At 72.3% G+C, this 48,116-nt stretch carries 33 protein-coding genes and 1 rRNA gene; 18 read left to right on the top strand and 16 right to left on the bottom strand.

The window, feature by feature from the left end; all coding sequences use genetic code 11:
• The first annotated feature begins 272 nt into the window (after window positions 1-272).
• The 4 genes from ACFV6E_RS09220 (at window position 273) to ACFV6E_RS09205 (ending at window position 8,176) form a co-directional block, all read left to right on the top strand.
• Window positions 273-2,516 carry a CDP-glycerol glycerophosphotransferase family protein gene (locus ACFV6E_RS09220; RefSeq protein WP_385460215.1) on the top strand — a complete coding sequence of 748 codons (2,244 nt, stop codon included), beginning with the start codon at window positions 273-275 and terminating at the stop codon, window positions 2,514-2,516.
• A gap of 1 nt (window position 2,517) precedes the next feature.
• Window positions 2,518-4,875, top strand: coding sequence for a CDP-glycerol glycerophosphotransferase family protein (locus ACFV6E_RS09215; protein ID WP_385460213.1), 2,358 nt, complete (start codon window positions 2,518-2,520; stop codon window positions 4,873-4,875).
• Between the two features lie 50 nt (window positions 4,876-4,925).
• The gene (locus ACFV6E_RS09210) at window positions 4,926-6,353 is read left to right on the top strand and encodes a hypothetical protein (RefSeq protein ID WP_385460211.1); all 1,428 of its coding nucleotides are present in this window, start codon (window positions 4,926-4,928) and stop codon (window positions 6,351-6,353) included.
• 149 nt (window positions 6,354-6,502) lie between these two features.
• Window positions 6,503-8,176: a hypothetical protein gene (locus ACFV6E_RS09205; RefSeq protein ID WP_385460209.1), complete on the top strand. Its 1,674-nt coding sequence runs from the start codon at window positions 6,503-6,505 to the stop codon at window positions 8,174-8,176.
• Window positions 8,177-8,215: 39 nt separating this feature from the next.
• Here ACFV6E_RS09205 and ACFV6E_RS09200 read toward each other — a convergent pair whose 3' ends face one another.
• Window positions 8,216-8,629 (bottom strand): organic hydroperoxide resistance protein, encoded by a 414-nt coding sequence (locus tag ACFV6E_RS09200; protein ID WP_385165834.1) that lies wholly within the window; start codon window positions 8,627-8,629, stop codon window positions 8,216-8,218.
• 125 nt (window positions 8,630-8,754) lie between these two features.
• On the opposite strand from ACFV6E_RS09200, the gene ACFV6E_RS09195 reads away from it, so the two are divergent.
• From ACFV6E_RS09195 to galE, 3 genes are all read left to right on the top strand, one after another.
• A complete protein-coding gene (locus ACFV6E_RS09195; protein WP_385165832.1) occupies window positions 8,755-9,297 on the top strand; it encodes a MarR family winged helix-turn-helix transcriptional regulator in 543 nt (180 codons plus the stop codon).
• Between the two features lie 88 nt (window positions 9,298-9,385).
• Window positions 9,386-11,071, top strand: coding sequence for a glycosyltransferase family 2 protein (locus ACFV6E_RS09190; protein WP_385460207.1), 1,686 nt, complete (start codon window positions 9,386-9,388; stop codon window positions 11,069-11,071).
• Window positions 11,068-12,057: a UDP-glucose 4-epimerase GalE gene (gene galE, locus ACFV6E_RS09185; RefSeq protein ID WP_385460205.1), complete on the top strand. Its 990-nt coding sequence runs from the start codon at window positions 11,068-11,070 to the stop codon at window positions 12,055-12,057. The genes ACFV6E_RS09190 and galE overlap by 4 nt, the downstream gene beginning before the upstream one ends.
• Before the next feature lie 34 nt (window positions 12,058-12,091).
• Here the strand turns inward: galE and ACFV6E_RS09180 are convergent, their stop codons facing one another.
• On the bottom strand, window positions 12,092-12,718 hold the full coding sequence (locus ACFV6E_RS09180; protein WP_385165827.1) for a TetR/AcrR family transcriptional regulator: 627 nt from the start codon (window positions 12,716-12,718) through the stop codon (window positions 12,092-12,094).
• Window positions 12,719-12,927: 209 nt separating this feature from the next.
• On the opposite strand from ACFV6E_RS09180, the gene ACFV6E_RS09175 reads away from it, so the two are divergent.
• Together ACFV6E_RS09175 and ACFV6E_RS09170 are read left to right on the top strand one after the other, a co-directional pair.
• Window positions 12,928-13,848, top strand: coding sequence for an ABC transporter permease (locus ACFV6E_RS09175; protein WP_385165825.1), 921 nt, complete (start codon window positions 12,928-12,930; stop codon window positions 13,846-13,848).
• The gene (locus ACFV6E_RS09170; RefSeq protein WP_385460203.1) at window positions 13,841-14,671 is read left to right on the top strand and encodes an ABC transporter ATP-binding protein; all 831 of its coding nucleotides are present in this window, start codon (window positions 13,841-13,843) and stop codon (window positions 14,669-14,671) included. Before ACFV6E_RS09175 ends, ACFV6E_RS09170 begins: the two co-directional genes overlap by 8 nt.
• A 32-nt stretch (window positions 14,672-14,703) precedes the next feature.
• On the opposite strand, the gene ACFV6E_RS09165 is transcribed toward ACFV6E_RS09170, so the two are convergent.
• The 3 genes from ACFV6E_RS09165 to ACFV6E_RS09155 all read right to left on the bottom strand — a co-directional run bounded on the left by ACFV6E_RS09165 (window position 14,704) and on the right by ACFV6E_RS09155 (window position 23,765).
• The gene (locus ACFV6E_RS09165; protein WP_385460201.1) at window positions 14,704-15,864 is read right to left on the bottom strand and encodes a glycosyltransferase; all 1,161 of its coding nucleotides are present in this window, start codon (window positions 15,862-15,864) and stop codon (window positions 14,704-14,706) included.
• Window positions 15,861-18,737, bottom strand: coding sequence for a CDP-glycerol glycerophosphotransferase family protein (locus ACFV6E_RS09160; RefSeq protein ID WP_385460199.1), 2,877 nt, complete (start codon window positions 18,735-18,737; stop codon window positions 15,861-15,863). Before ACFV6E_RS09160 ends, ACFV6E_RS09165 begins: the two co-directional genes overlap by 4 nt.
• A gap of 96 nt (window positions 18,738-18,833) precedes the next feature.
• Window positions 18,834-23,765 (bottom strand): NAD-glutamate dehydrogenase, encoded by a 4,932-nt coding sequence (locus ACFV6E_RS09155; RefSeq protein ID WP_385460197.1) that lies wholly within the window; start codon window positions 23,763-23,765, stop codon window positions 18,834-18,836.
• Window positions 23,766-24,373: 608 nt separating this feature from the next.
• Between ACFV6E_RS09155 and ACFV6E_RS09150 the strand changes: the two genes are divergently transcribed.
• Window positions 24,374-24,940, top strand: a complete 567-nt coding sequence (locus ACFV6E_RS09150) for a DJ-1/PfpI family protein (RefSeq protein WP_385165816.1) — start codon at window positions 24,374-24,376, stop codon at window positions 24,938-24,940.
• 263 nt (window positions 24,941-25,203) lie between these two features.
• Here the strand turns inward: ACFV6E_RS09150 and ACFV6E_RS09145 are convergent, their stop codons facing one another.
• Together ACFV6E_RS09145 and ACFV6E_RS09140 are read right to left on the bottom strand one after the other, a co-directional pair.
• The gene (locus ACFV6E_RS09145) at window positions 25,204-25,869 is read right to left on the bottom strand and encodes an HAD family hydrolase (protein ID WP_385460195.1); all 666 of its coding nucleotides are present in this window, start codon (window positions 25,867-25,869) and stop codon (window positions 25,204-25,206) included.
• Between the two features lie 345 nt (window positions 25,870-26,214).
• Window positions 26,215-26,730, bottom strand: coding sequence for a DUF6912 family protein (locus tag ACFV6E_RS09140; RefSeq protein WP_385460193.1), 516 nt, complete (start codon window positions 26,728-26,730; stop codon window positions 26,215-26,217).
• 748 nt (window positions 26,731-27,478) lie between these two features.
• Here ACFV6E_RS09140 and ACFV6E_RS09135 point away from each other — a divergent pair.
• Entirely contained in the window at window positions 27,479-27,784 is a 306-nt protein-coding gene (locus ACFV6E_RS09135; RefSeq protein ID WP_385460191.1) for an Rv3235 family protein, read from the top strand.
• Between the two features lie 124 nt (window positions 27,785-27,908).
• Here ACFV6E_RS09135 and secA read toward each other — a convergent pair whose 3' ends face one another.
• Complete coding sequence (gene secA, locus ACFV6E_RS09130; protein ID WP_385165810.1) at window positions 27,909-30,734, bottom strand: preprotein translocase subunit SecA; 2,826 nt, start codon at window positions 30,732-30,734, stop codon at window positions 27,909-27,911.
• Window positions 30,735-31,036: 302 nt separating this feature from the next.
• On the opposite strand from secA, the gene ACFV6E_RS09125 reads away from it, so the two are divergent.
• Both ACFV6E_RS09125 and ACFV6E_RS09120 read left to right on the top strand, forming a co-directional pair.
• On the top strand, window positions 31,037-31,615 hold the full coding sequence (locus ACFV6E_RS09125; protein ID WP_385165808.1) for a GNAT family N-acetyltransferase: 579 nt from the start codon (window positions 31,037-31,039) through the stop codon (window positions 31,613-31,615).
• Between the two features lie 64 nt (window positions 31,616-31,679).
• On the top strand, window positions 31,680-32,855 hold the full coding sequence (locus ACFV6E_RS09120) for a winged helix-turn-helix domain-containing protein (RefSeq protein WP_385460189.1): 1,176 nt from the start codon (window positions 31,680-31,682) through the stop codon (window positions 32,853-32,855).
• Window positions 32,856-32,928: 73 nt separating this feature from the next.
• Here the strand turns inward: ACFV6E_RS09120 and ACFV6E_RS09115 are convergent, their stop codons facing one another.
• The 7 genes from ACFV6E_RS09115 to mtnA all read right to left on the bottom strand — a co-directional run bounded on the left by ACFV6E_RS09115 (window position 32,929) and on the right by mtnA (window position 41,928).
• Window positions 32,929-33,675, bottom strand: a complete 747-nt coding sequence (locus ACFV6E_RS09115) for a response regulator (RefSeq protein ID WP_385165804.1) — start codon at window positions 33,673-33,675, stop codon at window positions 32,929-32,931.
• A 205-nt stretch (window positions 33,676-33,880) separates the two neighbouring features.
• On the bottom strand, window positions 33,881-34,570 hold the full coding sequence (gene hpf, locus ACFV6E_RS09110; RefSeq protein WP_385165802.1) for a ribosome hibernation-promoting factor, HPF/YfiA family: 690 nt from the start codon (window positions 34,568-34,570) through the stop codon (window positions 33,881-33,883).
• A 325-nt stretch (window positions 34,571-34,895) separates the two neighbouring features.
• On the bottom strand, window positions 34,896-35,972 hold the full coding sequence (locus ACFV6E_RS09105; RefSeq protein WP_385460187.1) for a ComF family protein: 1,077 nt from the start codon (window positions 35,970-35,972) through the stop codon (window positions 34,896-34,898).
• Between the two features lie 214 nt (window positions 35,973-36,186).
• Window positions 36,187-38,019 carry an LpqB family beta-propeller domain-containing protein gene (locus tag ACFV6E_RS09100; protein WP_385165799.1) on the bottom strand — a complete coding sequence of 611 codons (1,833 nt, stop codon included), beginning with the start codon at window positions 38,017-38,019 and terminating at the stop codon, window positions 36,187-36,189.
• Window positions 38,009-40,084, bottom strand: coding sequence for an MtrAB system histidine kinase MtrB (mtrB, locus tag ACFV6E_RS09095; protein ID WP_385460185.1), 2,076 nt, complete (start codon window positions 40,082-40,084; stop codon window positions 38,009-38,011). Before mtrB ends, ACFV6E_RS09100 begins: the two co-directional genes overlap by 11 nt.
• 1 nt (window position 40,085) lies before the next feature.
• Window positions 40,086-40,763 carry a two-component system response regulator MtrA gene (gene mtrA / locus ACFV6E_RS09090; RefSeq protein WP_003968748.1) on the bottom strand — a complete coding sequence of 226 codons (678 nt, stop codon included), beginning with the start codon at window positions 40,761-40,763 and terminating at the stop codon, window positions 40,086-40,088.
• Window positions 40,764-40,779: 16 nt separating this feature from the next.
• A complete protein-coding gene (gene mtnA / locus ACFV6E_RS09085) occupies window positions 40,780-41,928 on the bottom strand; it encodes an S-methyl-5-thioribose-1-phosphate isomerase (RefSeq protein ID WP_385460183.1) in 1,149 nt (382 codons plus the stop codon).
• Between the two features lie 140 nt (window positions 41,929-42,068).
• On the opposite strand from mtnA, the gene ACFV6E_RS09080 reads away from it, so the two are divergent.
• The 5 genes from ACFV6E_RS09080 to ACFV6E_RS09060 are packed head-to-tail and all read left to right on the top strand — an operon-like array spanning window position 42,069 to window position 47,883.
• A complete protein-coding gene (locus ACFV6E_RS09080) occupies window positions 42,069-43,559 on the top strand; it encodes a hypothetical protein (RefSeq protein WP_385460181.1) in 1,491 nt (496 codons plus the stop codon).
• Between the two features lie 4 nt (window positions 43,560-43,563).
• Window positions 43,564-44,394, top strand: a complete 831-nt coding sequence (locus tag ACFV6E_RS09075; protein WP_385165791.1) for a DUF4129 domain-containing protein — start codon at window positions 43,564-43,566, stop codon at window positions 44,392-44,394.
• Window positions 44,391-45,584: a DUF4350 domain-containing protein gene (locus tag ACFV6E_RS09070; protein WP_385460179.1), complete on the top strand. Its 1,194-nt coding sequence runs from the start codon at window positions 44,391-44,393 to the stop codon at window positions 45,582-45,584. Before ACFV6E_RS09075 ends, ACFV6E_RS09070 begins: the two co-directional genes overlap by 4 nt.
• Window positions 45,584-46,573 (top strand): AAA family ATPase, encoded by a 990-nt coding sequence (locus tag ACFV6E_RS09065; protein ID WP_385165851.1) that lies wholly within the window; start codon window positions 45,584-45,586, stop codon window positions 46,571-46,573. Before ACFV6E_RS09070 ends, ACFV6E_RS09065 begins: the two co-directional genes overlap by 1 nt.
• The gene (locus ACFV6E_RS09060) at window positions 46,573-47,883 is read left to right on the top strand and encodes a DUF58 domain-containing protein (protein WP_385165787.1); all 1,311 of its coding nucleotides are present in this window, start codon (window positions 46,573-46,575) and stop codon (window positions 47,881-47,883) included. Before ACFV6E_RS09065 ends, ACFV6E_RS09060 begins: the two co-directional genes overlap by 1 nt.
• Before the next feature lie 145 nt (window positions 47,884-48,028).
• On the opposite strand, the gene rrf is transcribed toward ACFV6E_RS09060, so the two are convergent.
• Window positions 48,029-48,116 (bottom strand): 5S ribosomal RNA (gene rrf, locus ACFV6E_RS09055); the annotation flags it as partial.

Genomic DNA, 48,116 nt, shown 5'->3' with positions numbered 1-48,116 from the left:
AGCGCCCGTCACACCTGAGCCCCCGCCCACCAGCGCACGGCCCCGCACGGAACCACCGCCCGGCCCCACCGCTCCCGCACCCACCACAGCTCCGCCCGCACCGGCCCCGGCACCCGCACCCACCCCGGCGGCGCCCGTCGCAGTCGAGCCCCCTGAGACGACGCTCGCAGACGCGCCCGCGCCCGTCGGCACCGACCACCCCTGAACCGCCCGAGCCCTCCCCAGATCCCAGCCCTGCTCGCTGCCCCTTGCCCCTTCGGAGAAAGACCAGAATGCCGCGCTTCAGCATCGTCGTTCCCACTCATGAGGTCGCCGGGCGTCTGTCCCTGGCGCTGGACTCGGTCCTCGGCCAGTCCTTCGGCGACTTCGAGCTGATCCCCGTCTGCGACGTGCAGGACTCCCCGGCGGGCGCCGTCGCCGCCGCGTACGCGGAGCGGGACGACCGGGTCCTCCCGGTGCAGTCGCCGCCGTCCGCGGGCCTCGGGGCGGCGCGCGACACCGGGGCGGGCGCGGCCCGGGGCACGTACCTGCTCTTCCTCGACGGCGACGACGAGCTGGCCCCGGGCGCGCTGCGGGCCCTGGACGCCAGGCTCCGCGAGGCGGGCGAGGACGTGGACGTCGTGTACTTCGAGCACGAGCGCGTGCACTGGTGGGACACCGAGACCAGTACGCCCCCGCTGCCCCGCACGCCCGCCGGCGCCTTCCCGCCGGAGCAGGCGCCGCAGCTCACCGGCGCCGCGCTGCCCGCCTGGTGCGCCGCCTACCGCCGCGACTTCCTCGCCGAGCACCGGCTGACGTTCCCGCGCGCGCACTTCACCGACGTCGGCTGGGGCGGCCTGGTCACGCTCACCGCGCGGCGGATGACGGTGGAGCGCTCGGTCGTCGTACGGCATCTGCTGCGCCGGCAGGGCAGCCGCCTCCACACGCCGGGTGAGCACCAGCTCGATCTCCTCGACCAAGTCGAGCTGGTGCTCACCCGGGCCGCCGCCCAGAACCTGCCGGAGACCCGGTCGGAGCCGCTGTTCCAGCAGCTCTTCGCGCTGGTCCTGAAGACCGCCGCGCACCCGGGCCGGCTGCCCGCGCACCGCCGCCGGGAGTTCTTCCGCCGCGCGGCCCGGCTGCACCGGCGCCACCGGCCCGCCGGGTTCCGGCCGCCGCCCGGCAGCCTCGGCGTGCAGCACCGGCTGCTGGCGGCCGGTGCGTACACCGCGTTCCGGGCGCTGCGCGGCGCCAACCGGCAGACGGCGCGGGCGGCGGCGCGGCTGCCCCGGCCGCGCATGCTGCGCACCCGTGCGCTGTACGCGCTGCACCTGCGCCGCCCCCTGGACGAGAACCTGGCCGTCTACTGCGCGTACTGGGGCCGCGGTTACGCGTGCAACCCGGCCGCGATCCACGCCGCGGCCCGCGCGCTCGCCCCGCACATCCACCCGGTGTTCCTGGTGGAGCCCGACGCGGTGGACGCGCTGCCCGCGGACCTGGACCACGCGGTCATCGGCAGCCACCGCGCCTGGGAGGTGCTGGCCCGCGCCAAGTACCTGATCAACAACGCCAACTTCGCGGACGCCGTCGTCAAGCGCCCCGGCAGCGTGCACCTCCAGACCCAGCACGGCACCCCGCTGAAGAAGATGGGCGTCGACCAGTCGACGTACCCGGTGGTGGCCGCCGCGACCGGCAGCTTCACCAGGCTGCTGAACCGGGTGGACCGCTGGGACTACAACCTCTCCGCCAACCGGCACTCCACCCAGATGTGGGAGCGGGCCTTTCCCGGCTCCTGGGAGGCGCTGGAGTACGGCTATCCGCGCAACGACGTCTTCTACACGGCGACCGCCGAGGACGTGGTCCGGGCGCGCCGCGCGCTCGGCGTCCCCGACGGCGTGAAGGCGCTGCTGTACGCGCCGACGCACCGCGACCACAGCACCGGCTTCGACGAGCGGCTCGACCTGGAGGCGCTCTGCGCCGCGGCGGGCGAAGGCGGCGAGGAGTTCGTGGTGCTGCTGCGCGCCCACTACTTCTACGACGGGAACGGGGATGGGGACGGGAACGGGAACGGGAACGGGGACGGCGCCGCGCGGACCGGCGGGCGGGTCATCGACGTGACCGGGCACCGCTCGGCCGAGGACGTCTGCCTGGCCGCCGACGCGCTGATCACCGACTACTCGTCCATCATGTTCGACTACGCCAACCTCGACCGCCCGATCGTGGTGTACGCCGACGACTGGGAGGTCTACCGGGAGACCCGGGGCAGCTATTTCGACCTGATCGCGGAGCCGCCCGGCCCGGTCGCGCGTACGCCCGAGGAGCTGGCGGAGGTCTTCCGCGACGGCTCCTGGGCGGGTCCTGCGGCGGCGGAGCTGCGGGCCCGGTTCCGGGAGCGGTTCTGCGAGTTCGACGACGGACGGGCCGCCGAGCGGGTGGTGCGGCGGGTGCTGCTGGGCGAACCGCCCGAGTCGCTGCCGCCCGTGCTCCCCCTCGCCCGGCGCACCCCGGCCCCGGCCCCCACTTCCCGAAGGAGCTGACGTGCCCCGCTTCAGCGTCATCGTGCCCGTCTTCAAGGTGCAGGGCTATCTGCGCGAGTGCCTCGACTCGGTCCTCGGGCAGTCGTACCCGGACCTGGAGGTGATCGCCGTGGACGACTGCTCGCCGGACGGCTGCGGCGCCATCCTCGACGAGTACGCCGTCCGCGACCCGCGGGTGAAGGTGCTGCACCTGCCCGAGAACGTGGGCCTCGGCCTCGCCCGCAACGCCGGGATGCCGCACGCCTCCGGGGACTTCCTGCTCTTCCTCGACAGCGACGACACCCTCACGCCCGGCGCCCTGCGGGCCATGGCCGACCGGCTGGACGAGACCGCCGACCCGGACGTGCTGGTCTTCGACTACGCGCGCACCTACTGGTGGGGCGGCACCCGCCGGAACGTTCTGGCGGGGCTGCTCGCGGACGGCGCGGACGGTACGGCCTCCGGCGCGGACGCCAAACGTGGGGCGGACACCGCGCGTGGGGCGGACACCGCGCACGGGGTGGCGGGCGACGGTACCTTCACCGCGGCCGGGCGCCCCGAGATCCTGGAACTGCTGATGGTGGTCTGGAACAAGGCCTACCGCCGCGGCTTCGTCGAGCGGCACGGCTTCGCCTTCCCGCCCGGCTACTACGAGGACACGCCCTGGACGTTCCCGGTGCTGCTGAGCGCGGACCGGATCGCCACCCTGGACCGGATCTGCCTCGCCTACCGGCAGCGCCGCCAGGGCAACATCCTGTCCACCACCAGCCGCAAGCACTTCGACATCCACGAGCAGTACGAGCGGGTCTTCGCCTTCGTCGACGCCCGCCCCGACCTGAATCTCTGGCGCCCCTACCTGCACCGCAAGATGGGCGAGCACTGCCTCGACGTCCTCGGCAAGCCCGACCGGCTGCCCGAGCGGGACAAGCCCGAGTTCTTCCGCCGCACGGCCGAGCTGTTCCGCACCCACGTGCACGGTCCGGTCCCGCCCGAACTGCGCGTGCTGCTCGGCGGTTACGGCGGCTACCGCCTGGAGCGGCACAAGGCGCGCGCGCTCAAGGCGCTCGACGCGCGCAGGCAGCGGGCGCGGGCCGCCGCCGCGGACCGGATCGGGCGCGGCTGGTCCGCGCTCCTGCGGCAGCGCCCGCTCGACCCGGACCTGGCGGTGTACTCGGCGTTCTCGCACCGGGGCGTGCTCGGCGACCCGGCGGCCGTGCACCGCGCCGCCCGCGAACTCGCCCCGCACATCAGGGGCGTGTGGGTGGTGCGCGAGGAGCAGGTGCCGCTGCTGCCGGCCGGCATCGAGTACGTCGTCCCGGACTCCCCGCGCTACCGGCAGGTCACCGCCCGGGCCACGTACTTCGTCAACAACGTCAACTGGCCCGGCACGCTGGTCAAGCGGCCCGGCAGCGTGCACGTCCACACCCACCAGGGCACCCCGCTGAAGTACATGGCGGCCGATCTGCTCGGCAAGCCGGGCGCCCGGCACGGCTTCGACGTGCCGCAGATGCTGCGCCGCGCCGACCGCTGGGACTACAGCCTGGTCGCCAACCGCCACTCCGAACTGGTCTGGGACCGCGCCTACCCCTGCCACTTCACCTCGCTGCGCACCGGCAGCCCGCGCAACGACGTGCTGGTACGGGCCCGTTCCGACGACGACGGCAACGGAGCCGACGCCGGTGCCGGGGCTGGCGCCAGGACTGGCGCCGGGGCTGGCACCGGGGCTGGCACCGGGGCCGTCGTCCGCTCCCGGCTCGGCATCCCGGCCGCCAACACGGTGGTGCTGTACGCGCCGACGCGCCGCGACTACGTCAGGGGCGGCCACGCCGAACGGATCGACCTGGCCCGGTTCGCCGACGACCTCGGCGCGGACCGCACCCTCGTCGTCCGGCTGCACCCCTCCCTCGCGGAGGGCCCGGCACGCGGCTTCGGCCTCACGGAGCTGGCCCGGCGCGGGGTGCTCGTCGACGCGACGGACGAACCGCACGTCGAGGAGCTGATGCTCGCCTCGGACGTCCTGGTCACGGACTACTCGGCGCTGCTGTTCGACTACGCCAACCTGGACCGGCCGATCGTGGTGCACGCCGACGACCGGGACGCGTACACCGCGAGCCGGGGCACGTACTTCGACATCACCGCCGATCCGCCGGGCCATGTGGCGCGCTCCTACCGGGACCTGGCCTGGCTGTTCGCGTCCGGTGCCTGGCGGGACGAGGAGTCGGCGCGGCTGCGGGCCGGGTTCCGGGAGCGGTTCTGCGAGTTCGACGACGGGCGGGCCGCGGAGCGGGTGGTGCGCACGCTGATGCTCGGCGAGCGTGACGTGCCGGTCCCGGTCAGGGTGCCCGCGCCGGCGGGCCAGGACCTGCGGGTCTCGTCGTGAGGCAGGCACGGTGGCGGTTCCTGCGAACTCGGCCGCGTACCTGGGTCGTCGTGCTCGCGGCCGTGTTCGCCGTGCTCCAGCTCGCCAACGTCACCGGGCGCGACACCCCCGACACCAAGAACTACCTGTCGTACGCGCTGAGTCTGCGCGGTGACGGCAAGCGCGCGGCCGCGGCGGCGACCATCGACTACGCGTGCGCGGGCCGGGCGTCCATCGCGCGCCGGAACCAGAGCGTCGACGTGCTCCGCTTCCACCGCCCGAGCCCCACCCGGCGGGTCACCGAGGAGTGCCGGCGCGAGCAGTGGGCGCAGGTGGACCGGCGGCTGCGGGCCGGGCAGACGGCCGGCCGCACGGTGCCGTTCATGCCCGCCCGCTTCATGCGGATCTTCGAGGTGCGGCCGGGGTATCCCGCGCTGCTGGTGCCGTTCATCGCCGTGTTCGGCGTGACGTGGGGCCTGTGGGCGTCGGGGGTCACCGTCGCGGTCGCCGGGGGTGTGCTCGCCTTCCTGACCCTGCGCACCCTGCGCGCGCCGACGGTGGTGGCGCTGACCGGGCAGGCGCTGTTCTACGTGCTGCCGTGCGGCGCGACCGCCATGCGCCCGATGACCGAGGGGCTGATGCTGACGCTCACCCTGGCGGCGCTGTGGGGGTGCGCGCTGGCCCTGGAGGGCGGCCGGGCGCGGACCGGCGCGGCACTGGTCGGCGGGGCGCTGGCCTGGCTGTTCACGGTGAAGCATTCGCAGGCGCTGTTCCTGGGGCTGTGCCTGGCTGCGGCATGCGCGGCGATCGGGCTGCGACGCGCGGGAGGCGTTCCCGACCGCGCCGCCCCGGGCGCCGGACCGGGCACCGAACCGGGCGCTGCCCCTGACTCCAGTACGGGCGCTGCCCCTGACTCCAGTACGGACGCTCTCCCGGGCTCCGGACCGGGCGGCGTACGGGTAGGGGTAGGGGTACTGGTGCGCGTGCGGCGGGCGTGGGCCGCGCTCGGCCGGCCGCTGCGGGCGGTGGCGCTGGTGGCGGGCGGCGCGGCCGTGGCGACCGTCCTGGCCGCGCGGGCGCTGCGCTACCCGGCCGAGTCGGAGAGCCTCCAGGACCTGCTGACCGATCACTTCGGGCGGCCCGACCGCATCCGGCCGTGGCCCGAGTTCCTCCGCCTGGAGGCGGGCTTCTGGGTGGAGTGGCTGCGCCGCCAGTTGTGGGAGCCGCTGTTCCTGACGGCGCTGCTGGCCGCCGCGTGGGGCGCGCTGCGCCGGCGCCCGGCCTTCGGCTGCTTCCTGCTCGCGGGCGCGTTCACCGGCGTGCTCAACCAGGCCGGGCACCCCGACATCAACATCTACGGGGACCGGCTGATCGTCCTGGCATGGCTGCTGCCGGTGCTGGGTCTCCCGCTGCTCCTGGAACGGGCGACGCGGCCCCCGGCGCCGCTCCCGGGCACGGTGCCGGGCCCGCTGCGACGCGACACGGCGCCGGTCCGCTGAGCACCCGCGTCCGCGTCCGGGTCCGGGTCCGGGTCCGGTCCCTGAACTCTGCACTCACCTGATGAGGTGAACTGCGGCTAGGCCGTTGACCCCGGCGGGAATATACGGCAAATGCCCGCAATCGCCCCGCACCGTCCCCTGTCCGCCCGGTGAGCGCCGATCTCCTCGTCCGGCGGGCCGCGCGCGGCGCCACGGCGCTGCGCGGCGGCGCGTCCTGGCGCCCGACGCCGTACCAGGTCTTCGGCGGCCTGTTCTGGCTGGTGCTGGTCCTCGCCAGTTGGCGCGTCCCGCTGTGCTGCGACGCCGGCCAGCACGCGGCGGTCGTCGAGCGGCTGAAGGACCGGCTGCTCCACCCGCTGCACCCGATGGCGGACCTGCCGGGCGCGGGCAGCCCGTACTACTCGCCGTACGCCGTCGCGCAGGGCGCCTTCGCCCGGCTGACCGGCCTCGGCGGCTGGGAGGTGGTACGGCTGGCCGCGCCGGTGAACCTGCTGGTGCTGCTGACGGGCCTCGGCCGTTTCGTCCGGGTGCTCGCGCCGGCCCGGCCCTGGGCGCCGGTCTTCGCGCTGCTCGCCATGGTGCTGCTCTGGGGCACCGAACGGGCCTGGTGGAGCGGGTATCTCGGGCTGATGTCGATGACCGGGAACCTCGGCTACCCCTCGACCTTCGCGATCGGCCTGACCTTCTGGGCCTGGGCGCTGACGGGAACCCGCACGGACAGCGGCACCGGCCCGGACAACGGCACCGGCGCGGACAGCGGCACCGGCCGCATGCACTACGGCGGCACCGGCCGCATGCACTACGGCGGCACCGGCCGCATGCGCTACGGCGCCACCTCCGTCCGGTACGTCGGCCCGAGCGGTCTGCGCGGCCTGACCGGCTACGCGGCGCTCGGCGTCCTGTACGGCCTGGTCCTGCTCGTCCACCCGATCACCTCGGTCGCGGCGGCGCTCGGCGCGGTGGCGCTGGTGGCGGGCCGGCAGCGCGGCTGGCGCGGCCCGGTCGCGGTCCGCTGGGCGCTGACGGCCGGGACGGCGCTGGCGACCGCCGCCTGCTGGCCGTACTTCGACGTCTTCGCGCTGCCCGGCGACACCAGCGTGGACGCCATGCACAAACGGCTGTACGCGGGGGTGCCCGGACAGTTCTGGCTGGCCCTGCTCGGGCTGCCCGCGCTGTGGCTGCGGGCCCGGCGCTCGGCCCGCGACCCGCTGGTGCTGCTGTTCGCCCTGGAGTGCCTGACCGTCGCCTACGGCTGGGTCAGCGGGCACTACACCTACGGGCGGATCCTGGGACTGACGCTGGTGCCCGCGCAGTTCGCGCTCGCGGTGGAGCTGGCGGCGCCGCGGCCCTGGCCGGTGTGGCGGCGGGCGCTCGGGGCGGCGGCGGTCGCGGGGGCCTGCACCGGCTTCCTCACCGTGCAGGCGGGCGCGGTCGTGCCGGCCGGTTTCGCGCAGCCGCCGCACTGGCCGACGTACGAGTGGGCGGCGCGGCACATCGGACCGGGCGAGGTGGTGATCACCGACGGGTACTACGCGGTGCACTCCCTCGCCGGGTACGGGCCCAACCTCGCCGCGCCCGCCTGGCCCGACGCCGCGCTCGACGAGGCGGAGCGGCAGCGCATGGTCGCGGACGTCCGCGCCTATCTCGCCCCGGGGTCGTCCCGCGCCCTGCGCGCGGCCGTGGTCCGCCGCCACCACGTGCGCTGGCTGCTGCTGACGCCTCGGCAGCAGGCGCCGCCGGAGGCGGTGGTGGTCGCGTGGAGCCCGGTCACGGGCGAGGTGCTGGCGCGGGTCGGCCACGGACGCGGCGGCGCGGCCCGGTGACCACCGGACCGCGCCACGAGAATTTTGCTGCCGCCCGGCTTACTCGACGACGAGCTCGACCGGGATGTTGCCGCGGGTCGCGTTGGAGTACGGGCAGACCTGGTGGGCCTGCTCGACCAGCTTGCGGCCGGTCTCGGCGTCGAGGGAGTCGGGCAGCTCCACGCGCAGCGTGACGGCCAGGGCGAAGCCCTCGCCCTGCTTGCCGATGGAGACCTCGCCGGTCACCGCGGCGTCGGAGACGTCCACCTTCGCCTGCCGGCCGACGGCGCCGAGCGCGCTGGCGAAACAGGCGGCGTACCCGGCGGCGAAGAGCTGCTCGGGGTTGGTGCCCTCGCCGTTGCCGCCCATCGACTGCGGAACGGCCAGCTGGAGGTCGAGGCGGCCGTCGGAGCTGACGGCGCGGCCGTCGCGGCCGTGGGTGGCGGTGGCGACAGCGGTGTAGAGCGCGTCCATGGAGACCATCCCTCTCAGATCAACGTCTTGGTGCGGCGGCCGGTCCGGCCGCCCTCACGACCACAAGTGAAGCACGCAATTCAATTGCGCACAACTTAATGACGGTCGAGAGCTACCCTTGATGCATGACCGCCACGCCGACCCCGGACACCCAGCCCGCGGACGCCCGGAGCCCGGAGACCACAGCTCCGGAGACCGCACCCCCGGCCGACGGGGACTACCTCCGCCTCGACCAGCAGATCTGCTTCTCGCTGAACGCCGCGTCCCGCGCCTTCGGCAGCGTCTACCGCGTCCTGCTCAAGGACCTCGGACTCACCTATCCGCAGTACCTGGTGATGCTCGTGCTGTGGGAGCACGGGGAGCTGCCCGTGAAGGCGGTCGGCGAACATCTGCGGCTGGACTCCGGGACCCTGTCGCCGCTGCTCAAGCGGCTGGAGGCGGCCGGTCTCGTACGGCGCGAGCGCAGCGTCCACGACGAGCGGTCCGTGCAGGTGCGACTCACCGGCGAGGGCACCGCGCTCCGCGAGCGCGCCCTGTCGGTGCCGCGCCGGATCGCCGCGGCGACGGGCTTCGAGATCGACGAGATCCTCGACCTGCGCACACGCCTCGACCGCCTGACGACGGCCCTGGACGCGGCGGCCCTGGAGGACACGCCGGGCTGCGTCTAGGGCCTGGCCGCCCGCTTCGGAATCCCTGACGAGACCTTGGCCTAAATGCCCCATTTCACAGGCATAAGCGGCTTACGATCCCGTCTTGATGCGCATCCTGCCGAACACCCACCGCCCGCCCACCGCACAGGTCAGCGTCGTGGTCATCGGCCACAACGACGCCGCGCACGTCACGGACGCCGTGCGCTCGGCGCTCGCCCAGGGCCCGGCCGTCCGCGAGGTCGTCGCCGTCGACGACTGCTCGGCCGACCGCAGCGCCGCCCTCCTCGACGCCCTGGCCCGCGACGAGCCGCGGGTGCGGGTGGTGCGCCGCGCGGTCAACAGCGGCGGCTGCGGCAGCCCCCGCAACGACGGCATCGACGCGGCCACGGCCCCGTACGTGATGTTCCTCGACAGTGACGACGTGCTGCCGCCCGGCGCGGTGGACGCGCTGCTCGCGGCGGCCCTCGACGCCGGCGCGCCGGTCGGGGCGGGCCGGTGCGTGCGGCGCGAGCTGCCGTCGGGCCGCGACATCCCCTGGCAGCCGGGCCTGTACGCGCGGCCCGCCGTCGTCGCCCGCCCCGCCCGGCGCCCCCGTCTGGTCCACGACACGCTGTGCGTCAACAAGCTCTACTCGACCGGCTTCCTGCGCGAGCACGGCATCCGCTTCCCCGAGGGCCCCTTCCGCTACGAGGACTTCGTGTTCACCGCGCGCGTACTGGCCGCGGGCCCGCGGATCGCGCTCGTACCCGACACGGTGTACGTCTGGCACGTCCGCAGGGACGCCGACCGGCTGTCGATCTCGCTGGACCGGTCCGGCGTCGACAACTGGCGGGCCCGTACGGAGGCCGTCGGAGCCGCCCACGAGATCCTGCTCGGCGCCGGTGAGAAGCGGCTCGCGCGCGCGGTGCGGGCCAAGTTCCTCGACCACGAACTGCGCATGTACACCCGGGAGCTGGCCCAGCGCGGCCCGGCGTACCGGAGCGAGTGGTGGCGGCTGACCCGCGCCTTCCTCGGCTCCTTCGACGCGACCGACTTCGGGCCCGCGCCCGCGCCCGGCCGGGTGATCGCCCGGGTGGTGCTCGCCGCCGACGAACCCCGCGACCTGCCCCGGCTGACCGAGCTCGCGGCCCGCCCGGCCCGGCTGCGCCCGCCGTACGCGCGGGCCGCGGACGGCACCCCCGTCTGGTCGGCCGACCTGCCCCAGGTCGACCTCGACCACCTGCTGGAACGCCCGGTGCGCGTGCTCCCCGTCGCCGTCGACGCCGAACTGCGCCCGCGCCGGGGCACCTCGTGTCTGCGGCTGCGCCTGCACGAGCTGTACGGGCGGCTGGGCGAGGCGGGTCCGCGGGCGGTGACGGCCGAGTTCACGGAGCGCGCGAGCGGGCGCCGGGGCCCGCGCCGTACGAGCCCCTTCGCGCCCGGCCCGGATCCGGACACCTGGTCGGCGGAGATCGAGGTGGACCTGGCGGCGCTCGGCGCCGGCACCTGGGACCTGCGCTGCCGGCTCGGCTTCCACGACGGCACCGGCCGCGACACCACCGCGCACGCGGTGGCGGGCCCTGGCCTGCTGCGCCGCTCGGCCGTCCCGAGCGCCCGGCACGGTCTCCTGCTCATCCAGCCGTACGCCACCCACTCGGGATCGCTGGCGGTGCGGATCGCGTCCGGGTGGCGCGGAACGACCGCCGTCCTCCGCCGCCGGCTCGCCCGCCTGCTTCACTGTTGTACGACCCGCCGGTGCGGCCGGCGCCGCCGAGCCGCACCCCGGGCCCACCGAGAGGGGACACCCCCATGACCTGGCTGATCACCGGCGGCGCCGGCTACATCGGGGCGCACGTGGTCCGCGCGATGACCGGCGCGGGTGAGGCGGCCGTGGTCTACGACGACCTCTCCACCGGGCTCGCCGAACGCCTCCCCGCGGACGTGCCGCTGGTCGTCGGCTCGACCCTGGACGCCGGGCTCGTCCGCCGCACGCTGGCCGGGCACCGGGTCACCGGCGTGGTGCACCTGGCCGCGAAGAAGCAGGTCGGCGAGTCGCTGGACCTGCCGCTGCACTACTACCGGGAGAACGTCGAGGGGCTGCGGGTCCTGCTGGACGCGGTGACGGCCGCGTCCGTCCCGTCCTTCGTCTTCTCCTCCTCGGCCGCCGTCTACGGCACCCCGGACACCGGCACCGCGGACCTGGTCACCGAGGGCACCCCGTGCGTGCCGATCAGCCCGTACGGCGAGACGAAGCTCGCGGGCGAGTGGCTGGTGCGCGCCACCGGCCGGGCCACGGGCCTGGCCACGGCGTCGCTGCGGTACTTCAACGTGGCGGGGGCCGCCGCACCGGAGCTGGCCGACACCGGCGTCTTCAACATCGTCCCCATGGTCTTCGAGAAGCTGACCGAGGGCGCGCCGCCGCGGATCTTCGGCGACGACTACCCGACCGCCGACGGGACCTGCGTCCGCGACTACATCCACGTGGTGGACCTGGCGGAGGCCCACGTGGCCGCGGCCCGCGCGCTCAGCACGTCACCGGGGCGGCACCTGACCCTCAACATCGGGCGCGGCGAGGGGGTGTCCGTGCGCGAGATGATCGACCGGATCAACGCGATCACCGGCTACGACCGCCCGCCGACCGTGACCCTGCGCCGCCCCGGCGACCCGGCCCGGGTGGTGGCCTGTGCCGACCGCATCGCCACGGAGCTGGGCTGGAAGGCGAAGTACGACGTCCAGGACATGATCACGTCGGCCTGGGACGGCTGGGTGCGAAGGCACCCCAGGGCGGCCCGCGCCTGACCGGCGACCTGGCCGAGCAGAGAGCGAACGGCTGTCAGAGCGCCTTCAGCGCCGCCGCCGTCGCCCGCGCCAGGCCCGCCAGATAGCCCTTCGGCAGCTTGGGGCCGCGGACGACGACCGCGCGCCAGTACAGCGGGCCCGAGATCAGGTCGAGGGCGAGGTCCTCGTCGACGCCCGCGCGGATCTCGCCGCGCGCCGCCGCCGCGGCCACGATGCCGCTCGCGACCGACTGCTGCCCCTCGCGCAGCGCCTTCTGCATGGCCTCGGCGATCTCCGGATTGCGGGCCGCCTCGGCCTGGAGGTCGGGGATGATCTGCCCGGCCACGGGGTGCCGCAGCGCCCGCGAGGTCACCTCGTACAGCAGCCGCAGGTCGCTCTCCAGGGCGCCGGTGTCGGGGGCGGGCAGTCCCTGCACGGCGACGGCCGAGACCAGGTCGAGGACCAGGTGGAGCTTCGACCGCCAGCGCCGGTAGACCGCGGTCTTGCCGACGCCGGCCCGGCGCGCGATGCCCTCGATGGACATCCGGGCGTAGCCGGCGGAGGCCAGTTCCTCGAAGACGGCGGCGCGGATCGCCTCGGTCACGTCCGCGCGGAGCACGGCCGCCCCGGCGGGCGCCCGGCGGCGCGGCTGCGTCTGGGCCGGCTCGGCGTTCGTCGTCATACCGACCAGCATAGGCCGTTACGACGAAACGGTTGCGTTCCGACGTCGATCCGGCCTACGCTCACGTTGCGACGATACGGTCCCGTTCCGACGTAAGCAGCCGGCAAAGGTCTGTGCAGGACACGGCAGACCACCGGGGGAACGGACCACCGCAGCGCTCCACCCCGCAGCACCCACCCCCACACTCCCCGAGCGAAAGCGCACCGGATGTGAGCCAGGTCCTCCAGAAACCGCCTTCCGCGGCCGAGCCCGCCCCGGCCGTCGAGACCGCCGCCGAGCTGGCCGCGCGCCACGGCCTCGGCGTCAGCGGCGCCCGGCCGTCCCTGAGCCAGTACGTCCGCCAACTGTGGGCGCGCCGGCACTTCATCACCGCCTTCGCCACCGCCAAGCTCACCGCCCAGTACAGCCAGGCCAAGCTCGGCCAGGTCTGGCAGGTGGCGACCCCGCTGCTCAACGCGGCGGTCTACTACTTCATCTTCGGCATCCTGATGGGCACCAAGCACGGCGTGCCGGACTTCGTGCCGTTCCTGGTCACCGGCGTGTTCGTATGGACGTTCACCCAGAGCTCGATCATGGCGGGCACCCGCGCGATCTCCGGCAACCTCGGCCTGGTGCGGGCCCTGCATTTCCCGCGGGCCGCGCTGCCGGTGTCGTTCTGCCTCCAGCAGCTCCAGCAGCTGCTGTTCTCGATGGCCGCGCTCGTGGTGATCCTGCTCTGCTTCGGCGTGCCGGTCGCGATGTCCTGGCTGCTGGTGGTCCCCGCGCTCACCCTCCAGTTCGTCTTCAACGCGGGCGTGGCGATGGTGATGGCGCGGATCGGCGCCAAGACGCCCGACATCGCCCAGCTCATGCCGTTCCTGCTGCGCACCTGGATGTACGTCTCGGGCGTCATGTGGAGCCTGGACAAGCTGCTGGCGGGCCGGGACGTCCCGCACGTCGTGCAGCTCGCGCTCCAGTGCAACCCGGCGGCCGTCTACATCGACCTGATGCGCTTCGCGCTGATCGACAGCTTCACCGGGCACCAGCTCCCGCCGCACGTGTGGGCGCTGGCGGCGGGCTGGGCGCTGGTCGCGGGCGTCGGCGGCTTCATCTGGTTCTGGAAGGCTGAGGAGACCTACGGCCGTGGCTGACACCCTGATCAAGGCGGCGGAGCACGAGCCCGCGAAGGGCGCCCCGGACGCCCGCATCCCCACCGTCGTCGCCGACGGCGTCGACATCGTCTACCGGGTCAACGGCACGGGCGCGGGCCGCGGCACCGCCACCGCCGCGCTCAACCGGATCCTGCGCCGCGGCAAGGCGGAGCGGGCGGCGGGCGTCCGCAAGGTGCACGCCGTGAAGAACGTGTCCTTCACCGCGTACCGGGGCGAGGCCATCGGGCTGATCGGCACCAACGGCTCCGGCAAATCGACCCTGCTCAAGGCGGTCGCGGGGCTGCTGCCCGTGGAGAACGGCCGGATCTACACCGACGGCCAGCCCTCCCTGCTCGGCGTCAACGCGGCCCTGATGAGCGACCTCACCGGCGAGCGCAACGTGTACCTCGGCGGCCTCGCGATGGGCATGTCCCGGGAACAGGTGCGCGAGCGCTACCAGAGAATCGTCGACTTCTCCGGCATCAACGAGAAGGGCGACTTCATCACCCTGCCGATGCGCACGTACTCCTCCGGCATGGCGGCCCGGCTCCGGTTCTCCATCGCCGCGGCCAAGGACCACGACGTGCTGCTCATCGACGAGGCGCTGGCCACCGGCGACCGCTCCTTCCAGAAGCGCTCCGAGGCCCGCATCCGCGAGCTGCGCAAGCACGCGGGCACCGTCTTCCTGGTCAGCCACAACAACAAGTCCATCCGCGACACCTGCGACCGGGTGCTGTGGCTGGAGCGCGGCGAACTGCGCATGGACGGCCCGACGGCCGACGTCCTCAAGGAGTACGAGGCGTTCACGGGCGGCAAGCGCTGACCGCGCTCGTCCGAAAGGCCCCCACCGCTCCCTCACCGCTCCAGGAACGCGAACAGCCCCTCCCAGCGCCGCACGATCTCCTCCGTCGTGAAGCGCTGGATGTTCGTCCGGGCCGCCTCGCCCATCGCGTCCCGCAGCGCCTTGTCGCTCATCAGGGTGTCGAGCCGGCGGGCGAGTTCGCCGGTGTTGCCGACGGCGGCGAGGAGTCCGTCCTCGCCGTCGCGGACGATCTCGCGGACGCCGGGCGCGCAGTCGAAGGCGGCGCACGGCAGCCCGGACGCCATGGCCTCCATCAGGGCGAGCGGGAAACCCTCGCCGCGCGAGGACAGGACGAAGACGGAGCCGCGCCGCAGAGCGCCCGGCACGTCGTCGGTCCGGCCGGCCCAGTCCACCGAGCCGTCGAGCCCGAGCGCCGTGCAGCGCGCCCGCAGCAGCTCCCCGTCCTCTCCCGAGCCGTGGACGCGCAGCGTCCAGTCCGGGTGGCGCGGCGCGACCTCGGCCCAGGTGTCCAGGAGCATGTCGATGCCCTTCTGGTCGGTCAGCCGGCCGACGCTGACCACGGTCTTCGTGTCGCGCGGCGAGGACTCGTCCGGCATGAAGGGCAGCGGGTTCGGCATGTACGAGGCGTTGTTCATGCCCTGCCCGATCCACCGGTCGGCGTCCTCGCGGGTCAGCGCGAGCATCCGGTCGACGTCCCGGTAGTGCCGCCGCACCCGCCCGAACCGCGAGGTCGCCCGCGAGTACGCGAACGACTCGTGGCTCATGCCGATCACCGTCAGACCGGTGGTGTCGGCCAGCTCCACCCACTCCATGGCCCACACCTGCGTGACGATCACGACGGCCCCGGGCCGCGCCGCCCGGAACAGCCCGGTCAGCGTGGCGGCCTTCGCCCGCATCCCGGCCGCCCGCGCCGCCCTGCGCCGCCGCTCGGCGACGTCGAGCCGCCCCCTGAGCCCGCGCGCCGGACCGACCCGCGGCGGATGCACGTCGTACAGCGTCGTGAGCGGGTACGGCACGTCGCCGATCGCCTGCCGCACCTCGGGCTCGGTGATGCCGACGACGTGCACCCGGTGGCCGCGGCCGGTGAAGAGGCGGGCCATCTGGTGCGACCAACTGGTCACCCCGCCCAGTTCGTCGACGCTGTTGGAGACGAAGAAGACGTCCCGCGTCCGCTGCCTGACCGGTGCCGTCACGCGCGCCTCCACTCGGCGAAGAACTGCTCCACGACGTCCCGCGCGGCGGTCCCCTTGTCGTACTCGCCGAACGCGGCGGTGAACCGCTCGCGCGCGGCGGCGTACTTCACCGCCTGTTCCTGGAACGCGTCCAGCGCCGCGTACAGCTCGTCCTCGGTGCGCAGCACGGGCCCCGGCGCCCGCTCCAGGAGGTCGAAGTAGGTGCCGCGCCCTGCACGCACGTACTCCTCGTAGTCGTGGACGAGGAAGAACATCGGCCGGTCCAGCAGGGCGTAGTCGAACATCACGGACGAGTAGTCGGTGATCAGCGCGTCGGCCAGGGCCAGCAGCGGGGTCATGTCGTGGTGGTCGGTGACGTCGATGACACGCCCGCGCACGGACGGCGGCAGCACCACATGGTTGAGGTAGTGCGAGCGCACGAGCAGGACGAACCGGTCGCCGAAGGCGTCGGCGAACCGCTCCGGGTCGAAGGGCAGCTCGAACCGCCGCCGCCGGCCGCCGCGCCCCCGGAAGGTCGGCGCGTACAGCAGCACCGTACGGTCGTCCGGGATGCCCAGTTCCGCGGCGAGCGGACCGCGTTCGCGCCGCCCGGACGTCTCCTCACTCCTCCTGGCCGCCACGAGCGCGTCGTTGCGCGGGTAGCCCACCCGCAGCAGCGTCCGCTCCTTCAGCCGGAACGCCCGCGCGAGGGTGCGCACATCGTGCTCGGAGCGGATCAGGAACCGGTCGAAGCGGTCGAGCACCCGCTGCTGCGTCTCCTGCGCGGCCCGGGACCTGAGCTTCCACTCCGGCTCGTCGAACCCCATCCGCTTGAGCGCCGAACCGTGCCAGGTCTGGAGGTACGTAGTCTCCGGCCGCTTGGTGAGCTTGAGCGGGTAGCTCTGGTTGTCGATCCAGAACCCGGCCCGCGCCAGCGCCCTGAGATAGGGCAGCGACCAGCGGCGCACCAGAGTGGCGTCCGCCGGAAACCCTTCGGGAGAGCCCGCGTACGACCACACCGCCTCGAAGTCGAGTCCCTGGCGGCGCATCTCCTCGTAGACGGCCCGGGGGCTGTCGCTGTACTGCCGCCCGAGATGGCTCTCGAAGACGACGAGCCGCTTCCTGACCGGCAGCCTGCTGAACACCTCGTGGTAGACGCGGATCTTGGCGGCACCCGAGGTCAGCCGTTCGCGCGCGCGTCGCGCCCTGCGGTAGCCGTCCCGGGCGGCCCGCCCCGCCGGTCCGCGCACACCGCGCCTCAGCAGTTCCTCGGCCTTCTTGCCCGGGACGAGGCGGAAGGAGAGATGGCCGCGTACGGAGACGACCGGTTCGATGCGGTCGGCGACCAGCCGGGTCAGCCGCGGCCGGACGGGCAGCGGTCCGGCGGCGCCCTCCGGGACGGCGGCCGTCAGCCGGGTGGTGGTGCGCACCCCGTCGACGCCGAGATGGAGCCGGACGTCCCACACCGCGTCCACGACGCCCAGCGGCCGTACCTTCGCGAGGTCCGCCGACGCCGCCCAGGCGATGGCCGCGCCCTCGTGCCGCACCTCGGCCACCGGGAAGCGGAAGGTCTTCAAGCGCACGCCCCGGCGGCGGGCGTAGAACTCCAGCTCGCCCGAGAGCCGCGCGCCGGGCGGCACGACACCGAGCGGGTTGGTGATCAGCCCGGCCAGCCGTACGGTGCTGCCCGACTGCGCGTACCCGGTCAGCGCGTTGCGCAGGAACATCCGCTCGACCGGCTTGGCGTGGTACCCGAGCCGGGTCACGTCCAGGACGTGCCGGCCGAGGGCGTCGCCGAGGTGCTCGGCGCACCAGTACACGCGCCCGTCGTGCTCCACGAGCGGCGCGGAGATCTTGTCCCGGTTGAGGAGCGTGTCGACGGCGGGCAGCAGGTTGTCCCAGTCGCCCTGCCGGAGCAGGTAGGCGCAGACGGCGTGGATGGGCTCGGCCTCGTCGTAGGCGGCCGGATCGACGGAGTCCAGGTAGGGCCGGGCCAGCGCGGCGAACTCCCGCCGGTAGACCGCGTCCCGGAAGGGCAGCTCCCGCAGGTGCAGCACGAGGTCGTGCTTGAGGAACTTGACGTCCTTGGCGAACTTCAGCCCGTCGAGGCCCCGCTCGGCGAGCAGCGCGTCGACCCGGCGGTGGATCTCCATGCGGTGCGCGAAGTTGGCGATCTCGTCGCGTCGGTTGCTGATCGACCGGACGGCGGTGTCCGCGGGCCGGTCGACCACCCGCCAGTCGTACACCCGGTTCGGAATGAGGGTGATGCGGCGGGCGGCGACGTAGGCCTGCGCGGAGAACAGCAGGTCCTCGTAGTGGATCCCGACAGGAAAGCGCAGCCCCTCATCCAGCAGGAATCGCCTGCGATAGCACTTGTTGGTCGACAGCGTGTCAAAGACCAGCAGGTCGGGCAGGTCGGAGACGGACTCCAGGGTGCGGGTGCGCTCGTACAGCCAGGGGTACCACTTGGCCTCCTTGCCGGTGCGCGAGTCGACGTGGACGCGCACGCACAGCCCGGAGACCAGGTCGGCGCCGGTGGTCTCGGCCGCCTCCAGCATGTTCCGGCAGGCATTGCGCTCGAGCACGTCATCGCTGTCGAGGAAGACGACGTAGGTGCCGCGCGCCTGCTCGATGCCGTGGTTGCGGGGCGCGCCGCAGCCGCCGCTGTTCTCCGGGAGCCGGCAGGCGCGCACCCGGCCGGGGTGCTCCTCGGCCAGCCGCCGCGCCACCTCGTAGGAGCCGTCCGTACTGCGGTCGTCCACGACGACGACCTCGACGCCGCGCAGCGTCTGCTCCAGGGCGGACCGCACCGCCGTCGGCAGCCGGTGCTCGTCGTTGTAGACGATCACGACGACGGACACGTCAGGCGGCACCTGCTGCGGATCACCCTTCACCCAGGTAATCCTAAATGCCCTTTTTCGACCCGTCCTTTGGAGTTACGCAGAACGGGGCGCCCGCAGACCCGGACGCCCCGTTCCCCTCCCGCTTGCCTATGAATGCGTACGCAGCAGCGTCCGCATCGTCCGCATGGCCACCGACAGGTTGGCCAGGTCGAAGGAGTCCGAGCTCCTGATCTCCTCCAGGGTGGTCCGCGCCCGTCCGAGGATCGCGGCGTTCTGCTCCTCCCACGCCTTGAAGCGCTGCTCGGGCGTGGAGCTGCCGTTACCGGCGGCGAGCACGTACTCCGTGAGCGAGGCGTGGGCCGCGTACAGGTCCTCGCGGATGGAGGCGCGGGCCATCGACTGCCAGCGGTCGGACCGCGGCAGTTCGATGATGCGGTCCATGAGCTGGGTGATGTTCAGCCGGTCGGCGAGGTCGTAGTAGACCTCGGCGACCGCCATCGGGTCCTTGCCCGTGCGGTCGGCCACCGCGACGATGTCCAGCGTCGGGAAGGCCGAGGAGAAACCGGCCACCCGGGTGGCGAGTTCGTCCGGCACGCCGGCGTCCGTCAGCTCGTCGTGGATCTGCTGGTACCACTCCAGGTCCGCGCCGCGCAGCAGCTTGGGCAGCTCGCCCCAGACCTGCTTGACGCCCTCGCCGAAGAACGAGATCGTCTCGGCGATCTGCAACGGCTGCGGCCGGTTGTTGAGCAGCCAGCGCGTGCCGCGCTCGACCAGGCGCCGCGAGTGCAGCCGGATCCGGGTCTGCACGGCCGCGTCGACCGCGTTGTCCAACCCCTCGACGGCGTCCCACACCTCGCTCGACTCGAAGATCGCGCGGGCCGCGGTCTGCGCCCGGACGATCTCCTCCAGCGAGGCGCCGGTCTCCTCCCTCAGCCGGTGCAGGAAGCTCGTACCGCCGGTGTTGACCGTGTCGTTGACCAGGACGGTCGTGACGATCTCACGGCTCAGCGCGTGGCCCTCGATCTGCTCGCGGAACTTCTCGCGCAGCGCCGTCGGGAAGTAGGCGAAGAGCAGGCTCCGCAGATGCGGGTCGTCGGGCAGCGTGGTGGCGAGCAGCTCGTCGGCGACCGTGATCTTCGTGTACGCGAGCAGTACGGCCGTCTCGGGGCCGGTCAGGCCGTGTCCGGCGGTCAGCCGCTCGCGGATCTGCCGGTCGGTGGGCAGGAACTCCAGGGCCCGGTCGAGATGGCCCTCGCGCACCAGGGTCCGCAGGAACCGCTGCTGGGCGTGGAGCATGTCCGAGGACTGGGCGAGGGCGTTGGCGATCGCCGTGTTCTGCGCGTAGTTGTTGCGCAGGACCAGGCGGCCGACCTCGTCGGTCATCTGGGCGAGCAGCTTGTTGCGCTGCTTGACGGTCAGGTCGCCGTTGGCCACCACCGCGTTGAGCAGGATCTTGATGTTCACCTCGTGGTCGGAGGTGTCCACGCCCGCGCTGTTGTCGATGGCGTCGGTGTTGATCCGGCCGCCGCCTTGCGCGAACTCGATCCGGCCGAGCTGGGTCAGGCCCAGGTTGCCGCCCTCGCCGACGACGCGGACGCGCAGGTCGGCGCCGTCCACGCGGATCGCGTCGTTGCCCTTGTCGCCGACGTCGGCGTGGGACTCGGCGGACGACTTCACGTACGTACCGATGCCGCCGTTCCACAGCAGGTCGACCGGCGCCTTGAGGATGGCCTTCATCAGCTCGGCGGGGGTCATCTTGGAGACCTTGCCCTCGATCCCGAGGGCTTCGCGGATCTGGGCGTTGACCTGAATGGCCTTGGCACTACGGGGGAAAACCCCGCCACCGGCCGAGATGAGCCCGGTGTCGTAGTCGCCCCACGAGGAGCGGGGCAGCTCGAAGAGCCGGCGGCGCTCGGCGTAGGAGGTGGCCGCGTCGGGCTTGGGGTCGATGAAGATGTGCCGGTGGTCGAAGGCGGCGACCAGGCGGATGTGCTCGGAGAGCAGCATGCCGTTGCCGAACACGTCACCGGACATGTCTCCGACGCCGACGACGGTGAAGTCCTCGGTCTGGGTGTCGAGTCCCACCTCCCTGAAGTGCCGTTTCACCGACTCCCAGGCACCGCGGGCGGTGATGCCCATCTTCTTGTGGTCGTACCCGGCGGAGCCGCCGGAGGCGAAGGCGTCACCGAGCCAGAAGTTGTACGACTCGGCGACCTCGTTGGCGATGTCGGAGAAGGTGGCGGTGCCCTTGTCGGCGGCGACCACGAGATAGGTGTCGTCCCCGTCGTGCCGCACGACGTCGGCAGGCGGTACGACCTCTCCACTCACCATGTTGTCGGTGATGTCGAGCAGCGCGGAGATGAAGGTCCGGTAGCTGCGCACACCTTCCGCCAGCCAGGCGTCACGGTCCTTGCCCGGATCGGGAAGCTGCTTGGCGACGAAGCCGCCCTTGGCGCCGACGGGCACGATGACGGTGTTCTTCACCATCTGCGCCTTGACCAGCCCGAGAATCTCCGTACGGAAATCCTCACGCCGGTCGGACCATCGCAGACCGCCGCGCGCGACCTTCCCGAACCGCAGATGCACACCTTCCACCCGCGGCGAGTACACCCAGATCTCGTAGGCAGGACGCGGCGCCGGAAGATCCGGAATAGCAGTCGGATCGAACTTCATGGAGACGTAGTCGTGCGGCTTGCCGCCCAGCGCCTCCTGGAAGAAGTTGGTCCGCAGGGTGGCCTTGATCAGGTTCAGGAAGGCCCGCAGAATCCGGTCCTCGTCCAGGGACGCGACCTGATCGAGAGCGGCGTCCAGCTCCTCCTGGAGGGCGTCGGTCAGCTCGACGCCGGCCTTCTGCCGGTCCGGGGACATCCGGGCCTCGAAGAGCGAGACGAGCAGCCGGGTGGTGTGGACGTTGTGCCGGAGGGTGTCCTCCATGTAGTCCTGGCTGAAGGTGGAGCCGGCCTGCCGCAGGTACTTGGCGTAGGCGCGCAGCACCATCGCCTGGCGCCAGGTCAGCCCGGCGCTGAGCACCAGCGCGTTGAAGCCGTCGTTCTCCGCCTGCCCGGTCCAGGTCGCGGCGAACGCCTCCTGGAACCGCTCGCGCCCGTCGTCTCCGAGGTGGTCGCCGCCACCGTTCGTCGCGGGCAGCCGCAGCCCGAAGTCGTAGATCCACGCGGTCGTACGGTCGGAGCAGCGCAGTTCGTAGGGGCGCTCGTCGGTGACCTCGACGCCCATGCGATTGAGGGCGGGCAGCACCGCGGACAGCGAGACGGGCTCACCGTTGCGATAGATCTTGAAGCGCCGCTCCCCCGGCACCGCCCCCACGGGCTCGTAGAGGCTGAGCTCGAAGTCGTTCCCCTCACCGCACTGCAACTGCTCCAGATGCACCAGGTCGGAGACGGCGGCACGCGGCGTGTGATCGGCCTTGTACCCCTCCGGGAAGGCGTTCCCGTACCGCCGCAGCAGCTCGGCGGCCCGCTCCTCGCCGCACTCGGCGGTCAGTGCCTCCGCGAACCCGTCGGCCCAGGACCGGGCGGCCTCGACGAGCCGCGCCTCGATACGGTCCTTGTCGGCATCGGACAGCTCCGGCAGCTCCGTACCCTGCGGAACCCGCACCACGAAATGCAGCCGGGACAGGATGGACTCGGTGTTCCAGGCGGTGAAGTCGACGCTGGTACCGCCGAGCTCCTCCTTGAGAATGTCGATGATCCGCAGCCGCACACCAGTCGTGTACCGGTCCCGCGGCAGATAGACGAGGGCCGAGTAGTAGCGCCCGTATTCGTCCTGCCGCAGATAGAGCCGCAGCCGCCGCCGCTCCTGCAAATAGAGCACGCTGGTGACGATGGACCGCAGCTCGTCGGCCGGGGTCTGGAACAGCTCGTCGCGCGGATAGGTCTCCAGGATCTGGAGCAGGTCGCGCCCGTCGTGGCTGTTGGGCGAGAACCCGGCGCCCCGGAGCACCTCTTCGACCTTGCGGCGGACGACCGGCACGCGGCGCACGGACTCGGTGTAGGCGGCCGAGGAGAACAGCCCGAGGAAGCGCCGCTCCCCCACCACATTCCCGTCCTGGTCGAACTTCTTGACCCCGACGTAGTCCAGGTACGAGGGCCGGTGCACGGTGGCCCGGCTGTTCGCCTTCGTCAGCACGAGCAGCCGGTGCTCGCGCGCCTTGGCGCGGGCGTCGGCCGGCAGCCGCTCGAAGGAGGGGCTGACGGGGTGGCTGTCGGCGCCGTGCGGCGGGTCGGAGCGCAGGATGCCGAGGCCCGTACCGGGCACCGCGGCCAGCGAGTCGTCCTCACGGAGCTGATACTCGCGGTAGCCGAGGAAGGTGAAGTGGTCGTCGGCGAGCCAGCGCAGCAGCTCGCGCGCCTCGTCGACCTCCAGGTCCCGCAGATCGTCGGCGGTCGGCTCCTTGGGCAGCTCGTCGGCGATGCGCAGCGCGGAGTCGCGCATCTTCTCCCAGTCCTCGACGGCCTCGCGCACATCGGAAAGAACGCGCAGCAGATCGGCGGTGATCTGCTTGAGATCGGCCCGATCGGTTTCCCGATCGATCTCGACGTGAATCCACGATTCGACCGCCGCGTCGTGCGGCAGCTCCCCGCTGGGCCGCCCCGGCAGCACTTCCAGCAGCTTGCCGGTCAGATCCCGCCGAACGACAACCTGCGGATGAATGACGACATGGATGCCACGCCCCTGACGCGACAGCTCATTGGTCACGGAGTCGACGAGGAAGGGCATGTCGTCGGTGACGACCTCGACGACGGAGTGGCTGCACGTCCAGCCGTTCTCCTCGACGGTCGGCGTGTGCACGCGCACGTTGGCCGTGCCCTGCGGTCGGTTCTCGGCCAGTCTGTAGTGCGAGAAGGCGGCTCCGAAGACGTCGACCGGGTCGCGGTCGGCCAGGTCCTCCGGGGCGGTGTGCAGGTAGTAGCGCTGGAGGAACGTGAACACGGAGTCCCGGTCCGGGGTGCCCTCGCTCGTCGTCCCGGTCGGTAGGTGCCCCCCGACCGGACTGTTCTCAGCTACCCGGGCGGCCCGTTCGAGCAGCTCGGCCTTGGCTTCGTCCAGCTTGGTCTGCATTGTCCTCTGGCTCCTGTCGCGCGCCGTTGCGTGACGTTGAAGAAAGTACGGTCCCTTCTCCGACGTAACGCCTTGACGCGGGGTGTCCGGTCTGATCCGACGCTATGCCGCAAGAAGATACGGGCGAAGGGTTATCGGCCAATTTCAAGACCCTCGGGGAGTGTGACGCTGCTCTCGGCAACGCCCGTTCGGCCGCGATGGCCGAAATGGAGAGGGCACCGGACGCGGTGAGCGCCCCGTCCGCTCCTGGCCGCCCCTGCCCGCGAGGACCAGCGACCGCCGCCCGGCCACGGATGTCGTCCGTGTCGTCCGGGCGCGGAGCAGGGGCGACGGTGCCCCCGCGAGATATCGCGCTGATCACGCAACAAGGCTATCGCTCCTCCCTGGGGGCCCGTCATGAGCCGTATGTGTACAAAACAGGGGGCGGAACTTTGACAGTCTGCACAGGGAGAAACCGACGCGTTCGTGCAGGTACGGCGGGGCATGCGCTTGGCACGTGCGGACGGAATAGAGCCTCGCGGCCCGCACCGCACGGCCCCTTGGCAAGCCGCCCCGAGGGGAGCACGTTGACCGTGACGCGCAAGCCCGCCCGACAGGAGCGCACCGAGATGACAGCGAAGATCCTGATGGTCACCGGCGACGCGGCGGAGTCGCTGGAGGTCCTGTACCCCTACCAGCGCCTGCGCGAAGAGGGGTACGAGGTACACATCGCGGCCCCGGCCCGCAAGAAGCTGCGCTTCGTGGTCCACGACTTCGAACCCGGCTTCGACACGTACACCGAGAAGCCCGGCTACACCTGGCCCGCCGACCTCTCGTTCGCGGAGGTCGACCCCGGCCAGTACGCCGCCCTGGTGATCCCGGGCGGCCGGGCCCCCGAGTACCTGCGCAACGACCCCGAGCTCCGCAAGATCCTCAAGTCGTTCTTCGACGCGGACAAGCCGGTCGCCCAGATCTGCCACGGCCCCCTCCTGACGGCCGCCGTGGACGGCCTGCGGGGCCGCCGCGTCACGGCGTACCCGGCGCTGGAACCGGACATGCAGACCGCCGGCGCGACCTTCCAGGACGCCGAGACGGTAGTGGACGGCATGCTCGTCTCGGCCCGCGCCTGGCCGGACCACCCACGCTGGATGCGGGAGTTCCTGACGGTGTTGCGGGCGAAGGCGCCTGTCGGCTGAAGCACACGTGGCAGTCACGCCCGCAGGCACCTCTGGCGGTCGCGGCCCGCAGCCGCCGATGCTCGGAAGACCGCTGCGGAACGGTCCACGACTCGCACCCGCCATCGCACGGAAGGGGCCGTGCCGGTACATCACATGCCCGTCGATCACGCGGTCGCACACCAAGTCGGTCATCCGAACCCCCTCGGTGACCGCGGGAGCGACGGGCGGATGTACCGGCGCGGCCCCGACCCACCACCGGACGACCGGCGCGCGCGACGACGTCAGGCCACCAGCCGCTCGGCCTCCTCCACAGCCTCGGCGAGCGTGTCGACAACAGGTACGCCGACCGCCTCGAGACTGGCGCGACTGTGCGAGCCCCCGGTGTAGAGCACCGCCCGCGCACCGACGTGCAACGCGGCCACCGCATCATCGGCGGCGTCCCCGATCACGACCGTACGCGCCGGATCCACCCGCCCGAGCGCCCCGAGATGGCGCACCATGTGCTCGGCCTTGCTGCCCCCGGAAGGCCCGGTCCGCCCGTCGACTCGAAGAAAGTGCGGCTCGATGCCGAAGCCCCGCACCAACGGAATTAGATCCTCGTGCCCGTACATGCTGAGGAGGGACTGACTGCCCCCGGCGGACCGCCAGCCGGCGAGCAGCTCGGGCACCCCGTCGGTGAGCCCGCACACCGCACGGTGCCGCGCGTAGTGCCGGTGGAAGGTTTCGTCCATGACCAGCCACTCCGCGTCCGTGGGCAGCCGGCCGATCAGCCGCTCGTAGAACTTCGGGATCGGTACGCAGTACAGCGCCCGGTACCGCTCCAGCGTGATCGGCTCGATGCCCAGCTCCGCGAACGCCGCGTTCGTCGCCCCTATCATCGCGGCGTTGTCATGGAACAGCGTCCCGTTCCAGTCCCACACGATGTGTGCCGCTCCGTGCTTCCCCATGACCAAAAAGTACCCGCCCCCACCGTCAACGGACCACGCCGGATCAGTCGCCGCCCTGCCGCGGGGCGAAGCTCCAGCCACCGCCCTACCGCAAGGCGCGCTTCCCTCACCGCCCCACCGCGAGGCAGGCTTCCCTCACCGCCCCACCGCGAGGCGAGGCGTCAGTCGCCGCCCCACCGCGAGGCAGGCTTCCCTCACCGCCCCACCGCAAGGCGAGGCGTCAGTCGCCGCCCCACCGCGAGGCAGGCTTCCCCCACCGCCCCACCGCCCCACCGCAAGGCGAGGCGTCAGTCGCCGCCCCATCGCGAGGCAGGCTCCCTCACCGCCCCACCGCGAGGCGAGGCGTCAGTCGCCGAGCCCCACCAGATGCGGAATCTCCTGCGTGGCGTACCAGAGCAGCTCGTGATCCTCGGCCCCGTCGACAACGAACTGCGCATCGTCGTCACCAAGATCCGCCGCCCCCAACGCAGCCGCCGCCGCGGCGACATCCGCCTCGGCCCCGTCGGAATCGACATGCACGGCAGCCGCCTTGGCCAGCCGCAACGGCCCGGCGACCCGCACCTCGCCGAGCGCCCCCGGGTCGAGCCCCCGGTCGGGATCGGCGGACGCCGCCCCGTCGGCGATGTCCACGGCGACCACGACCCGCCGCCGCGCGGCACCCGGATCGACGGCGACCAACCGCAGCGAGGCCAGCGCGGCCCGGTTCAGCGCTGCGTACTCCAGTTCCTCGATGTCGTCCGACAGGTACCACTCACGCAGCGCGGGAGTGACGGCGTAGGCGACGAACTTCCCCGCCCCCAGCTCGCCCGTCCCGTACGCCTCGGCGAGACCGGGAAGAGTCAGAGGAACGTAGACGCGCATGGACTGGCCACTTTCGTAGTCGGAGCTGTGAAAGCCCGAAGTCGGACTAGTACCCGGAACCCAAAGCAGAAGCCCTCCGGAAGAACGCTCCCGAGCCTCCGAGCCTCCGAGCCTCCGGAAGAACGCTCCCGCACCTCCGCTCCTCCGAGCCTTTGAGTCTCCGGAAGAACGCTCCCGAGCCTCGCACCTCCGAGTCTCCGAGCCTCCGGAAGGACCCTCAGGATACGTGCGCCCGTCCCCCTTCGAGTTCAGGCCCACCCCCTCACACGCGTCCACCCCGGTCTCCGCATTCACCCGGCGCACCCCCGCAGAACCAGGCCCGCCGCCCCCTCACCCACTCGGATAGGTGAACCCACGCGGGCCACACACCGCAGGTCAAGACGCTTGCCACCGCTCGCCCCCACCCCGTACAAGATGCGCACCAAGAAGTTACCGCCCGGTATCGCAGCCGGGCACCAAAGAACGGGGACGCCTCATGAACAAGGTGATGACCAGGAACAGGACCACGCGCCGCCCGGCCGCCACCCGGCCCCCCACCCGCCGAGACCCCCGCCGCCCAGCGAGCCGCACCACCCCACCCGACCGCACCACCCCACCTCCTCGAACCGTCCCACCCGGCCAAGCCACCCCACCCGACCACCGCACCCCATCCGACCGACCCCTCACGCCCGCTCCGGGCCCCCGCCCCACCGACCTCTTCGCCGACCGCCTGCTGGCCGTACTGAGCGGCGAACGCCCGGTCCACTGGATGCTGCGCCACACCGCCGGCCGCGCGTACGACGACCTGGCCTGGCTGGCCGAACACGCACCGCTGGGCACCCTCGACCCCCACGGCACCTTGGGCACCCTGCGCACCCGCACCACCCGCACCACCCGCCCGACCGTCCGCGAGGTCGGCTACTACGTCGCGGGCCCGGGTGCACTCGAGGTCTTCGCCCGCATCAGCACGGGCGACCGCCTGCACGCCATGGCCTTCCGCCTGGAACAGGCCACGGACCTGCGCTGGCGCTGCACAGCCATCGAACTGGGCACCCGCAGGCCCTGCACCCCTTAGGGCGCACGGGCGGGCGCACGAAACACACGAGGGGCCGGGCACCCTTTAAGGTGCCCGGCCCCAAAAACCCCTCACCGCGCCCGGCGGCGCCCGGCGCCCGGCGGCGACTGACTGACGGCGACCGCTACTTCTTCCGCCGCCGCCCCCCCTTCTGCTGCTTACGACGCTCGGCCCGCGTAAGCCCGTCCGCCTCGGACCGCACCGGCTCCTCCCCGCCGTCCCCGGCCTCGAAGTCGCCCTCGACGACCCCGCCCTCGCCGTCGACGGTGGGCGCGGAGAAGTGCAGCCGGTCGGGCCGCTGCGGAGCGTCGAGCCCCTTGGCCCGGATCTCGGGACGCGCACCCGCCTGGGCCGGCACCGCGTCCTCCTTCTTCTCCAGGGAAGGCGCCTCGTCCTCGACCGGGACCTCCTCGACCTGCTGCTCGACCTGGACCTCCAGGTTGAACAGATAGCCGACGGACTCCTCCTTGATGCCGTCCATCATGGCCGTGAACATGTCGAAGCCCTCGCGCTGGTACTCGACCAGCGGGTCCTTCTGCGCCATGGCGCGCAGGCCGATGCCCTCCTGGAGGTAGTCCATCTCGTAGAGGTGCTCGCGCCACTTGCGGTCGAGGACCGACAGGACGACCCGGCGCTCCAGCTCGCGCATGATCTCCGAGCCGAGCTGCTCCTCGCGGGCCGCGTACTGCTCGTGGATGTCGTCGCGGATGGACTCGGAGATGAACTCGGCGGTCAGACCGGCACGGTCACCGGCCGCCTCCTCCAGCTCCTCGATGGTCACCTTCACCGGGTAGAGCTGCTTGAAGGCGCCCCACAGCCGGTCGAGGTCCCACTCCTCGGCGAAGCCCTCGGCGGTCTCGGCCTCGATGTATGCCTCGATCGTGTCGTCCATGAAGTGCTGGATCTGCTCCTGGAGGTCCTCGCCCTCCAGGACGCGGCGCCGCTCGCCGTAGATGACCTCGCGCTGCCGGTTGAGGACCTCGTCGTACTTGAGGACGTTCTTCCGGGTCTCAAAGTTCTGCGTCTCGACCTGCGACTGGGCGGAGGCGATCGCGCGCGTGACCATCTTGTTCTCGATCGGCACGTCGTCCGGCACGTTCGCCATAGACATGACGCGCTCGACCATCTGAGCCTTGAACAGTCGCATCAGGTCGTCGCCCAGCGACAGGTAGAACCGAGACTCACCCGGGTCACCCTGACGGCCCGAACGACCCCGCAGCTGATTGTCGATACGCCGCGACTCGTGCCGCTCGGTGCCCAGCACGTACAGCCCGCCGAGGTCCTTGACCTCCTCGAACTCCGCCTTCACGGCCTTCTCGGCCCGCTCCAGGGCGGCGGGCAGCGCTGCCGCCCACTCCTCGATGTGCTCCTCGGGGTCGAGGCCGCGCTGGCGCAGCTCCGCCTCCGCGAGGTCGTCGGGGTTGCCGCCGAGCTTGATGTCCGTGCCACGGCCGGCCATGTTCGTGGCGACCGTGACGGCGCCCTTGCGGCCGGCCTGGGCGACGATCGTCGCCTCCCGGTCGTGCTGCTTGGCGTTGAGCACCTCGTGCTGGATGCCGCGCTTGGAGAGCTGCTGCGAGAGGTACTCGGACTTCTCGACCGACGTCGTACCGACGAGGATCGGCTGGCCCTGCTCGTGCTTCTCGGCGATGTCGTCGACCACCGCGTCGAACTTGGCGACCTCGGTGCGGTAGATCAGGTCGGACTGGTCCTTGCGGACCATCGGCTTGTTGGTCGGGATCGGGACGACGCCGAGCTTGTAGATCTGGTGGAACTCGGCGGCCTCGGTCATCGCCGTACCGGTCATGCCGGAGAGCTTGTCGTAGAGGCGGAAGAAGTTCTGGAGGGTGATCGTGGCGAGCGTCTGGTTCTCGTCCTTGATGTCCACCCCTTCCTTCGCCTCGATCGCCTGGTGCATGCCCTCGTTGTAACGGCGGCCGGCGAGGATACGGCCGGTGTGCTCGTCGACGATCATGACCTCGCCGTCGAGGACGACGTAGTCCTTGTCCTTCTTGAAGAGCTCCTTCGCCTTGATGGCGTTGTTCAGGTAGCCCACCAGCGGGGTGTTGACCGACTCGTAGAGGTTGTCGATGCCCAGCCAGTCCTCGACCTTGGTGACACCGGACTCGTGGATGGCGACGGTGCGCTTCTTCTCGTCGACCTCGTAGTCCCCGGTCTCCTCGATGCCCTTCATCGGGTTGCCGGCCTCGCCCTTCTTCAGGCGGGTGACCAGCTTCGCGAAGTCGCCGTACCACTTGGTGGCCTGGTCGGCCGGGCCGGAGATGATCAGCGGCGTACGGGCCTCGTCGACGAGGATGGAGTCGACCTCGTCGACGACCGCGAAGTTGTGGCCGCGCTGGACGAGCTCGTCCTTGGACCACGCCATGTTGTCGCGGAGGTAGTCGAAGCCGAACTCGTTGTTCGTGCCGTACGTGATGTCGCACGCGTACTGCTCGCGGCGCTGGGCCGGCGTCATGTTGGCGAGGATGCAACCGACGGTGAGGCCGAGGAACTTGTGGACGCGGCCCATCATCTCGGAGTCGCGCTCGGCCAGGTAGTCGTTGACCGTGATGAGGTGGACGCCGTCGCCCGAGAGGGCGTTCAGATACGTGGGCAGCGTGCCGACCAGGGTCTTGCCCTCACCGGTCTTCATCTCGGCCACGTAGCCGAGGTGCAGCGCGGCGCCGCCCATGAGCTGCACGTCGTAGTGGCGCTGGCCGAGGACGCGCTTGGCGGCCTCGCGGACCGTGGCGAACGCCTCCGGCAGCAGGTCGTCGAGGCTCTCGCCGTCGGCGTACCGCTGCTTGTACTCATCGGTGAGGGCCCGCAGCTCGGCGTCGGAGAGGTCGACGAAGTCCTCTTCGATGGAGTTGACCTGGTCCGCGATGCGGTGCAGCTTGCGCAGGATCTTGCCTTCGCCTGCACGCATGATCTTCGAGAGGACGGACACGGGGGTTGGTCTCCTTGCCGGTCGGGCCTGGGACGGTCGGTTTTCCTTGATGCGATTGAGCAACGGCCATCGTATGCGAGGACCCCACCGCGCCGGGAGGTCTGCACTGTGACAGCCATCAGGACAACGGACGGGCGTGGTGGATGGTGCCGCACCGCCGCACGAAATGAACGAATCGTGATCGCCCGCTCACCCAGCGCTCCGGCGACGCCGTCCCAGGCCCCCTCCCCGTGGCTTGCCGGGTTCCGGTGAGCGGACAAAACCGATGGCGCCGCCGCCGGCTCCCCGCACAGAATCGGTCGATGGAACCCGTCACGCTGACCACCGGCCGTCTCGTCCTGCGCGCCCCGGACGCCGGCGACACGGACGCGGTGTTCGCCGCCGCCCAGGACCCCGACATCCAGCGCTGGACGACCGTTCCGTCGCCGTACCACCGGGAGCACGCCGCCGGATTCGTCGGGCGGCTCGCCCCGGACGGCTGGGCGGGCGACCGCGAGTTCACCTTCGGCGCCTTTCTGCCCAGCGGGGAGCTGACCGTGATGCTGAGTCTCGGGATGCGCTCCCTGGGGGTCGCGGAGATCGGTTTCTGGGCGGCCAAGGAACACCGGGGCAACGGTTACGTCACCGAGGCCGTGCTCGCCGCCTGCCGCTGGGGGTTCACCGAGCTGGCCGTCGACCGCGTGGAGTGGCGGGCCGAGGTGGGCAACAAGGGCTCCCGCGCGGTAGCCGAACGCGTCGGCTTCACCCTGGAGGGCACCCTGCGCTCGGGCCTCAACAACAAGGGCGTACGCCGCGACTGCTGGCTGGCCTCCCTCCTCCCGTCGGACCTCGGCCTGCCGTCGACGGCCCCGTACCTGCCGCCGCCGAGACCGGGGGCGTAGGGGTCAGGCGGACGATCTGCCCAGGTCAGCCCTGACTGTCAGTGGCACCGCCTAGGGTGCGGGCATGACGAGTCTGCCGCGTCCCCTCGCCGAACTCTCCGCCGACGAAGCCCGCCGCATCGCCCTGCGCGCCCAGGGATTCCTGGGCGCCCCCGACCGCAGGGCCGGAGTGCGGGGCGTGCTGAGACATCTGGGCGCGGTGCAGCTCGACACGATCTCGGTCCTCGCCCGGAGCCACGAGCTCGTCCCGTACGCCCGGCTCGGCGCCGTGGGCCGCAAGACCGTGGACGACGCGTACTGGCAGGACACCCACGCCTTCGAGTACTGGTCGCACGCGGCGTGCATCCTGCCCGTGGAGGAGTGGCCGCACTTCGCCTTCCGCCGCCGCGCCTACCGCGCCCGCCCGCACTGGAACCACGAGCTGCCGGACGGCACGTACGAGCAGGTGATCAAGCAGCTGAGAGCCGAGGGCCCGCTCACGGCCACGGAGCTGGGCGGCGCCAAGAGGACCAGCGAGTGGTGGGACTGGTCCGGCACGAAGGTCGCCGTCGAGCGCGCGCTGATGTACGGCGAGGTGGTGTGCACCCGCCGCCGCGGCTGGAAGCGGGTCTACGACCTGGCCGAGCGCGCCATCCCCGACAGCCTGCTGCACGACGAGCTGAGCGACACCGAGTGCCTGCGCCGCCTCGTCCGCCTCGCCGGACAGTCGCTGGGCGTCGGCACGCGCGCGGACATCGCCGACTACCACCGGCTCAAGACCGAGCAGTTCGACGCGGTGATCGCCGACTCGGGCCTGGTCCCGGTGACGGTGGCGGGCTGGTCCAAGCCCGCGTGGGCCGACCCGGCGGCCCTGGAGACACCCCCGCGCGGCCGGCACCGTACGACGCTGCTGTCCCCGTTCGACTCCCTCATCTGGGAGCGGGCCCGCACGGAGCGCATCTTCGGCTTCACCCACCGCCTGGAGGCGTACACGCCCAAGCCCAAGCGGGTGTACGGCTATTTCGCGATGCCGGTACTGGCCGGCGGCCGGCTGGTCGGCCGGGTGGACCCCGCACGCGAGGGCCGCACGCTGGTCGCCAAGCAGGTGGCGCTGGACGGGATCAAGGCCGTGCCCGCGGTCGCCCAGGCCCTGGTGGAGGCGGCGAGCTGGGTGGACTGCACGGACGTGCGCGTGGAGCGGGTGGACTCCCCGGCGCTGCGCGAGGCCCTCACCACGGAGCTGGCCCGCACGCTCGGCTGACGGCGAAGACGCACCGGCCGGCCGGCGACGACCGCCCGTCGGCCCGCCAGTCCGGTCACGGCCGCCGGACCTATCAGCGGATTTCGAGAATTTTCTCGCGCATGGCGTACACCACCGCCTCCATCCTGGAATGCAGTTGGAGCTTCTCCAGGATGTTGCGCACGTGGTTCTTCACGGTGTTCTCGGAGATGAACAGTTCCTTGGCGATGTCCCGGTTGTTCATTCCGGTTGCCACGAGCTTGAGGACTTCCAGCTCCCGGTCGGTGAGCCGGGGCGCCGGCACCAGCCGCCGCTCGTCGGTCCGCTGGATCATCGACTTGAACTCGGTGAGCAGTTTCGACGCCATCGAGGGGCTGATCTGCGACTGACCGTCGGCTACCGCGCGAATGGCCGTGGCCACTTCGTCCGTGGAGATCTCTTTGAGGAGATAACCGGTCGCGCCCGCTTTGATCGCGTCGTAGAGGTCGGCCTCCTCGTCGCTTATCGTCAGCATGATGATCTTCGCGCTGGGCGCCACCTCCTTGATGGAGGTGCACGCCTCGATGCCGCCACGCTTGGGCATCCTGACGTCCATCAGCACGATGTCGGGCAGCAGGTCGGCGGCCTTGTCGACGGCCTCCGCCCCGTCCCCCGCCTCACCGACGACCTGGATGTCCTCCTCGGCCGCGAGCACGATCTCCAGACCGCGCCGGAAGAGGGCGTGGTCGTCGACGACAAGGACCCGGATGGGCTCCTTGCGAGGGGTGCCCGGGTCCGCGTCCGTGGCGACGACGCCGTCGTCGGCACCCTCATCACGCATCGGTCCGAAGCTGTCCGGCATCGTTCCTCCCCCTGAAGGCCGTGGTCTGCGGTCCTGTGCCATCGCCAACCCAAGGCAACGGCCCACCGGTTGGGCTGTGCGGCCATGATTTCACGACTGGACCGCGGCGCGGTGACAGAGCCGGATGCCAGCCATTCGCACACCGGTGCCCCCGGGGACGCGCACGCACTCCAGGGGCACCGGCTCGGGCTGTCACCGGGGGAGGTCAGCCGCCCAGCGCACCGCCCGGAGCGGCCGGGTCGGCCTGGGCGACCATCGGGTCCGTACTGAGGTGGATGACGCCGTAGTCGTAGGCGTGCCGCCGGTAGACGACGCTCGGTTCCTTGGTCTCGGAGTCGATGAAGAGGTAGAAGTCGTGCCCGACCAGCTCCATCTCGTAAAGGGCCTGGTTGAGCGTCATCGGGGACGCCACGTGGGTCTTCTCCCGGACGACGAGGGGGCCGTCGCCCATGACCTCGAGCGAGCCGATCTTCTTGGTCGGGACGCTGTCCGTCTCCTCTTCGCGGCCGGCGCCCGTGCCGTTCAGCGTCGCCGCGCCCGGCACGGAGTCGACGACCTCGGCCGCCGAGAGCCGGCCCGCGCCGCGCCGGGTGTGCCGCTTGTCGTGCTGCTTGCGCAGCCGTGCTTCGAGCTTCTCCGCCGCCAGGTCCAGTGCTGCGTACGGGTCGCTCGCCGCTGCCTCCGCCCGGATCACCGGACCGCGCGAACGGAGCGTGATCTCCACCCGGTCGGAACGGTCGGCCTGTCGGGGGTTGGGCTCCTTGGACACCTCTACGTCGAGGCTGATCACCTTGCCATCGAGCTTCTGGATCTTCTCCAGCTTCAGCTTCTCGGCCACGTGTTTGCGGAACCGCTCCGGCACCTCGGTCTTGCGGCCCTTGACGACGATGTCCACGCAGAACTCCGTTCCCGGATCGCTCCGCTCAATGGGCGGAGCATCTCCCTTTTGCACCAGGTCCCGGACAGTCCCGGAACCTCGGACTCGGTGACTGTCACCTCCTCCTCCCCCACGGACGAGATCTCCACCCCACCATCGCGGGTGATTGCGAATACCCCACGACGACACACACGACAGCATTCGGATTCGCGAAGTATGACCTGCGTCATTGCCTCACAACCGAACATATCTCGCCCGTACGGATGGCGTCACCCTCTACTGCGGCGTACCTCCATTCCGGCGAATTGACCGTCTCATTACCTGCAACGACGCGCGTTCCCTGTCAGTTCCGGTTCATTTCGAAAGCGGCCGGCGAGGCCGCGACGACGGCCGCGCGAAGGGCGAGCCGGGCGGCACGGGTGCCGGTCCCGGCGGCACGGACAGGCGCGCTCGGCCAGTCCGCCCGGGCCGCACCGGCGGGCCCGCTCACCGGCCCCGTCCGCGTTCGGCTCACCCACGTGCACTCCGGCTCCGTCCCGGTCGCTTCACTCCGCACCTCCGATGCTTCCCGTGTTCCCCCGACGTACGCGTACGCGTCCGCGTCCGCCCCGGCGGCCGTACAAGCCACGCCCGGTGCTTCTGTCGCTTCTGCGCCCCCTACCGCCCTTGTCTTTGCTGTCTCCCCCGTCTCCGCTGCCGCGCAGGCCTCCCGGACCGCCCGTGCCGCTTCCGCCAGCGAGGCACCGGTCGTCATCAGATCGTCGACCAGCACCACGCACCCACCGGCCAGCAGCCGGGCGCCGGCGGCGGGCACCGTCAGCGCACCGGCGAGGTTGGCCAGCCGCTGCGCCGAGCCGAGCCCCGCCTGGTCGGCCACCGCACGCCGCTGCCGCAGCACACCGAGCACCCGGGCCGCCGTACCCGAACGCCGCAGTTCCCCGGCCGCCGCGAGCGCAATCCGCCGCGCGGGGTCGTGCCCGCGCGCCCGGACCGCCCTGCGCGCGGACGGCACGGGCACGAGCAGCACGGGACCGGTGATCCCGCCACCGGGCACGCCGCCCGCCCCACAGAGCCCGGCGGCACCGCCCGTCTCCCCCGGCCCGGTAAGCCCGACGGCACCGCCCGTCTCCGCCAGCACCGTCCGTACGGCTCCTGCCAGAGCCGTGCCGAGCGGTGCGGCGAGCGGGAGCGCGCCCCGTTCCTTGTGGGCGAGCAGCGCCGCCCTCACCTCGTCCGCGTACGGGGCGGCCGCGTGCACCACCGGCAGTCCCGCCGGCTCCGGCTCCGGTCGCACCCGGCGCGGCGCGGTACCGCAGAGAGCCCGGCAGCACTCCGGGCAGAGCACCGCACGAGGCCGTCCGCAGCCTCCGCACTCGGCCGGCAGCACCAGGTCGGTGAGGTCCTGCCACCACCCCCGCATGCCCACCACTGTGCCAACGCCCGCGCCGCCCTGCCACCCCTGTGGAAAACACCTGTGGACAACTACATCGGCCCACGTCACAACGGATCCTCAGCCGTGAGCTCCAGCCGCGTACGGCGCCTGGCGCGCACAGCCGATCCCGCCGTGCCCGGCCCGCCGCGGCACACGCACCGCTGCCGACCGCACCCGCGCCCCTCCGCGACAGGCGCCCCGCCTACCCCGGATAGACCGGCGCCGTCCCCTCCTTGACGACCTTCTCCCACTGGGAGCCCGTCGGGAGCCGCACGATGCCGTCGACCGAGTACGCCACCAGCGGCAGCCGCTCGTCCTCGGACGCGGCGATCTCCTTCACGCCGGTGAGCGCCGAGGGCACGGTGCGTACCGGTGTCGAGCCGTCGACCTGCACGTACCGCATCTGCTCGACGCCGGCGGGCTCGCGGCCGACCACCACGAGGTGGCTGTCCGCGGCCCACGACATGGCGGTGACCTCTTCGAGCTGCGGGGTCGCGTTGCGCAGTTCGAGCACCGAGACGCCGGTCCCGCCGTCGCCCGTGCCGTCCCGCTCGATCCGGCCGATCTGGAGGGACGTCTTGCCGTCCTTGGCCACGATCAGGGCGATGCGCACTCCGTCGGCGGCCACCCGTACCGCCTCGATCCGCCCGTCGAGCTGCGGAGTCTTCACCTCGAGCGGGTCTCCGGCGCCCTGTTCGAGCAGGAGCAGCCGGGGGTTGTCCGGGTCGCGGTCGGCCACCCACAGGTCGCCGGCCCCGTCCCAGCTCGGCGTCGTCAGCCGGTCGCCCTCGGACTCGCCGTCGCTGTGGAGCACCGCCTCGCCGAGCGAACCGCCCGACACCAGCGACCCCACGTACAGCGAGCTCCCGTCGAGCGAGACCCCGGCGGCGCTGTCCTCGTCCCGGGAGACGGCCGCCGCCCGCAGCGCCTTGTCGCCCTCGCCCAGCGCGCCGGGCACCGGCTCCGGGTCCTTGCCGCTGCCGACGGCTGGCAGCCGAACGAGCCGCTTCTTGTCGTCGATGAAGTACTGGTACTGGGGCCGCCTGCCGGTGCCGGGCGCGGCGATGGTCTCGGCCTGGTCGTCGTCGAGCACGCAGAGCTGCTTGCCGTCCGAGCCCTCCAGCTTGACCTCCTCGACCCCGGTGGGCGTCAGGTCCTGGAGGGTGAACAGGAGCTGGGCGGCCATCTTGGTGCACTGCGTGCGCCCGACCCGGTCGGCCTTGGCGTTCAGCGGCACCGTGAGCTGGTTCTGGTCGTCGGGCGTCAGCGCGGTGACGCCCTTCTTCAGCGCCGTGTGCGACGGGAAGCTCGACCGGACCACCGGGTCGAGCCAGCTCGTGGGTCCGCTCAGGAGCGCCCGGACCGTCTCGGTCATCGGGTCGACCTCCTTGCGGACGTAGATCGGGTCGGCGACCGCTCCCGGCCTGCTGCCCGAACCGGCGGGCACGGTCGAGGAGAAGTAGTACTTGTTGACCGACAGATAGTTGCGCTGGAAGTCCGACTCGCCCATCACCACGCCCTGGGGGAGCCCGTCGATGCGCCACTGCTTGGTCTTCTTCTCGCGCGTGAGATAGACCGACCTGTCGTACGAGCCGTCGTCGGGCGCGTACGCGTGCTGCGCGTCCACGGTGGCGACCTTCACACCGGACAGCCGGTACGTGTACGTGTCGTCGCCGTCGCGGGCGCTCTTCTGGTCCGCCACGGTGTTCGGCCCGTCGGCGAGCACGGTGGTGGACCGGTAGGGCTGCCACTTGCGCCGGGCGTTGTCCGTCAGGTACTTGCGTGCCGTGTCGTACTGCGGATCGTCGCTGGTCAGGGCCTCCAGGAAGCCCTCGACGATCTCCTCGGGCCTGGCGTCCTCCCGCGGCGGCAGCGCGAAGACCCGCACCTGCGTGTCCTGGCGCGGCGTGGACTCCACGCCGCGCAGATCCCCGCTGTCCGGCATCGACGCGCATCCCGCCAGCAGTACGCCGGCACACCCCACGGACACGCCCACGCGCACCGCGCGCCGGCGCCCGCCCCCCTCAGCGCCCACGAGCTGCCTTCCCTTCCTCGACCTGGTCCGCGGCGCCGCCGCCGGTCGGCTCCTGAGCGTCCCGTCCGCCGTCGGCGCCGGACGCGGTCTCGTCCTGCGGCCGGGCGGCCTGGGCGGACCGGGCCACCACGCGCGCGCCGTTGCCGGGCAGCGCTGTCGGGTCGGCGGCCGGTGCCGTCCCGGCGAGCCGGGGTGCGATCGGCGCCCGCGGCGGCGCCTGGTCGCCGGCCGACTGCGCGGGCACGGTGGCGAGCTTGCCGCCGCCGTCGAGCGGCAGACCCGCTTCGTTGAGGCCGCGGTTGCGGCGCGAGTCCTTGGGTTCCAGGGGTATCGGCGAGCCCCGCAGCGGCTCGTCCGCCGTCCGCGGCAGCGTAAGCCGGAACTGCGAACCGCCGCCCGGCTCGCCCCACGCCTGGAGCCAGCCGCCGTGGAGCCGTGCGTCCTCCAGGGCGATGGACAGCCCCAGACCCGTACCGCCGGTGGTACGCGCGCGTGCCGGGTCCGCGCGCCAGAAGCGGCTGAAGACCCGGGTCGCCTCCCCGGGCTTGAGGCCCACCCCGTAGTCGCGCACCGCGACCGCGACCGCTCCGCCCGCGGCGGCCAGCTTGACCACCACGTCCTTGCCGTCGCCGTGCTCCACGGCGTTGACGACGAGGTTGCGCAGCACCCGCTCCACCCGGCGGGCGTCCGCCTCGGCGACCACCGGCTGCTGGTCGCCGAGGACGCGTATCCGCGTGCCCTTGCGCTCGGCGAGCGGCTCGGCGCCGCCGACCACCCGCCGTACCACCTCGCGCAGGTCTATGGGCTCCGCCTCCAGCGCGGCCGCGCCCGCGTCGAACCGGCTGATCTCCAGCAGGTCCGCGAGCAGCGTCTCGAACCGGTCGAGCTGGTCGGCCAGGAGTTCCGCCGACCGCGCCGTCACGGGATCGAAGTCCACGCGCGCGTCGTGGATGACATCGGCCGCCATCCGGACGGTCGTCAGGGGCGTACGAAGCTCGTGGGAGACGTCCGACACGAAGCGCCGCTGCATCCGCGACAGGTCCTCCAGCTGCTGGATCTTGAGCTGGAGGTTCTGCGCCATCTTGTTGAACGCCTCGCCGAGCCGCGCGATGTCGTCCTCGCCGGTGACCTTCATCCGCTCCTGGAGGCGCCCCGCGGACAGCCGCTCGGCGATCCCTGCCGCCATCCGCACGGGCGTGACGACCTGGCGCACCACGAGCCAGGCGATCGCGCCGAGCAGCACCACGACGAAGAGCCCGGCGGTCGCCAGCGTCCCCTTGACCAGGCTCAGCGACTTCTCCTCCTGCGTCAGCGGGAAGAGGTAGTACAGCTGATACGGGTTGCCGTCCGGGTCGTTGACCTGCTTGCCGATGACCAGGGCGGGCTGGGACTCCTTGCCGTCCTTGTAGACCACCCTGGTGTAGCTGCGGGCGGCGAACAGGCTGGTGTCGATGCGGCCGCGCAGGTCCTCCGGCACGCTCGCGGTCGGATCGACGTTGCCCGAGGAGCGCGGGCCGCGCCCGCCCGCGTTGTCACCGGCCGCGCCCGAGGCGCTGAGCGTGACCACGTCGAAGGCGCCCTGCCCGCCGCTGGACAGCGACTCCACGAGGTCGCTCATCCACTGGCTGACGTTCTGCGAGGGGCGGCCGTCCGCCCCGGAGTCGTCGCCGCCGGAGGTCGCGGCCGTCTCCGCCCGCTGCTTGGCCACGGCGAAGCCGCCGACGGCCTGGCTCTGCGAGGCGTTCACCTTGGCGTCCAGCAGGCCGTTGCGCACCTGCCCGATGACGACGAAGCCCAGCAGCAGCACCACACCGAGCGACATCAGCAGCGTGGTGACGACGATCTTGAGCTGGATGTTGCGGCGCCACAGCCGCATGACGGGCAGCAGCGGACGGCGCACCCAGCGCATGAACAGCCTCAGGACCGGGCTGCCCTGCACGCCTCCGTGCAGCAACCCGCCCTCCAGGATGCGTCCCCACCGGGAGCCCGCCGTCTTCCGGCCGACAGGCCGCCCCGCGCGGGTCCCGGACCGTCCGGGGGCCGGAGCGGCACTGTCCCCGGGCATGTCAGCTCGGTCCGGCCTTGTAACCGACGCCTCGGACGGTCACCACGATCTCCGGCCGCTCCGGGTCCTTCTCGACCTTGGAGCGCAGCCGCTGCACGTGGACGTTGACCAGACGCGTGTCCGCCGCGTGCCGGTAGCCCCAGACCTGCTCGAGCAGCACCTCACGCGTGAACACCTGCCACGGCTTGCGGGCGAGCGCGACCAGCAGGTCGAACTCCAGCGGAGTCAGCGCGATCGACTGCCCCTCCCGCTTCACCGAGTGCCCGGCCACGTCGATGACCAGGTCACCGATGGTGAGCTGCTCGGGCGCCGGCTCCTCGGAACGCCGCAGCCGCGCCCGGATCCGCGCGACCAGCTCCTTCGGCTTGAACGGCTTGACGATGTAGTCATCCGCCCCCGACTCCAGACCCACCACGACATCGACGGTGTCGCTCTTCGCCGTGAGCATCACGATCGGTACGCCGGACTCCGCCCTGATCAGACGGCACACCTCGATACCGTCCCGGCCGGGCAGCATCAGGTCCAGCAGCACCAGATCGGGCTTCGCCTCACGGAAAGCGGCAAGCGCCTTGTCGCCGTCGGCTACGAAAGACGGCTCAAAACCTTCACCACGCAGCACAATGCCGAGCATCTCGGCCAGTGCGGTGTCGTCGTCGACGACAAGGACTCGTCCCTTCATAACGACATCATCCCATTTAGCTAATCGTTACCTGGCGTGACCTGGCACACAGCTCGGCCAGCGCCTCAGCCGTGACGGGCGACACGGCGCCCTGTTCGGTGACGATCGCCGTCACCAGTTCCGGCGGCGTCACGTCGAACGCCGGGTTGTAGGCCTGCGTCCCGAGGGGTGCCACCGGGATTCCGCCACCCACTTCCGCTCCCGCCACCGGCACGTGCGGCGCCGTGATCTCGGTCACCTCGTGACCACCGCGCTGCTCGACCTCGATGGCAGCACCGTCCGGGGTCCCCTCGTCCACCGTCGTCACCGGCGTCACCACGATGAACGGCACATGGTGGTACCGGGCGAGCACGGCGAGCGGATAACTCCCCACCTTGTTCGCCACCGAGCCGTCGGCCGCGATCCGGTCGGCACCGATCAGCACCGCGTCCACCTCCCCGGCCGCGAACAGCGAACCCGCCGCGCTGTCCGTCAGCAGGGTGTACGGCATCCCCTGGCGCGCCGCCTCGTACGCGGTCAGCCTCGCACCCTGCAGCAGGGGCCGCGTCTCGTCCACCCACAGCCGCCGCAGCCGGCCCGCCCGGTGCGCCGCCAGGGCCACCGCGAACGCCGTGCCCTCGCCGCCCGACACCAGCGCACCGGTGTTGCAGTGCGTCAGTATCCGGTGCCCGCCACCCGGCAGCAGCTCGTCGAGCAGCGCCAGGCCGTGCGTCGCCATCCGAGCGCTGGCCTCGGCGTCCTCCCGGTGCAGCGCCCGCGCCGCGGCGAGCGCCGCGTCCGCGGCCTGCCTCTGGTCGCCGCCGGCGGCGAGCGCCGCCCGGTGCGCCGCCCTGGCCCGGTCCACGCCGACCGCCAGGTTCACCGCGGTCGGCCGGGCACCGGCCAGCGCGTCGGCCGCCTCGTCGACGTCGAATCCGCGGACGGCGGCGAGCGCGACACCGTACGCCCCGGCGATGCCGAGCAGCGGTGCCCCGCGCACGGCGAGCGAGCGGATCGCCTCCACCAGCGCGGGCGCGTCCGTGCACACGAACTCGACCTCTTCGGCCGGCAGCCTCCTCTGGTCCAGGAGGACCAGCACAGGGCCCTCGGGCGGTTCGTCCCAGCGGATCGCGGGGATCTCGGTCGGCCGGTTGTCCTCGCGACGTTGCGCGTACTGATCAGCCATCCGCCCAGTCTGCCGTGTACCGGGCGGACAATTGAAGGTGTGCAGCCCAGCCGACCCCTGGTCCGCCACCGGGCACCGCGTGGCACGATGGCTGCCAACCTGCCGCCGCGACCGCGGACGGGCACCGTGAAGGAGCGACGATGAACGACACTCCGGGCTGGGCCTCGCCCGGATCGGCACCCTCCGACGGGCAGGAGCCGGACAAGACCGGTCCTGTCCGGCCCACGGACCAGAGCGGCTCGAACCAGCCCGACGCCCCGTCGAACCCGCCCCAGGCCGACGCCGCACCGGCCTCGCAGCAGACCGGCACACCGTCGGATCCGCCCCAGACCGACGCCGCCTCGAAGTGGTCCAAGGAGCAGCCGCCGCCCGGCCAGTGGTCGGCACCCAGCCCGCAGAGCCCGCCACAGGCCCCGGCACCACCGCCCGCCCCCGGCTCCGGCTGGGGCGGGCAGCCTCCCGCGGGCCCCGGCGGCTACGGAGGCCCTGGGTACGGCGGTCCCGGCTACGGCGGTCCTGGCGGCCCGGGCTACGGAGGTCCCGGATACGGCGGCCCCGGCTACGGCGCTCCCGGTTATGGTCCCCCCGGCGGCCGACCCGGCCCCGGCGCCTGGGGCACCCCCTGGGGCGGCCCGCCCCCGGCGGCCAAGCCCGGCGTCATCCCGCTGCGTCCCCTCGGCGTCGGCGAGATCCTCGACGGCGCCGTCTCCACCATGCGCACCTACTGGCGCACCGTCCTCGGCATCTCCCTGACCGTCGCCGTGGTCACCGAGATCGTCGTCGTACTGCTGCGCGGACTCGTCCTCGACGAGAACGCCCGCGCCGACGCCCTCAGCGATCCCAGCGCCACCCCGGGCGAACTCGGCCGCGCCCTGGGCGACTCGATGCTGAACTCCGGGATCGTCGCGCTGATCACCCTGATCGGCACCGTCTTCGCCACCGCCCTGCTCACGACCGTCACCAGCCGCGCGGTGCTCGGCAAGCCGGTGACCACGGGCGAAGCCTGGCGCGACGCCCGCCCCCGCATCCCCTTCCTGTTCGGCCTGATCGTGCTGATGCTGCTCATCGGCGTCGGAGCCATCGCCGTGGGCGCCCTGCCCGGCATCCTGGTCGCGGTCGCCGGAGCCACCGCCCCGGGAGCGGCGCTGATCGTCCTCGGCTGCCTCGGCGGCAGCGTCGTCGCGTTCTGGCTGTGGGTCCGCTTCTCGCTCGCCTCGCCCGCGCTGATGCTGGAGAAGCAGGGCGTCGTGAAGTCGCTCAGCCGCTCCGCGAAGCTGGTCCGCGGCGCCTGGTGGCGGATGTTCGGCATCCAGCTGCTGGCGACCGTCATCGCGAACGTCGTGGCGGCGATCATCGTCATTCCGTTCGCCGTGATCGCCGCGGCGGTCAGCGACGACGGCCTCGGCGGCTTCGTCAACGGCACCGGCGACATGGGCTGGACGTTCCTCGTCGTCAGCGGGATCGGCTCGGTCATCGGCTCGATGCTCACCTTCCCGATCAACGCGGGCGTGACCGTGCTCCTCTACATCGACCAGCGCATCCGCCGCGAGGCCCTCGACCTCGACCTGGCCCGCGCCGCCGGCCTCCAGGGCTACGGCACCGACGCCCACGGCACCACCCCGGGGAGCTGATGCGGTGAGCCTGACGGGGGGATTTCTCACCGCCGCACCGGCACTGCCGGGCACCGGCGCAGCGGCCGTACGGTGGCTGGCCCGCTCCGGCGACCCGGCCACCGTACTCGCGCTGCCGCACAGCGGGCCGGGCGGCCTGTTCGCCCTGGCCCGCTCCGGCGACGAACCGCCGCTGACGGTCCCGCGCGACCCCGCCCGCGAGGCGGCCCGGCGCGAGCTGACCAAGGGGATGTACCACGAGAACGACCCGGGCCTGTTCCAGCGCGCCCTCAACGCGTTCTGGGACTGGCTCGGCGACCTGTTCGGCGCCGCCTCCTCCGTCACCCCGGGAGGCACGCTCGGCCTGCTGGTCATCGTCGTCGCGGTGCTCGCGGTCGCCGGCGCGCTGTGGTGGCGGCTCGGCACCCCGCACCGCGCCCCCGTCTCGTCCGCCGTGCTCTTCGACGACCGCCCGCGCAGCGCCGCCGAACACCGCGCGGCCGCCGAGGCGCACGCCGCCCAGGGCCACTGGAACCAGGCCGTCCAGGAGCGCATGCGCGCCGTCGTGCGCTCCCTGGAGGAACGCGCCCTGCTCGACCCGCGCCCCGGCCGCACCGCGGACGAGGCCGCCGCCGAAGCCGGCCGCACCCTGCCCGCCCACACCGACGGGCTGCGCACCGCCGCCCGCGACTTCGACGACGTCACGTACGGCGGACGGTCCGCCGACGAGGCCACGTACCGCCGCCTCGCCGCCCTCGACACCGACCTGGAACGCACCAGGCCCGTACTGGCGAGCAGCGACCGGAACAACGAGCCGAGCACCGCCCACAGCGCCCGCCGGGGAGCCGCCGAATGACCACCGAGGCCACGCTCCCCGCCACCTCGGTCTCGCCCACGGCCCGCCAGGTGTGGACCCGCGCGCGGGGGGTCGTACTCGCCCTCGTCCTGCTCCTCGCGGCGGCCGTCGTCATCGCCGCGGTGCGCTCCGACACCCGGCACGGCCGCCTCGACCCGCGCTCCGCCGACCCCTCCGGCAGCCGCGCGGTCGCCGAACTCCTCGCCGACCGCGGGGTCTCCACGCGCGTGGTCACCACCACGGACGCGGCCCGCGAGGCGGCGGGCCCCGACACCACGCTCCTCGTCGCCGCCCCCGACCTGCTCACCGCCCGCCAGCAGGACCGGCTCCGTACGGCGACGGAGTCCTCCGGCGGCCGCACGGTCCTGGTCGCCCCCGACGAGCCCTCCCTCGGCACGCTCGCCCCGGGCGTCACCGCCGACCTCGCGATCAGCCTCGACTCGCTGCTCTCCCCGCGCTGCGAGCTGCCCGCCGCGCGCCGCGCGGGCACCGCTGAGACCGGTGGCATCCGCTACCGCACCGACGACCCCGACGCCGACGCCTGCTACCTCAGCGACGGGCTGCCCACCCTGCTGCGTCTCCCGGCGGCCACCGGCAAGGGCGACACCGTCCTGCTCGGCGCCCCCGACATCCTCTACAACGACCGCCTCGACCAGGAGGGCAACGCCTCCCTCGCCCTGCAACTGCTCGGTTCCCGCGCGCACTTGGTCTGGTACCTCCCCTCGCTCTCCGACTCCTCGGCCACCGACGCCGGCGACCGGAGCTTCCTCGACCTGCTCCCCTCGGGCTGGCTCTGGGGCACGCTGCAACTCTTCGTGGCGGCCGTCCTCACCGCGCTCTGGCGGGCCCGCCGGCTCGGCCCTCTCGTCCCCGAACGTCTGCCCGTCGCGATCCGCGCCTCCGAGACCGTCGAAGGCCGCGCCCGCCTCTACCGCAAGGCCGACGCCCGCGACCGCGCGGCCACTGCCCTGCGCTCCGCCACCCGCTCCCGCCTCGCCCCCCTCGTCGGTGTGAACCCCGCCCAGGCGCACGCGCCCGAGGCACTCCTGCCCGCCCTGTCCGCCCGTCTCCAGCGGGACGGACAGGCCCCGCACGCACTCCTCTTCGGCCCGCCGCCCGGCGACGACGCGGCCCTCATAGCCCTCGCCGACCAACTCGACGCCCTCGAAAGAGAGGTACGCCGTTCATGATGGACCCGACCACTGACAACGCCGGGACCGCTGGGGATCCGGGCGCCGCCCGCGCCTCCCTGGAGGCCCTGCGCGCCGAGATCGCCAAAGCCGTGGTCGGCCAGGACCCCGCAGTGACCGGCCTCGTCGTCGCCCTCCTGTGCCGCGGTCACGTACTCCTCGAAGGAGTCCCCGGCGTCGCCAAGACGCTGCTCGTCCGCGCCCTCGCGTCGGCCCTCGAACTCGACACCAAGCGCGTTCAGTTCACCCCCGACCTGATGCCCAGCGACGTCACCGGCTCGCTCGTCTACGACGCCCGCACCGCGGAGTTCTCCTTCCAGCCCGGCCCGGTCTTCACCAACCTCCTGCTCGCCGACGAGATCAACCGCACCCCGCCCAAGACGCAGTCCTCCCTCCTCGAAGCCATGGAGGAACGCCAGGTCACGGTCGACGGCACCCCCCGCCCGCTCCCGGACCCCTTCCTCGTCGCGGCCACCCAGAACCCGGTCGAGTACGAGGGCACGTACCCCCTCCCGGAAGCCCAGCTGGACCGCTTCCTCCTCAAGCTGACGATCCCGCTGCCCTCCCGCCAGGACGAGATCGACGTCCTCACCCGCCACGCCGGGGGCTTCAACCCGCGCGACCTGCACGCCGCCGGCGTACGCCCCGTCGCGGGCCCCGCCGACCTCGAAGCCGCCCGCGCGGCCGTCGCCAAGACCGCCGTCTCCCCCGAGATCACCGGCTACGTCGTCGACATCTGCCGCGCCACCCGCGAGTCCCCGTCGCTCTCCCTCGGAGTCTCCCCGCGCGGCGCGACGGCCCTGCTCGCCACCGCCCGCGCCTGGGCCTGGCTGACCGGCCGCGACTACGTCATCCCGGACGACGTGAAGGCCCTCGCCCTGCCGACCCTGCGGCACCGGATCCAGCTCCGCCCCGAGGCCGAGATGGAAGGCGTCACGGCCGACTCCGTCATCAACGCGGTCCTCGCCCACGTCCCCGTCCCCCGCTGATGGCACTCACCGGACGCGCCGCCCTCCTCGCGGCCCTCGGCAGCCTCCCCGTCGGCATCTGGGAACCGAGCTGGACGGGCATCCTCGCCGTGAACACGCCCCTGGCCCTGGCCTGCGCCTGCGACTACGCACTCGCGGCACCGGTACGCCGCCTCGGACTCACCCGTTCCGGCGACACCTCCGTACGCCTCGGCGAGACCGCGGACGTCACCCTGACCGTCACCAACCCGTCGGGCCGCCCCCTGCGCGCCCACCTGCGCGACGCCTGGCCGCCGAGCAGCTGGGAGCGCGGCACCGAAACCGCCGCCTCCCGCCACCGCCTGACGGTCCCCCCGGGCGAACGCCGGCGCCTCACCACCCGGCTGCGCCCCACCCGCCGCGGCGACCGCCAGGCCGACCGCGTGACCATCCGCTCGTACGGCCCCCTGGGCCTCTTCACCCGCCAGGGCAGCCACAAGGTCCCGTGGACGGTACGGGTGCTGCCTCCGTTCGCCAGCCGCAAGCACCTGCCCTCCAAGCTGGCCCGGCTCCGCGAACTCGACGGCCGCACCAGCGTCCTGACCCGCGGTGAGGGCACCGAATTCGACAGCCTCCGCGAGTACGTCCCCGGCGACGACACCCGTTCCATCGACTGGCGCGCCACGGCCCGCCAGACCACGGTCGCCGTACGCACCTGGCGCCCCGAACGCGACCGCCACATCCTTCTTGTCCTCGACACGGGCCGCACCTCGGCCGGCCGCGTCGGCGACGCCCCGCGCCTCGACGCCTCCATGGACGCGGCACTCCTGCTCGCAGCCCTCGCCTCACGCGCCGGCGACCGGGTCGACCTCCTCGCCTACGACCGCCGGGTACGCGCCCTCGTCCAGGGCCGAGCGGCAGGCGACGTCCTGCCGTCCCTGGTCAACGCCATGGCCACCCTGGAGCCCGAACTCCTCGAGACGGACGCCCGTGGCCTCACCGCCACGGCCCTGCGCACCGCTCCCCGCCGCTCCCTGATCGTCCTCCTGACCAGCCTCGACGCGACCCCCATCGAAGAGGGCCTGCTCCCGGTCCTCTCCGGCCTGACCCAACGCCACACGGTGCTGCTGGCATCAGTGGCGGACCCGCACATCGCCCGCATGGCCACCGCCAGAGGACGCACGGAAGCGGTGTACGAGGCAGCAGCCGCGGCCCAGGCTCAGACGGAGCGCGACCGCACGGCCGAACAGCTCCGCCGCCACGGCGTCACAGTCGTGGACGCGATTCCGGACGACCTGGCGCCGGCCCTGGCAGACGCATACCTCGCCTTGAAGGCAGCGGGCCGCCTTTAAGACGCGTGCTCTCTCCTCCCTCTCGGGAGGAGAAGCCTTCAGGGGGAGAAGATCTCGAAAATCGAAAACCAGGAAGTACCCTGAAATGCAGAAAGCCCCCGCACCGGTCAACCCGGGCGGGGGCTTTCTGTCTTTACTAATTTTAGTTCGGCGGCGTCCTACTCTCCCACAGGGTCCCCCCTGCAGTACCATCGGCGCTGTGAGGCTTAGCTTCCGGGTTCGGAATGTAACCG

Source organism: Streptomyces sp. NPDC059785 (assembly GCF_042732375.1).
In the GTDB taxonomy this organism is placed as follows: Bacteria; Actinomycetota; Actinomycetes; order Streptomycetales; family Streptomycetaceae; genus Streptomyces.
This window is presented reverse-complemented; position numbering and strand designations above follow the sequence as displayed.

Bases quoted from the DNA above. Each gene is read 5' to 3' on its own strand.
- mtrB (WP_385460185.1), bottom strand. From the start codon at position 40,084: ATGCCCGGGGACAGTGCCGCTCCGGCCCCCGGACGGTCCGGGACCCGC.
- ACFV6E_RS09115 (WP_385165804.1), bottom strand. From the start codon at position 33,675: ATGCCGGACAGCTTCGGACCGATGCGTGATGAGGGTGCCGACGACGGC.
- ACFV6E_RS09070 (WP_385460179.1), top strand. From the start codon at position 44,391: ATGACCACCGAGGCCACGCTCCCCGCCACCTCGGTCTCGCCCACGGCC.
- ACFV6E_RS09120 (WP_385460189.1), top strand. From the start codon at position 31,680: ATGACGAGTCTGCCGCGTCCCCTCGCCGAACTCTCCGCCGACGAAGCC.
- ACFV6E_RS09080 (WP_385460181.1), top strand. From the start codon at position 42,069: ATGAACGACACTCCGGGCTGGGCCTCGCCCGGATCGGCACCCTCCGAC.
- mtnA (WP_385460183.1), bottom strand. From the start codon at position 41,928: ATGGCTGATCAGTACGCGCAACGTCGCGAGGACAACCGGCCGACCGAG.
- ACFV6E_RS09180 (WP_385165827.1), bottom strand. From the start codon at position 12,718: ATGACGACGAACGCCGAGCCGGCCCAGACGCAGCCGCGCCGCCGGGCG.
- ACFV6E_RS09190 (WP_385460207.1), top strand. From the start codon at position 9,386: ATGCGCATCCTGCCGAACACCCACCGCCCGCCCACCGCACAGGTCAGC.
- ACFV6E_RS09195 (WP_385165832.1), top strand. From the start codon at position 8,755: ATGACCGCCACGCCGACCCCGGACACCCAGCCCGCGGACGCCCGGAGC.
- ACFV6E_RS09200 (WP_385165834.1), bottom strand. From the start codon at position 8,629: ATGGACGCGCTCTACACCGCTGTCGCCACCGCCACCCACGGCCGCGAC.
- ACFV6E_RS09125 (WP_385165808.1), top strand. From the start codon at position 31,037: ATGGAACCCGTCACGCTGACCACCGGCCGTCTCGTCCTGCGCGCCCCG.
- ACFV6E_RS09155 (WP_385460197.1), bottom strand. From the start codon at position 23,765: ATGCAGACCAAGCTGGACGAAGCCAAGGCCGAGCTGCTCGAACGGGCC.
- ACFV6E_RS09060 (WP_385165787.1), top strand. From the start codon at position 46,573: ATGGCACTCACCGGACGCGCCGCCCTCCTCGCGGCCCTCGGCAGCCTC.
- ACFV6E_RS09065 (WP_385165851.1), top strand. From the start codon at position 45,584: ATGGACCCGACCACTGACAACGCCGGGACCGCTGGGGATCCGGGCGCC.
- galE (WP_385460205.1), top strand. From the start codon at position 11,068: ATGACCTGGCTGATCACCGGCGGCGCCGGCTACATCGGGGCGCACGTG.
- ACFV6E_RS09105 (WP_385460187.1), bottom strand. From the start codon at position 35,972: ATGCGGGGGTGGTGGCAGGACCTCACCGACCTGGTGCTGCCGGCCGAG.
- ACFV6E_RS09145 (WP_385460195.1), bottom strand. From the start codon at position 25,869: ATGGGGAAGCACGGAGCGGCACACATCGTGTGGGACTGGAACGGGACG.
- ACFV6E_RS09140 (WP_385460193.1), bottom strand. From the start codon at position 26,730: ATGCGCGTCTACGTTCCTCTGACTCTTCCCGGTCTCGCCGAGGCGTAC.
- ACFV6E_RS09220 (WP_385460215.1), top strand. From the start codon at position 273: ATGCCGCGCTTCAGCATCGTCGTTCCCACTCATGAGGTCGCCGGGCGT.
- ACFV6E_RS09135 (WP_385460191.1), top strand. From the start codon at position 27,479: ATGCTGCGCCACACCGCCGGCCGCGCGTACGACGACCTGGCCTGGCTG.
- mtrA (WP_003968748.1), bottom strand. From the start codon at position 40,763: ATGAAGGGACGAGTCCTTGTCGTCGACGACGACACCGCACTGGCCGAG.
- ACFV6E_RS09150 (WP_385165816.1), top strand. From the start codon at position 24,374: ATGACAGCGAAGATCCTGATGGTCACCGGCGACGCGGCGGAGTCGCTG.